General features: G+C 41.2%; 60 protein-coding genes and 1 pseudogene (2 of these 61 cut by a window edge). 21 read left to right on the top strand and 40 right to left on the bottom strand.

All coding sequences use genetic code 11. The features are described 5' to 3' along the window. Together GSF09_RS12235 and GSF09_RS13810 are read left to right on the top strand one after the other, a co-directional pair. Window positions 1-869, top strand: the 3' portion of a protein-coding gene (locus GSF09_RS12235; RefSeq protein WP_159801833.1) for a site-specific integrase. It extends 391 nt beyond the left edge of the window; only the last 869 of its 1,260 coding nucleotides appear in the window; its start codon lies off the left edge, out of view; the stop codon is at window positions 867-869. A 5-nt stretch (window positions 870-874) separates the two neighbouring features. Continuing rightward, window positions 875-1,893 (top strand): annotated as a pseudogene (locus GSF09_RS13810) (YhcG family protein). Window positions 1,894-1,972: 79 nt separating this feature from the next. On the opposite strand, the gene GSF09_RS12225 reads toward GSF09_RS13810, so the two are convergent. The 7 genes from GSF09_RS12225 to GSF09_RS12195 form a co-directional block, all read right to left on the bottom strand. Continuing rightward, window positions 1,973-4,339, bottom strand: coding sequence for a helicase-related protein (locus GSF09_RS12225; protein WP_159801830.1), 2,367 nt, complete (start codon window positions 4,337-4,339; stop codon window positions 1,973-1,975). Beyond that, window positions 4,309-5,220, bottom strand: coding sequence for a Hachiman antiphage defense system protein HamA (locus GSF09_RS12220; RefSeq protein ID WP_159801828.1), 912 nt, complete (start codon window positions 5,218-5,220; stop codon window positions 4,309-4,311). The genes GSF09_RS12225 and GSF09_RS12220 overlap by 31 nt, the downstream gene beginning before the upstream one ends. A 214-nt stretch (window positions 5,221-5,434) precedes the next feature. After that, entirely contained in the window at window positions 5,435-6,349 is a 915-nt protein-coding gene (locus GSF09_RS12215) for a hypothetical protein (protein ID WP_159801825.1), read from the bottom strand. Beyond that, a complete protein-coding gene (locus GSF09_RS12210; RefSeq protein WP_159801823.1) occupies window positions 6,346-9,492 on the bottom strand; it encodes a hypothetical protein in 3,147 nt (1,048 codons plus the stop codon). The genes GSF09_RS12215 and GSF09_RS12210 overlap by 4 nt, the downstream gene beginning before the upstream one ends. After that, complete coding sequence (locus GSF09_RS12205; RefSeq protein WP_159801821.1) at window positions 9,489-10,163, bottom strand: chromosome partition protein MukE; 675 nt, start codon at window positions 10,161-10,163, stop codon at window positions 9,489-9,491. The genes GSF09_RS12210 and GSF09_RS12205 overlap by 4 nt, the downstream gene beginning before the upstream one ends. Continuing rightward, window positions 10,139-11,461: a hypothetical protein gene (locus tag GSF09_RS12200; protein WP_159801819.1), complete on the bottom strand. Its 1,323-nt coding sequence runs from the start codon at window positions 11,459-11,461 to the stop codon at window positions 10,139-10,141. The genes GSF09_RS12205 and GSF09_RS12200 overlap by 25 nt, the downstream gene beginning before the upstream one ends. A gap of 296 nt (window positions 11,462-11,757) precedes the next feature. Beyond that, a complete protein-coding gene (locus GSF09_RS12195) occupies window positions 11,758-11,895 on the bottom strand; it encodes a hypothetical protein (RefSeq protein ID WP_159801816.1) in 138 nt (45 codons plus the stop codon). Window positions 11,896-11,924: 29 nt separating this feature from the next. Here GSF09_RS12195 and GSF09_RS12190 point away from each other — a divergent pair, with 29 nt between their 5' ends. The 11 genes from GSF09_RS12190 to GSF09_RS12140 all read left to right on the top strand — a co-directional run bounded on the left by GSF09_RS12190 (window position 11,925) and on the right by GSF09_RS12140 (window position 18,917). After that, window positions 11,925-12,374 carry a single-stranded DNA-binding protein gene (locus GSF09_RS12190; protein ID WP_159801814.1) on the top strand — a complete coding sequence of 150 codons (450 nt, stop codon included), beginning with the start codon at window positions 11,925-11,927 and terminating at the stop codon, window positions 12,372-12,374. Between the two features lie 28 nt (window positions 12,375-12,402). Further along, on the top strand, window positions 12,403-13,446 hold the full coding sequence (locus tag GSF09_RS12185; RefSeq protein WP_159801811.1) for a DUF932 domain-containing protein: 1,044 nt from the start codon (window positions 12,403-12,405) through the stop codon (window positions 13,444-13,446). 48 nt (window positions 13,447-13,494) lie between these two features. After that, entirely contained in the window at window positions 13,495-13,683 is a 189-nt protein-coding gene (locus tag GSF09_RS12180) for a hypothetical protein (RefSeq protein ID WP_159801809.1), read from the top strand. Between the two features lie 6 nt (window positions 13,684-13,689). Then, window positions 13,690-14,337, top strand: coding sequence for a prtrc system protein e (locus tag GSF09_RS12175; protein ID WP_201309357.1), 648 nt, complete (start codon window positions 13,690-13,692; stop codon window positions 14,335-14,337). After that, the gene (locus GSF09_RS12170; RefSeq protein ID WP_159801807.1) at window positions 14,282-14,500 is read left to right on the top strand and encodes a PRTRC system protein C; all 219 of its coding nucleotides are present in this window, start codon (window positions 14,282-14,284) and stop codon (window positions 14,498-14,500) included. Before GSF09_RS12175 ends, GSF09_RS12170 begins: the two co-directional genes overlap by 56 nt. 17 nt (window positions 14,501-14,517) lie before the next feature. Continuing rightward, window positions 14,518-15,033 carry a hypothetical protein gene (locus GSF09_RS12165; protein WP_159801804.1) on the top strand — a complete coding sequence of 172 codons (516 nt, stop codon included), beginning with the start codon at window positions 14,518-14,520 and terminating at the stop codon, window positions 15,031-15,033. Window positions 15,034-15,048: 15 nt separating this feature from the next. Further along, window positions 15,049-15,705, top strand: coding sequence for a hypothetical protein (locus tag GSF09_RS12160; RefSeq protein ID WP_159801801.1), 657 nt, complete (start codon window positions 15,049-15,051; stop codon window positions 15,703-15,705). Further along, window positions 15,674-16,375, top strand: coding sequence for a PRTRC system protein B (locus GSF09_RS12155; RefSeq protein ID WP_236564884.1), 702 nt, complete (start codon window positions 15,674-15,676; stop codon window positions 16,373-16,375). The genes GSF09_RS12160 and GSF09_RS12155 overlap by 32 nt, the downstream gene beginning before the upstream one ends. Further along, a complete protein-coding gene (locus tag GSF09_RS12150) occupies window positions 16,375-17,160 on the top strand; it encodes a PRTRC system ThiF family protein (protein WP_159801796.1) in 786 nt (261 codons plus the stop codon). The genes GSF09_RS12155 and GSF09_RS12150 overlap by 1 nt, the downstream gene beginning before the upstream one ends. Before the next feature lie 316 nt (window positions 17,161-17,476). Then, window positions 17,477-18,223, top strand: coding sequence for a hypothetical protein (locus GSF09_RS12145; RefSeq protein ID WP_159801794.1), 747 nt, complete (start codon window positions 17,477-17,479; stop codon window positions 18,221-18,223). After that, window positions 18,204-18,917, top strand: coding sequence for a hypothetical protein (locus tag GSF09_RS12140; RefSeq protein ID WP_159801792.1), 714 nt, complete (start codon window positions 18,204-18,206; stop codon window positions 18,915-18,917). Before GSF09_RS12145 ends, GSF09_RS12140 begins: the two co-directional genes overlap by 20 nt. Window positions 18,918-19,157: 240 nt before the next feature. On the opposite strand, the gene GSF09_RS12135 is transcribed toward GSF09_RS12140, so the two are convergent. From GSF09_RS12135 to GSF09_RS12080, 12 genes are read right to left on the bottom strand one after another with little or no spacing between them, the layout of a single operon-like run. Beyond that, window positions 19,158-19,568, bottom strand: a complete 411-nt coding sequence (locus GSF09_RS12135; RefSeq protein WP_236564883.1) for a hypothetical protein — start codon at window positions 19,566-19,568, stop codon at window positions 19,158-19,160. Between the two features lie 36 nt (window positions 19,569-19,604). Continuing rightward, window positions 19,605-20,057, bottom strand: coding sequence for a hypothetical protein (locus GSF09_RS12130; protein ID WP_159801788.1), 453 nt, complete (start codon window positions 20,055-20,057; stop codon window positions 19,605-19,607). 2 nt (window positions 20,058-20,059) lie between these two features. Further along, window positions 20,060-20,629, bottom strand: a complete 570-nt coding sequence (locus tag GSF09_RS12125) for a hypothetical protein (RefSeq protein ID WP_159801786.1) — start codon at window positions 20,627-20,629, stop codon at window positions 20,060-20,062. Continuing rightward, window positions 20,622-21,164 carry a hypothetical protein gene (locus tag GSF09_RS12120; RefSeq protein WP_159801784.1) on the bottom strand — a complete coding sequence of 181 codons (543 nt, stop codon included), beginning with the start codon at window positions 21,162-21,164 and terminating at the stop codon, window positions 20,622-20,624. Before GSF09_RS12120 ends, GSF09_RS12125 begins: the two co-directional genes overlap by 8 nt. A gap of 12 nt (window positions 21,165-21,176) precedes the next feature. After that, window positions 21,177-21,527: a hypothetical protein gene (locus GSF09_RS12115; RefSeq protein WP_159801782.1), complete on the bottom strand. Its 351-nt coding sequence runs from the start codon at window positions 21,525-21,527 to the stop codon at window positions 21,177-21,179. A gap of 11 nt (window positions 21,528-21,538) precedes the next feature. Beyond that, complete coding sequence (locus GSF09_RS12110) at window positions 21,539-22,102, bottom strand: hypothetical protein (RefSeq protein ID WP_159801780.1); 564 nt, start codon at window positions 22,100-22,102, stop codon at window positions 21,539-21,541. Between the two features lie 12 nt (window positions 22,103-22,114). Then, entirely contained in the window at window positions 22,115-22,633 is a 519-nt protein-coding gene (locus GSF09_RS12105) for a hypothetical protein (RefSeq protein ID WP_159801778.1), read from the bottom strand. Window positions 22,634-22,636: 3 nt separating this feature from the next. Beyond that, window positions 22,637-23,107: a hypothetical protein gene (locus tag GSF09_RS12100; RefSeq protein ID WP_159801776.1), complete on the bottom strand. Its 471-nt coding sequence runs from the start codon at window positions 23,105-23,107 to the stop codon at window positions 22,637-22,639. A gap of 3 nt (window positions 23,108-23,110) precedes the next feature. Beyond that, window positions 23,111-23,578 (bottom strand): hypothetical protein, encoded by a 468-nt coding sequence (locus GSF09_RS12095; RefSeq protein ID WP_159801774.1) that lies wholly within the window; start codon window positions 23,576-23,578, stop codon window positions 23,111-23,113. A 26-nt stretch (window positions 23,579-23,604) separates the two neighbouring features. Further along, on the bottom strand, window positions 23,605-23,991 hold the full coding sequence (locus GSF09_RS12090; protein ID WP_159801772.1) for a hypothetical protein: 387 nt from the start codon (window positions 23,989-23,991) through the stop codon (window positions 23,605-23,607). A gap of 19 nt (window positions 23,992-24,010) precedes the next feature. Next, complete coding sequence (locus GSF09_RS12085; protein ID WP_159801770.1) at window positions 24,011-24,565, bottom strand: hypothetical protein; 555 nt, start codon at window positions 24,563-24,565, stop codon at window positions 24,011-24,013. Between the two features lie 11 nt (window positions 24,566-24,576). Then, window positions 24,577-26,307 (bottom strand): hypothetical protein, encoded by a 1,731-nt coding sequence (locus tag GSF09_RS12080; protein WP_159801769.1) that lies wholly within the window; start codon window positions 26,305-26,307, stop codon window positions 24,577-24,579. Window positions 26,308-26,468: 161 nt separating this feature from the next. Here GSF09_RS12080 and GSF09_RS12075 point away from each other — a divergent pair, with 161 nt between their 5' ends. Then, window positions 26,469-27,305, top strand: coding sequence for a LuxR C-terminal-related transcriptional regulator (locus tag GSF09_RS12075; RefSeq protein WP_159801767.1), 837 nt, complete (start codon window positions 26,469-26,471; stop codon window positions 27,303-27,305). 643 nt (window positions 27,306-27,948) lie between these two features. On the opposite strand, the gene traN is transcribed toward GSF09_RS12075, so the two are convergent. From traN to GSF09_RS12030, 9 genes are read right to left on the bottom strand one after another with little or no spacing between them, the layout of a single operon-like run. Further along, window positions 27,949-28,839, bottom strand: a complete 891-nt coding sequence (gene traN, locus GSF09_RS12070) for a conjugative transposon protein TraN (protein ID WP_159801765.1) — start codon at window positions 28,837-28,839, stop codon at window positions 27,949-27,951. A 16-nt stretch (window positions 28,840-28,855) separates the two neighbouring features. After that, the gene (gene traM / locus GSF09_RS12065) at window positions 28,856-30,148 is read right to left on the bottom strand and encodes a conjugative transposon protein TraM (protein ID WP_159801763.1); all 1,293 of its coding nucleotides are present in this window, start codon (window positions 30,146-30,148) and stop codon (window positions 28,856-28,858) included. Further along, a complete protein-coding gene (locus GSF09_RS12060) occupies window positions 30,135-30,413 on the bottom strand; it encodes a hypothetical protein (RefSeq protein WP_159801761.1) in 279 nt (92 codons plus the stop codon). The genes traM and GSF09_RS12060 overlap by 14 nt, the downstream gene beginning before the upstream one ends. A gap of 10 nt (window positions 30,414-30,423) precedes the next feature. Beyond that, window positions 30,424-31,047, bottom strand: a complete 624-nt coding sequence (gene traK / locus GSF09_RS12055; protein ID WP_159801759.1) for a conjugative transposon protein TraK — start codon at window positions 31,045-31,047, stop codon at window positions 30,424-30,426. A 19-nt stretch (window positions 31,048-31,066) separates the two neighbouring features. Beyond that, window positions 31,067-32,059, bottom strand: a complete 993-nt coding sequence (traJ, locus tag GSF09_RS12050; RefSeq protein ID WP_159801843.1) for a conjugative transposon protein TraJ — start codon at window positions 32,057-32,059, stop codon at window positions 31,067-31,069. 15 nt (window positions 32,060-32,074) lie between these two features. After that, the gene (locus GSF09_RS12045; protein ID WP_159801757.1) at window positions 32,075-32,704 is read right to left on the bottom strand and encodes a DUF4141 domain-containing protein; all 630 of its coding nucleotides are present in this window, start codon (window positions 32,702-32,704) and stop codon (window positions 32,075-32,077) included. A gap of 24 nt (window positions 32,705-32,728) precedes the next feature. Next, window positions 32,729-35,221, bottom strand: a complete 2,493-nt coding sequence (locus tag GSF09_RS12040) for a TraG family conjugative transposon ATPase (protein ID WP_159801755.1) — start codon at window positions 35,219-35,221, stop codon at window positions 32,729-32,731. Further along, window positions 35,218-35,550 (bottom strand): DUF4133 domain-containing protein, encoded by a 333-nt coding sequence (locus tag GSF09_RS12035; RefSeq protein WP_159801753.1) that lies wholly within the window; start codon window positions 35,548-35,550, stop codon window positions 35,218-35,220. Before GSF09_RS12035 ends, GSF09_RS12040 begins: the two co-directional genes overlap by 4 nt. Window positions 35,551-35,560: 10 nt before the next feature. Beyond that, window positions 35,561-35,866, bottom strand: a complete 306-nt coding sequence (locus tag GSF09_RS12030; RefSeq protein WP_159801751.1) for a DUF4134 domain-containing protein — start codon at window positions 35,864-35,866, stop codon at window positions 35,561-35,563. Between the two features lie 232 nt (window positions 35,867-36,098). Between GSF09_RS12030 and GSF09_RS12025 the strand changes: the two genes are divergently transcribed. Beyond that, the gene (locus GSF09_RS12025; protein WP_159801749.1) at window positions 36,099-37,286 is read left to right on the top strand and encodes a hypothetical protein; all 1,188 of its coding nucleotides are present in this window, start codon (window positions 36,099-36,101) and stop codon (window positions 37,284-37,286) included. Continuing rightward, window positions 37,279-39,555: a hypothetical protein gene (locus GSF09_RS12020; RefSeq protein WP_159801747.1), complete on the top strand. Its 2,277-nt coding sequence runs from the start codon at window positions 37,279-37,281 to the stop codon at window positions 39,553-39,555. The genes GSF09_RS12025 and GSF09_RS12020 overlap by 8 nt, the downstream gene beginning before the upstream one ends. 16 nt (window positions 39,556-39,571) lie before the next feature. Here GSF09_RS12020 and GSF09_RS12015 read toward each other — a convergent pair whose 3' ends face one another. The 3 genes from GSF09_RS12015 to GSF09_RS12005 are packed head-to-tail and all read right to left on the bottom strand — an operon-like array spanning window position 39,572 to window position 41,380. Next, the gene (locus GSF09_RS12015; protein WP_159801745.1) at window positions 39,572-40,204 is read right to left on the bottom strand and encodes a hypothetical protein; all 633 of its coding nucleotides are present in this window, start codon (window positions 40,202-40,204) and stop codon (window positions 39,572-39,574) included. 2 nt (window positions 40,205-40,206) lie between these two features. Next, on the bottom strand, window positions 40,207-40,608 hold the full coding sequence (locus GSF09_RS12010; protein WP_159801743.1) for a DUF3408 domain-containing protein: 402 nt from the start codon (window positions 40,606-40,608) through the stop codon (window positions 40,207-40,209). Further along, a complete protein-coding gene (locus GSF09_RS12005; RefSeq protein WP_159801741.1) occupies window positions 40,595-41,380 on the bottom strand; it encodes a ParA family protein in 786 nt (261 codons plus the stop codon). Before GSF09_RS12005 ends, GSF09_RS12010 begins: the two co-directional genes overlap by 14 nt. Window positions 41,381-41,990: 610 nt before the next feature. Here GSF09_RS12005 and mobA point away from each other — a divergent pair. From mobA to mobC, 4 genes are all read left to right on the top strand, one after another. Further along, the gene (gene mobA, locus GSF09_RS12000) at window positions 41,991-42,434 is read left to right on the top strand and encodes a conjugal transfer protein MobA (protein WP_159801840.1); all 444 of its coding nucleotides are present in this window, start codon (window positions 41,991-41,993) and stop codon (window positions 42,432-42,434) included. Then, window positions 42,431-43,696, top strand: coding sequence for a conjugal transfer protein MobB (mobB, locus tag GSF09_RS11995; protein WP_159801739.1), 1,266 nt, complete (start codon window positions 42,431-42,433; stop codon window positions 43,694-43,696). Before mobA ends, mobB begins: the two co-directional genes overlap by 4 nt. Before the next feature lie 324 nt (window positions 43,697-44,020). After that, window positions 44,021-44,908, top strand: a complete 888-nt coding sequence (locus tag GSF09_RS11990) for an FRG domain-containing protein (RefSeq protein WP_159801737.1) — start codon at window positions 44,021-44,023, stop codon at window positions 44,906-44,908. A gap of 334 nt (window positions 44,909-45,242) precedes the next feature. Beyond that, a complete protein-coding gene (gene mobC / locus GSF09_RS11985; RefSeq protein WP_159801735.1) occupies window positions 45,243-47,243 on the top strand; it encodes a conjugal transfer protein MobC in 2,001 nt (666 codons plus the stop codon). A 37-nt stretch (window positions 47,244-47,280) separates the two neighbouring features. On the opposite strand, the gene GSF09_RS11980 is transcribed toward mobC, so the two are convergent. The 6 genes from GSF09_RS11980 to GSF09_RS11955 all read right to left on the bottom strand — a co-directional run bounded on the left by GSF09_RS11980 (window position 47,281) and on the right by GSF09_RS11955 (window position 53,789). Beyond that, window positions 47,281-49,344 carry a type IA DNA topoisomerase gene (locus GSF09_RS11980; protein ID WP_159801733.1) on the bottom strand — a complete coding sequence of 688 codons (2,064 nt, stop codon included), beginning with the start codon at window positions 49,342-49,344 and terminating at the stop codon, window positions 47,281-47,283. Between the two features lie 17 nt (window positions 49,345-49,361). Further along, window positions 49,362-50,375: a DUF3945 domain-containing protein gene (locus GSF09_RS11975; protein WP_370516003.1), complete on the bottom strand. Its 1,014-nt coding sequence runs from the start codon at window positions 50,373-50,375 to the stop codon at window positions 49,362-49,364. Window positions 50,376-50,835: 460 nt separating this feature from the next. Next, on the bottom strand, window positions 50,836-51,144 hold the full coding sequence (locus GSF09_RS11970) for a helix-turn-helix domain-containing protein (RefSeq protein WP_159801729.1): 309 nt from the start codon (window positions 51,142-51,144) through the stop codon (window positions 50,836-50,838). Between the two features lie 145 nt (window positions 51,145-51,289). Continuing rightward, window positions 51,290-52,132: an RteC domain-containing protein gene (locus GSF09_RS11965; protein WP_159801727.1), complete on the bottom strand. Its 843-nt coding sequence runs from the start codon at window positions 52,130-52,132 to the stop codon at window positions 51,290-51,292. A gap of 64 nt (window positions 52,133-52,196) precedes the next feature. Beyond that, window positions 52,197-53,033, bottom strand: a complete 837-nt coding sequence (locus GSF09_RS11960; RefSeq protein WP_159801725.1) for an AraC family transcriptional regulator — start codon at window positions 53,031-53,033, stop codon at window positions 52,197-52,199. A 48-nt stretch (window positions 53,034-53,081) separates the two neighbouring features. Then, window positions 53,082-53,789, bottom strand: a complete 708-nt coding sequence (locus GSF09_RS11955) for a hypothetical protein (RefSeq protein WP_159801723.1) — start codon at window positions 53,787-53,789, stop codon at window positions 53,082-53,084. Between the two features lie 368 nt (window positions 53,790-54,157). Here GSF09_RS11955 and GSF09_RS11950 point away from each other — a divergent pair, with 368 nt between their 5' ends. Next, complete coding sequence (locus GSF09_RS11950; protein WP_159801721.1) at window positions 54,158-55,789, top strand: AraC family transcriptional regulator; 1,632 nt, start codon at window positions 54,158-54,160, stop codon at window positions 55,787-55,789. Window positions 55,790-55,881: 92 nt separating this feature from the next. Here GSF09_RS11950 and GSF09_RS11945 read toward each other — a convergent pair whose 3' ends face one another. The 3 genes in view from GSF09_RS11945 to GSF09_RS11935 are tightly spaced (at most 45 nt apart) and all read right to left on the bottom strand, a layout consistent with a single transcriptional unit that may run on beyond the window. Then, the gene (locus GSF09_RS11945) at window positions 55,882-56,652 is read right to left on the bottom strand and encodes a hypothetical protein (RefSeq protein WP_159801719.1); all 771 of its coding nucleotides are present in this window, start codon (window positions 56,650-56,652) and stop codon (window positions 55,882-55,884) included. A gap of 45 nt (window positions 56,653-56,697) precedes the next feature. After that, entirely contained in the window at window positions 56,698-57,273 is a 576-nt protein-coding gene (locus tag GSF09_RS11940) for a hypothetical protein (RefSeq protein ID WP_159801717.1), read from the bottom strand. A 1-nt stretch (window position 57,274) separates the two neighbouring features. Continuing rightward, on the bottom strand, window positions 57,275-57,671 hold the 3' portion of the coding sequence (locus GSF09_RS11935; RefSeq protein ID WP_159801715.1) for a restriction endonuclease subunit S. 920 nt of this gene lie beyond the right edge of the window; the window shows 397 of its 1,317 coding nt (coding positions 921-1,317); its start codon lies off the right edge, out of view; its stop codon occupies window positions 57,275-57,277.

Here is a 57,671-nt window from a genome sequence, read left to right as displayed (position 1 = left end):
TGAAGAATTACGGGACGACACAACGCTATATCGGCAAGTTCCTGCGGGACAAATACCACCGCCACGATATACTGCTCTCAGAGCTTACCTACCGCTTTTTACTGGATTTTGAAAGCTATCTCAGGTCGTACGTGCCAAAAGACCACCAGCAGCGGCTACACAACAATGGCATAATGAAGCACATTGAGAGACTCCGTAAGATGGTGAACCTGGCCATTAAGCTCGATTGGCTCGAAAAAGACCCCTTCGCGAATTTTAAAAAACATTTTGACAAAGTAGAGCGCCAGTGCCTGACCTCTGAAGAACTCTCGTTGCTAGAAAAAAAGGTATTTAAGATTGAAAGGCTAAAAAACGTTCGGGACATGTTCCTCTTCTGCTGCTATACAGGGCTGGCCTTTATAGACCTTGCCGGCCTGACGCCTGATAATATCGTTACGGGTATTGATGGGGGCTTATGGCTTTACACTAGCCGTGCAAAAACCGATACCAGCGTCCGTGTACCTATTTTACCGCAGGCAAAGCGAATTATGGACCAGTACAAGGATAACCCCAAAGCGCAATCAAGCGGAACGGTTTTTCCCGTGCTGTCCAACCAAAGGATGAACGGCTATCTTAAAGAGATTGCGGACATCTGTAATATTTCAAAAAAGCTAACCTTCCATATCGCCAGGCATACTTTTGCTACAACTGTGACGCTCAGCAATGGCGTACCGATCGAAAGCGTATCAAGGATGCTTGGGCATACCAGCATAAGGACAACACAGCTATACGCAAAGGTCCTTGAGAAGAAAGTCAGCGAGGATATGGGCAGGCTTAAACAGCGCCTATGTGGAAATGAAGCCGATAATTTAGCGATTGCCCAATCTTAAGAATTATGCAACCTACAGCAACAAATCAACTGGCGCAGAGGATCTCTGAGCTACTTACTGAAGCAAGGGGCAGGATTGTCCAGTCGGTAAACCATACAATGGTTTTGACTTATTACGAGATAGGCCGAATGATAGTTCATGAAGAGCAAAATGGCAATGAGCGGGCTGATTACGGAAAGCAACTCATAAAAACGCTGTCAATAAAGTTAACGGCAGATTTTGGAAAGGGTTTTTCACAGCGAAATCTGGAGCAGATGCGCCAATTTTACCTTGTATACTCAAAAGCGCAGACACTGTCTGCGGAATTTGAGAGCGATGATAAACCGGTAAAAAAATTTCAATTAAGTTGGTCCCACTATCTAAAATTAATGCGTATTGAAGATGTTGACGAAAGAAACTTTTACGAAATCGAATCTTATAAGAACAACTGGAGCCTCAGGGAATTGGAAAGGCAATATAACACGGCACTTTATACACGTCTGTCCCTAAGCAGAAGTGGATCGCAGGTTCGAAGGCTAGCCAAAGAAGGCCAACTATTGCAAAAGCCCCAGGATGCAATCAAAGATCCATATATTTTAGAATTTATCGGCCTGCCGGAACGATCAACTTACTCTGAAAGCGAATTAGAACAGAAGCTTATTGAGAAACTGGAACATTTTATGCTGGAACTTGGCACCGGATTTACCTTCGTAGCAAGGCAACAACGTATTAGTTTTGATGAAAAGCATTCAGGATAGACCTGGTGTTCTACAATCGAATTCTTAGGTGCTTTGTTCTGATTGACCTAAAAATCGGCGAACTTAAGCATCAGGATATCGGGCAAATGCAGATGTACGTTAATTTCTATGACAGGAGAATGCGGCTTCCTGAGGAAAATAAAACCATTGGTATTATTCTATGTCAGGATAAAAGTGAAGCTGTAGTTGAGTTTACTTTACCAGAAAACAACCAGCAAATTTTCGCAAGTAAATATATGACGGTGCTTCCGAGTAAAGAAAGTTTAGCAAGGATTATAAAATACTAGCATATAGATAGCAATATTTTTCAGCGGGGCATTTCTGCCCCGTTATTTTTCCAATTCATACATAGGTTTTAGTTATAGTTTATTGAAATAATTTCCGAGTTGCGTCGAAAACATGTCTTTCAAAAGGGTCAAAGGAATTAAATATCTTGGTTTTTCCTCTATCAGTTGTTGCATCGTAATAGTCGATTATACGCTGCGGTACACCATAATCACTAGCAATTTTTGCTTGATCCGAAAAGGCATTGTATTCGAGTTTGGTAAGGAGACGGTCGAGTCCCGGAACATCATCAAACAGTTGGGCATTGAGTACCGACATTCGATATTTGTACATAGTGTTGAAGACACCCAAATATTTAACAAGTTGATATTTGAAAGTGTTATAAACAAGTTCTGATGCTTTACGCATCGCTTTATCTACATCTTCTTTTAAATCGTCGATACGATAATTAAATAATCCATCAAATCCATCCTTGAGATAATAATAAAGCGAATAAGTGATTCTACTATATTTCTTTTCAACCGGCTGCTCATTTTCGTCCAAAGTGATACTTTTGCCCAGCAAATGGATAAAATTTTTGTCTTTCACTATTAGCCGAATTACGTCAAGTACCACTTGGAAACCGTCAAAGTCAATTTGATTTTTTAGAATTTTGTCTATGAGTCCAGATATACTATTAAGAGCATTTGCATCTAACGACAATATTTGATCATAAACGACAATTTTGTCTTCTCTACTTACAGTTTTGAAAAGTTGCATCACTTCTTCTGGAATGCCTCGCTCTTGTTGCATTAAATCTATACGGATCCTTTTTTCTTTACTTGTTTCATCTAAATATTCTTCGTCAGTCATATCAAGATCTGCTCCTTCCTTAGAAAGTGTGACATCAAAATTCTTATGACGTATTCCACCATCGGTCTTAGACATGACCTTATCGAAATTATTTTTGATTGTTACCACACTTCCTTGATAATGTTCCATAAATCTTCCAGCTCTTCCTGCAATATTTTTTGCATCAAATGCTTTTAGCGGCTTGCTTCCCTTCGTATCAAAGAGTGCAATCAGGTTCTTCGCTGATGTATTTACACCCTCAGTAATTGTAGTGGTGCATACCAAGATGCTAACGCCATTTTGCATATTAAAAAGCTTGACGATTTCCTTTTGAATATATTTTGGTACAACACCGTGATGAATACCAACTCCTGCTTTTAAAGCTTGTATAACACACCATTCACTATGATAAGTATTTTCAAGATGTTCAATGAAAAGGTCGAACGAAGAATCTTGCGGTTCACGTGAAATTTCCCAGTCAACAATCTGATTTGCATAGCTTTCAGCAGATACTTTTGTACTACAATAAACGATTGTCTTTTGCTCCTGAACAGGCTTAAGATTAAAAAAACTTGATAGGACAATTCGCAATCTTCCAGGTTTTGATTTCACTATCTTGTAATTTTCAGTAAAATCAATTTCGATACCGTCGATTACCTGTTTCTTTCTGTCTTTTACAACGTAATATGATTTATTTACGATCTCGTAATTATTCTTGTTAATCAGGGTTATGTTATAGTAGGCAAGGAACTTATCGAAAGAGGCATTATAATCGGGGTCATCTTCCTTATAAAAAGAAATGTAAGGTCCTGCGAGCATCAAATCTACATTTTGGTTGTTCAATGCATAATAAATTGCCATCCTATACGCTAGATCACGATCATGTTCTTTAACCTCTTTCTCATCATTATCCATATACTCATTATCGATTTTGTAAACTTCGTCGACAAAAACGAAATCTATATGTAAATCGGCTCCACGTTTATCGAGAAAGGACAAATAGCGCTCCGGAGTAAAAATGAAAATATTTTTTGAACCATATTGTTCTTTTCCATCACTTAAAGTATGAATCGTATATTCTTGTTCAGTAAAATAACTATAAGTTTCTTTTTCTTTAAGGCGAGAAAGGTTTTCTGTTAATAAGGCAACTGTTGGGAATATCAAAATGATATTTTCATACTTCATTTTTTTTATGACTTCATACGTAAGGTGGGTTTTTCCAAAAGAGGTTGAAGCGGAAAGGAAATATCGGTTGAGTTTTCCAAACTCAAAACTTTTAAGTATTTCTTTTTGGAAACGATGCAATTTATTTTTCTCATCCGTATAAAGAGAAGTTTCGTAAAGTATTGCCGCAAAAGTACCTAGTCCTAAATCCTCTTCATCAAAAAGGAGACTGTCCCGCATCTGCGTATTACCTAACATATCATAATAATGCGGAATACCTACCTTGTTGGCAATAAAAAGTAAAAATTGTCTGTCCGATTCGGAAAGTGTTTCTTCCTTTACTGCATCAAAATAAGCACAGACCTTCTGCACTAGGTTATAATCGGGTATACTGCCCGTATTGTAAGCGTTAATAGCCTTTGCTATATCAATTGTTCTTTGGATTCTATCCATTGAATTACTGTATTTTTAATGAGCTTTACATCCTCCATCGGGATGAAAATGAAAAATATGGTACGTTCGAGTGATAGCCCTTCAAATTTAAGATGGGTATAATTCTTTCTTATGTACTCAATGCAATTGGAAATACTTTTGTCATAACCTGCGGCACTTTGGTTAAACGCAATCATAATAGGATATACAACACCTATGTTCTGCGCTTTGAAATCATTAATTGTCACCTGCCCTTTCTCTACCCACTGTTTTTTTATTTCAAGTAGTTTGCTCTCTTTGAGTACCAAGTCATATGCTGTCGTCTTTGACATTTCGTCAAATATTGGGATGAAATTATTTTCTATAAAATACTTATCTGTTAGCACTTTCGATTCAAGGTTCTCAAGAGCCGTTTTTATACACGAAGCCGATTGCTCCCTGAATTTGGCTTCACCAAACCACAAGTGTATTTGACCGCTGGCCTCAACAAGGTGATACGCATCGTATCCTTTTGATTCGCCATTGCCAGCGATAAAAAAATGTCCTTTTGAAATTAGTGGCGGAACTTTATATATAACATGTAAAAGAGCGTGCAAAAGAACCTCTCCATAGAAACCATAACTTAGTTTTGCTGTATCTCTCGCTACCGCATTGTAACGGATTCGAGAATATAATGCCCGGTGCAGTAGAACTTGCTCATCATAAAGCATCTCAAATGCATCGTATGCATAATTTACTATATTGTTGTATATAAGTTTTGATAAGTTTGTGGAATCAACTATTTTAAAACAGTTATCATCCTTAGTAGACAATGATGAACGTTCCAGCTTTCGTGGACTGTCCGGTAGATTGCATTCAAGAATCAGAGTATTCTTAATGAGGTCTATTAAAGGCTGCTTCATAAAATTAAGGAGTTGGCAGGGAGTATAAATCTAAATAAATTCTAAGAAATATAGTACAGTTAGACATAATACCTATCCTATTTAAATTCGAGACCGAAAAATAAGATTCCTACCTCAAAAAATAATGGGTAAAAACACCTGATTTTCATTGTATACTTTCGTAAGTATTCATCGGCTTGTTTCATTAGCTCCCGCTAATTGCATCAATATCACCTTAATTATAACAATCAAGCATCTGCAGCAAATCATTTGATTCCTCAACAATCCACTCGTTATTTTGGATCAGCGACTCTACAATCGCTTTTTGTTCTGAATTCAGGATATCAGTGCGTGATTTTGAATCCTTCTTCCACAAGCTCTTATGTTCACTATCGATTACGCTTTTAGGCAAGCCATTAGGAGTAAGTAGCTCGATTGATGGAATTTTACCTTTTACCAATGGATAAATTATGCAAAGCCCATCGTAGTCCCAGTCTCCCGAGTAGAATATCGGTAGGCCGCGGGTATCAACATAGTCAAGTTTGCTGACATTTTTTCCTCCGGCATACCAAAGCTCGATACCCTCTCGCCTTGGTTTGTTGGGCTTGGTCAGGAAATCTATATTTTCGCAAAGCACTATAGTACGTGGATTGTGACACTCCAACTTGTATATGTACTGCTGATCCTTTTCGTTGGAAAACTCCTCAATGTCCAGTACATATTTCAATGCATCAATAAGCGCCCCTTTATTAAGCAAATATTTTTCATTCTTAAAGAACATATGGGATACCCCGCGTAATGACTCATCGAAAGAAATGATCTGGTGTCGCAGGTCCTCAAGATTCCCGGCAATCTTCTTATCATAAAGGGACATCAGAATCCTGATATCGCTCTCATCAAAGCGCGTCTGCGGCTTCAGCAAGCCGTGCCCATTAAGAAATGACTCATAAGTCAGGTAATTTTGAAGGTAATCCTTCTTATATATTTCAGAAAAACGAGAAGTAGCACGCATACGGTCAGCTGTCATCTCAACAGCACGCCGCGACTTTTCAAGATATCGTATCTCGCCACTATTACGTAGAGTTTCATTAAGCTTAACTTCTTCCTCACTAAATAGTTTATGCAATGCATTTATTTCAATCCAATTCATTCACTGTCTTTTTTTAGATATTCTACCAAATCAAAGTTCATGCTGTTGGTTTTAAAGAAAGATGATGAAGGATGGTAATTTATATTATCGTCCACTTTACCTTTTATAAGGTGATGTGAGTACCACTCATCCGACAGTCCCAGATTAAGTACATGCGGAGCCATTGTTATTATCTGGTAATCGAATTCCTCCGCAATTTCAGGGAATGTCTTAAAGTTAGTATTATCTAGGCTTCCGAGCTCCTCGAGGATAATAAATCGAAGGCCTTTGCGATGGGTTCGTTTTTTTTGCACCACGGACAATCTCGCAATACCAAGTAATGCAATAGCCGAATAGGATTCTCCGGTGCTACCCGAAGCTTCATTACCATGTTTGTCGGATAGCGTTGCCGAGAGCTCAAAATAAGTCTTTGGATTTAAAAGTTTATCAATGGTCACCTTGTCCTTTAACTTGGATTGGGTTTGAAAGAAATCCTCAAGAAAATCTACAATAGATGAGTTAAATACCAACTCACCACGAATAGCGGCATTTTTGACATCATAGGCCATCTTCCTTACAATGTCGATCGACAGGTTCTTATTTGGGGAAAATTGCAATGCGAACTCAAACTTACCACTGATTTTTCTGTTTAGAAAGAACCCATTGATCCTTTTTATATGATCGTCATAATCATCAAACCTTTCCGTTGTCCTGCTGAAGATCTTCAACATGTTATTCCTAATGCCGTCAGCTATAGCAAACCTGTTATGATTTGCTTCTTCCAGTGCTCTTGCTATATCATCTGTCGATTTGACAAAACTTCCTAGTAAGGCCCGCTCCAGCACAGCATAGGAATAGCTCTGGTCACTAATGGCTGTCTCAACCGCGGGATTCTTATGTTGACTCGTCTCTTCAAATGAATGAACCATTCCCAGAAAGAATTTTTTGTATTCTTCAATTGCTGTAGTTAAAAGATCCTTCGCTACCTCTAAATTAACAGTCGCGGCACCTAGGTCCGGCTTTTCTTCAAAAGCGGCCTCATAGGATCTAAGCAAACTATCAACTGTATTCCTTTCGCTGTCGATCTGTTGGGTTAGATCCTGCATCTGCAGTTCCGTCCGCCCTATTTCCTTTTCCAGGTTCTCAGCCTCGGTTTCCAGATTTCCTGATGCTTTTGCCAGTTTTTTTATTCTATAATTCCAAGTATTGCAGTAGTTGTCAAGCCGAAGTTTTGCCTGCCCAGGTGTCTCTAAAAGCGCTATCAGAGACGATTCAAATGTCCCTAATTCTTCGTCGATTTTTTCTAATTCATCACCTAGCTGCCGTTTCTTATCCTCTACATATCCTGCAAGCACGATAGTCTCACTAATTTTTGTTAGAGCGCTGGCCTCCACGATCTCAATATCAAATTCGAAATCCAGAAGCTTCCTATCATAGTCTTTAGCATCATAGATGTTCTCCAGGGCCTTCAGCTTTTGGCTTATGAGAAAGCTCTCCTTTTCTAGTTTTCCTACCAGTTGTTCAACTGTGGATTGATTGCTGTCTTTTATTGCCAGCAACATTGCGTCCTTATCTTCGGGTATAAATTCATGTAATGGCCCTAGTTTTATCCATAATCCGTTGTGTGTTTTTACCACACTGAATTCACGCATGAACTGTTCAGTATCAAAATAACGTGAGCCTTTTACCGGATCATCTAGTTTAGATATAGCTACAGCCGAAAAATAATATATTGCCTCAAGCTGGGCGGCGCTGACATCAGGAAGATCATTCAGGTACCACTGCAGCAGGCTGTCATCTTTTTTCTGCCTGAGTATTGAAAGGAGATTATCCTTTTCCGATTTTTCTGTTTTTAAACTTCCCAAAAGATCTTCCAAAAGATCTTTCTGTTCTTTCCTTGCCCTAATCAGTTCGTCCATGGTTCCGTATCGCTGCAGGTAATAGGTCGCTTTACCAGTGGCCTGATCAAACTCTTCAACCGTTCTTAAAGAAATATCAATTTTACCGGCATTGTTCCAGGATGGATCAATTGTAAGTACCGGCAATTTTGAAATTCTTTGATAATCTGCCCTGCATTGTTTTGACGTTTTATAAATTGCCAATAACCGGTCAAAAGATTTGGCCTGCTCATTGGCAGTATTATAACGGTCATCAAAATATTTTTCAATCCGGGGCAAACGCCCGAGGTACTCCAGGCACTTATCATATCGTTTCTTGTTATGCCCTAATGATGAGGCCAGGTCAGAATATTGCTTATTGAATTGAGAAAGCGTATGGTTACAATCTTTAATCTCCGCAATCTTATGTGATTTATCGGCCGCTGAGCATGTCTTCTCCAAAGCAGATAAGGATGTCAGCTTTTGCTGTTTTTCTTCTAGACTGGAAATCAGCTTATCAAGGTTCTTGTACTCGGTGATGATTTTCTCGAGTGCCACCTGCTCCTTTTCAAAATTGGCCTTGATATCATCGTCTGTCTCTTCGAACAAGAAGTCTTTGAGAGTCTTAGAAGCTTGCGGCCCACTCAGATTCAACGCTTTTGCTTTAGAAAAAGACTGTATCACCTTTGCGTAAGCTTTAAGATTCTTTTCCTGTGCCAAATTAATGGGAAGGATATAGCGGTCGAAAAGGAATTGATAGTATTCTCTGATTTCATCCTGAGTCCTGAAAAAATTAAGCCGAAGATTGTGCTTGTCATGGACCATATCTGCCAATCCTTGCAAGTCTGGCATCCTGTCGCCATTTGTAAAGTCCTTTGCAAAAAGAAGATTAGCCTTGTCTATCGCATGCCGCTCCAATCCGAGATTAAGATCAGCCTGCTTGGACATTATAAACGGAGTGATACGCTTCCCTTTCTGCGCATTTATCTGTATGCCAAGGGTAATAAATTTATTAGTATCAATCTCAACATTTATGAAACAATAGGCGAATTTTGACTTGTACGGGAGTGAATAGATCTGTCGGTCCTCTTTCTTTATCCCATCCGTACCAAATGCTATCAGCATTGGATCATATACAAAGATCAATTGCAACAAATCGGCAACAATAGATTTGCCAACACCATTAGAGCCGACAAAATCGGTCCGCTTGGGATGGAACAAATAATCGTGTACATAATGTTTAAGTACGCCAACTGTAGATAATGAATATATTACCGGATATTTCATATCTCTCTCTGGTTTATGAATCGTTCACTGAAAACCTCAAAATCATTAAGCTCTTCCTGGTATAATTTTTCCAGCCTGTGGATTGCGGGACGAATTTCAAAGGAGAAATTCCTACCATTATCATTATGGATATTGATCCAGCCGAGCTTACTAAAAGTGATCAGGGCCTTAAGGAATCTTTTTTGAACAAGGCTCCACTCTTTTTCATCGTAAGAAGCACGTATTTCCCCAAAAAGGATCTGCTTGTATTGTTTTTCATGATCGCTCTCCAGTATTTGGATCATTAAATCGTTCCAGGTAACGATTTTCTCCCTCTCAAAATATTTCTGGTAATACATATCCAAAAGCAATAATCCCACAAGAGTCTGCAATGGGGTTATTTCCCGTTGCCTCAAAGGGCCGCTTAGTTTTCCTTTTCCCGAATCCCCAAAGTCGAGGTAAAAGTAACTATGCCCATCAAATATGTCGGGCACAAGATTAAGGTCGTAAAGTTTGAGATAGTAGTTTTTCCATTGCTCAATATAGTCCGTCAGCAAAGAATGAAAGACATAATCACGCTGATCGATATGCTTGCCCGAGAGCAACAGATAATTTATTTCCGCAAAATGTTTTTCAATACGCTCCAATTGGAGAAACTGATAGTCATTTATTTCCTGATGTCCATCTTCCATAATGCAATATTGTGTGATTTAATCTTCCTTAATTCTGTATCGATATCAATATAAATTTCCCTTTCCTGAGATGCCATAGCTACTACCTCACCGACGATCTGATAGGCTACATCAAAAGTTTCCTCACCAAGGATTTCCTCAAAGAAATCGTTCACTGCTATTTTTCCGGTCCGCATCAGAAGATCTTTAGCCCTGAATATCCACTTTTCCATTATTTCCTGGCGCCTTACATCTTCAAAGATAGTAGCCTTCATTTCTTGCTCGTATTCATCGTCTTTTTCAATTTCCACGATTCGGCTGCTTCTGTCGTTATCAAAGTCAAAATGCTTCGGGTATACGATCTTAGTGCTTTCATCAACATAACTTTTTGTTGGAAATCCATTTTGAAATACGATGCCTTCTTTGGAAAAATCAGCATTGGTAAGCGCTAGCTTATAAAGCATCCTGATCTTAAGCCTGAAATTTGCCCGCGCAGAGAACTGTTCCTGCAGCTCCGTAAGCTTTTCACTCGCATGGTTTATTTGTTTTCGGATAAGGCTCACCTTTTTATCCACTGAAGAAAAAAAAGTTCGCAAGTCCTTGTAAATGTCCTGCGCCCTTTCCCAATCGGCTACATTGCTATCTATTGATGTCCTAGTGTAAAAGTGATCGACCAACTGTCTTAAATTCATCAAGAACTGGTCTTTTGAAATTGTAGCTGCTGTAATATCTTCCGCACGTTCACCGAATGTTTCGAATACAGCTGCAAATTCTTTAACTGTCGCTACAGCATCTGATTCTTCAAACCGCAATAGATCGTTAAGCTTCTTATAAGCCTCCCCCAGCTCTTCTTCAAGGGCTTCCAAATGGTCGACAATAATCTTTTTTGAGCCTTGGACAAAAATCCTGCCGAAGCGGCGCTCCAGTTCTTCTACGGTTTCAATAGAATCCGCCTCCAAAGTGAAGGCTTCCTCCATGCTTGCCCGAAGCGCATGGGTCTTAAAGGGATTGTTGAGTTTTGCATACATAAGCTCGACAACCGAAAAAGCATAATCCGTCAGATAATATTTCCACGGCTCTTCCGGGTCGTTTCTTATAAAATAATAAAAAAGATTATCCTTGATAGTACTCCATTGCCGCAAAGGCTGCTCATAGTCAAAGCTAATCTGTTTTAGGATCTGGCCTATTTCGGTATGCGTAAAATAGTCCGATATCTCACCGGATTTAATTCGTTCGTATAGCCCTATGACCAAATATCCCCCATCGAATTTGGGAGGCAAGAGCAGATCGTAATTACTATAAAGAGAATTGAATGACACTGTTGGTAATTCTTGTTAATTTAATAAATACTACTAAGGTAACGATTTCGGTAATCAAAACACAAACAGGACAGCCTTGAACCTTAAAATACCCAGCGATGGGTATAGAAATAATCAGAAGTAAAACTAAAAATAGCTAAATTATCTGCCGACAATTATTAAATAGTGAATCAGAACTTTTCCCAAGATAAACCGGTAAAAGGCAGCTAATGTATTGCGGGCAAAGCCAGTGGTAAAAGCAAAAGACTACGGCATAATGGCTTTGCTCGCACACTCACAAACCCACCCCCTGGGACTTATTCCGTTTCCTTTTGTTTTCCCGCTTTACCCGCACTGTTTATCTGCTTTCTTTTTCCGGTTTTCTTTTGGGAAAAAGTTATGCGGAGCGCAAGCGAGGCAGGACTGCCACGAATGAGGATTGGAAGAAGATACAAAACGATTGTATCATTTAAAAAGGACGATTATGACAATTATCGGAAGAGTGACAAGGGATGCCGAGGTGCGCAACCTGTCAAACAACAAAAGTGTAGTGAGTTTCTCAATAGCCGTGAACCACGACTACAAAGCGAAAAACGGGGAGCGTGTAACCCAAACGGAATTTTTTGACTGTGCCTATTGGTTTTCTACAGGCATAGCGCAGTACCTGACCAAGGGCAGCCTTGTAGAACTTGCAGGGCGTGTGTCTGCCCGTGCGTGGATGGGCAACGATGGGCAGCCTAAAGCGGGGCTGAACTTCAACACCACCGACATTAAACTGCATGGGGGCAGCAACAAAACTGAAATGCAGGCAGGACAGCCACAAACTGAAAAACAGGCACAGCCTGTAAATCAGACCGCAGCAAACGCAGCACCCGTGTACGAAGCCGAAGTAGTACCCAATGGTACAGCCCCTGACGATGACCTCCCATTCTAAAACCGTTTAACCTTTAAATTGTAACATCATGGCACATAATATAAATTTCAATGAAGCAACAGGGCAACACGCATTTATGAGCGTGAAACAACCCGCATGGCACGGATTGGGGCAGATTGTAGAAAACTACCCGACAAGCCGTGAAGCGATAGCCTTTGCAGGCTTGGATTACGAAGTAACTAAAGCCCCGATATTCGCCAAAGGCGCAGGTGATTTCGACACCTACCCCGTACCTGACCAGTTCGCCACAATGCGCACCGACACCAAAGTCGTGTTTGGCGTGGTAGGCAAGGATTACCAAATCGTGCAGAATAGTGATGCGTTTGCTTTCTTCGATGGCATTGTAGGCGGTGCAGACGGCATATTGTATGAGACCGCAGGTGCACTCGGCAACGGGGAACGCATTTTTATAACCGCCAAGCTGCCCGGCTACATTCGTGTAGGCAGCGGGGACGATGTAACCCAAAAGTATATTTTCCTGACGACCTCGCACGATGGCAGCGGAAGCATTACCGCAGCCTTTACGCCTGTGCGTATCGTGTGCCAAAATACGCTTAACGCTGCGCTTCGCAATGCGACCAATGTAGTACGCATACGCCATACCGCAGGGGCTAAAGAACGTTTGGAACAGACGCACAAAGTGATGGGCGTTGCCGATACCCTGTCGTTACGATTAGAGGGCATCTTTAACCAGTGGGCAAACGTACGTATTGAAGATAAAGAGGTAAAGCAACTGATACAGTTGGCACTCTGCCCGAATAAAGAAACCTACAACCTTTTAAGGAAAGGGGCTACCGAGGAACTTTCGACCATGTACAAAAATGCCTGTGATGCTGCCTTTGAGTATGCAATGGCAGACGACACGCAAACGATGGCTACCACCAAAGGCACTTTGTTTGGTGCCTACAATGCCGTTAAGGGCTACTACCAAAATGTGCGCAGCTTTAAGACGGGCGAGGACAAACTAAAAAGCATCTGTTTGGGCGGTACAGCGCAGGCACGGGGACAGAAAGCCTTTAATCTGTGCGGGGACTTTGCCGAAAACGGGGCTGTTGCCCTGCAATTCAATTGATAGTTAACCGCTGCACCGCTTAGCGGTGCAGCATAAAATTTTATTGTTATGACCCTATTAGCACAAACCACAGAACGCAAGGCAGTAACCACCCTAAAAAAAGTACTGCCGATTATGGAAAGGCTCGACAGCGTGGCAATGACGGCATCCGATGCCTATGATATTGCAACCGCCCTGAACCTGATTAGGCGCGTTATTGAAAGTAACCCCGAACCGAAACGTAAACCCAAAAAATAAAACGTTATGCCCGTTACCAATTTTTTCGCCCATATCGCAGCCATCCCCTTTGAGGGCTGCCTGAACATTACCGTCAGAAAGGACGGGGAACAACTGACCACCTCCGTACTGCTCCAAAATGACGGTTGCGGGGATGCCGCCAAAAACCATATACCGCCCCTGATACTTAAAGGCAGCGCAAAGGAATTGTGTGAGGGCTTTTTTGATGCCATTAGCACACCGCTAACTGAAACCTCTAAACTGCTTGTGAATATGGAGCAGTTTCTTAAAGGGCAGGAAACCGCCAAAAAAAATGCAGCGATGGAGAAAAAGAAAACCGAAAAAGCTGACAAAGTTGATAAATCGGACAAGCCCACCACGCCCGAAGAAATCAAAGCAATGAAATACAGGGGCGTTATGGCGGAAGTCGATAAACTTGAAGCAGCAGGCAAATGCAAAGAAGCATGGGTAAAAGTACCGCAGGCTTCCGAATTTCCAGACAAAGCCGAGGAAATCCGCAACCGCAGGGCGAGCCTTTCGGCTCAATTCAGCCCCGACCTGTTTGGCGCAGGACAGCCTGCTACCGATATAACAAATGTTGAACCTAAAACCGAACAAGATGCTACAGACGACACTATTACCGAGGGTATTCCTCATGAAAGACAAGGGGAATGAGGTTGCACTTACCGACCCCGACCCGAAATGGAGCGTGGAAGCTGTGATGAATTTCTATGCGAACACGTACCCGACACTAACGACTGCCAAGACAGTCGGCCCCGAAATTACAAACGATACCGTACAGTACCGTTTTGAAACCACAATGGGGACGAAAGGATAATTGTAAAATGTAATGTTATGGATTATGCAACAATTAATAGCGGGGCAGTTACGGCTGCCCCAAAACAAAAGGCAAAAACTGCTCCACAAAAACACAGCCGAGTTCCTGATGGGCTTGCAGCGCAGGAAAGACGCCGCCGAAGTGCTTGCCGACCGCCCGAGGTCAGCCCCTGCGAGGCTGCTGCCTATGGTTTTCTGAAAACCCGTATTTTGCCCCACTACATGGGGCAGGCAATCGCAGGCGGTAATGAAAGAGAGGATTTTTACCGCAGTTTTAAACTGCTGTGCGAACATTATGGCATACATCCTGTCGACACCAAAGGGTATGCCTATCCCTACGGCAGGGAGGTTGCCCTGCACGAAGCGGGCAGGCTGCTCAACCAAAAATATCCACAACATATTGGTTTGGAACTCTTGGAGCATAACGGCAGCTTTGTAATTCAGGCAACAGAAACCTGCTACACAGGCAACACGCTGTTTTATATCCCTGTACTGCCCCTGCATCACATGATGCAGGATAAGAAACACCGATGAGCAGCCCGATTGCTGTTGTGTGTTTTCAGTTACCTGTACCACACCGCACGCATACCTTATTATACAGAAGATAGCTTCCTGTACTGGCAGTATGAAATGGTATCGGAATGGGTAACAGGTGACCCCGATGACTGGGAACAGATAGATTATTACGACTATGTAAGCCAGTTACGGGGTGCCCTGCATTACGGGGAAACGATGTTGCGCAGGCTCTGGAATACGGTACACCTTGACCATTTCGGGGAATGGCTCAACAGGTTTACGCCCTGTGATGATTTGGACATGGAATGCCACGCCATAGCCCAGAAACTTTACGCCCTGTGGCAGCATTATCCTGAAACCTCAATTTATACGCATGCTGACACAAGCTGCCTGCCTGATTTTGAAGAGGACGGATATGATGATTACGAATGTATTACAATGGAAAAATACATCGGTTTTGTCGCCTGTACTGATGGGTGGCTGTATGAAAACGTACAACAGTCGGTTAACGCCTACTTTAATGAAAGCGTGTCAAAACAGGAGCCTGTCCTGAAACGCTATTTTGACGGGCAACCGCAGGACACAGACAACCTTGATTTTGAATGCCGCCTGTTCCCGCTTTTAAATGAATTGTGCTACCTCTTAAACAACTATGATTATGGCAACGAACGTACAACTTTACCAGCCTAAAGCCGCCCTTGTGGTATTTACCGTAAGTGGTTTTACCGCCCCATATATTGAGTATTACGATATGGACGAAGCGGGCTGCCCTGTAAACCCGCACCCGCTTACGGTCAGGGAAGCCCAAAGCCTTGCCAAAGCCCTTGATACCCGTGAGCAGGCAGGAAAGGCATTCCTGCGCCCCGAGGGCATACTGCCTGATAATGTGCTGCACCTTGACCCCTCTGCTAACGGCGGTGTAATATGGTATACCAAAGCCCAACGCCAAAAGCTGTACTTTGCCGAAAGCCTGGGATTGCAAAACGGCACGGTTGCCCTGCCTGCCCTTGTTTGGAAAGCCACTAAAAAGGAACTGCAACTCTTTGCTCTCAAAGGCAAAAGCAAACCCAAAGCGGAAACCCCGCTATACCATGCCCCGTTTTTTAACCTGTACCAAAAAGGCTATGTCTGTATGGGAACGGTAAATGTTGCCATTAAATCCGCTGCCAGTTTGGAGGAATTTATTAGCGCATGGCACGCCTATTTTTTCAGGAGTTATTTTTCCCACCACATTAACGAGCATAACCCTGTAGCAGTTAACCTCTTTAACCTTTACAAGAAACTGATGGCATACCCTGAAAAAAAATTTCCGACTGATACCCTACGACCTACACCGTTAACCCTTAAAAACCTTTTGTAATGGAAACGAGATTAAAAGCCCACTTTATAGCCCCTGAACTATTAAACCCTACCAACCCGATAAGCGTGTGCCTTGTCGGGGCAGGCGGTACAGGCTCGCAGGTGCTGACGGGCTTGGCACGGATGTCGCACAGCTTGCAACAGTTGGGACACGCAGGTTTTCAGGTCAGCCTGTGGGATGATGATGTAATTACCGACGCCAACCGTGGCAGGCAGTTGTTTGCCGAGTGCGAGGTCGGCTTATCCAAAGCAGCCGCCCTGATTACCCGTACAAACCGCTTTTTCGGCACAGCATGGAAAGCCATTGAAAAACCTTTTACTGTTGATACGGCAACAGGCAGGAATGCCATCTATATATCCTGTGTGGACAGCGCAGCAGCCCGTTTCGGGATAGCCAAAGTATTAAATGATTTGGATTTAAGCTCCCACCGAGCCGATACGCCCCGCTATTGGATGGATTTTGGCAACAGCAAAGACACAGGGCAGGTTGTTCTCTCAACCATTGGCAACATCAAACAACCTTCATCGGATAAGTTCGTGCCTGTGGGCAGCCTGCCACAGGTTACGGCAGAATATGCCGAACTGCTCAGGCAGGGTGACAGCGAGGACCTGCCAAGCTGTTCCCTTGCCGAAGCACTCGAAAAACAGGATTTGTTTATCAACTCCGTACTGGCGCAGATGGGGTGCAGCCTTTTGTGGCAGCTTTTCAGGCAGGGGTTTACCCTTGAGAGGGGGTTCTTCCTGAATTTAGCAAATTTTCGCAGCCAACCGTTAGCGGTTGGCTGATTAGCCCGCACTCCGGCGCAAAAAGGCAATCCCTCCCTTGTGATCGGGAACGCCTTTTTGCGTTTTAAAGCGGATGCGACCGTCCGGCAACAGCATCGGGATAACCCTCCTGCATTTGCCGCTCGGGCGCGTTTTCTTTTGCCGCTGCTCCACCACCGGGTTTACCTACACTACTTTTCATATAATTAAAACTAAGAAAAAGAGTTGTGAACGTCTGCAATTGGCTGCTAATTGCCAAATAGTGTACTGTTTCTGCTTATAAAGTATTGCTCTGTACCCTATACATTTGAAGGTATAACCATTAAAAAAATTTAGTATGGCTACACCAATTAATTTTAGGGGATTGAACCATTACGCAACCGGTAATGCAACCCTTCGAAGTGAAAAAGACGGGATGATCCTGGAAGGCTTTAAAAATTCCTTTGACGGGATTACCATTGAGACCAATGGTGCAAAAAAATGGGAACTCACCTTTAATCCGGTGGAGATTAAAAAAGACGATGTCTTTGGCATTTCCTACAATGTCCTGGATGGTTTAAAGAGGGTTAAAACCGTCGCACAATACGCTATAACCTACAGCCCTGATGGTAAATATGCCTATCTGGCGGTTAATAGCCGCCTGGAGGGAGACAAGATTGAACTGGTAGGTATGAAAGATGGCAAAGAAGTAATGAAGGAAGTATATGACAAACCCGAAGATTTGGACTGCAACTGGATAGTTGTGGCTATCTTAGTACTGGCAGCAGTTTCGGTTGTGGCATCCAACGTGGATTATGAAAATGAAAGGACGGTAGTAACCCATCCTAACGGCACGAAGACAGTGACGGTCAGGACCAAGAAATCATTTGGGGGTGGCGGCGTAGTGCAGCCCGTAGCCAAAGCAGCAGGTACCAACCCGGAGCCCGGAAAAGAGGAATTTCCCTTTGATCATCTCTATATAACGTCCGAGAGGTGCTACACTGAAGATTCGGTGGAAGAGTTGGATGGTAATATTTCACAGGTTATATTTACACCTAAAGTCTCAGAACAAATTTTTATTACCGATGAAGTATACACGATGTAACTCACAATTTTACAGCTTACGAATTTTACCGCTGACTGCAGCCCTTGTAATTGTAACAGGGCTGTGGGGTTGCGGGCAAAAGAACACTACCCTCGAAGAGGGTAATTCTATTTATACAGATGGCAGGCAGTGGACGTACAATGTCACTTTTAGCGATTCCTCGGGTACTGTCCTGAGCAACTGCACACTAAAATTATCGGTCGGAGCTTCCAGTGTATCTTCGGTATTGGCCGGACAGAAAGGGATTACGTATACCTACAGCAACTGCGATTCCGCCCAATCATTCGAAGAAACCACCGGTGTGGACGAAAGTGCGGAAGGAATATTTTTACATCCCCCCAGGCTGGGAGCTTTTGCCTTTACCGAGGTAGTGCCGTTCCCCAGGATTACTTATCCTGCGGAACTGATCACGTCGTCCGAGGTGGAACTGACGATCCGGAAATCTGCTTTTAAACTGGCTGAGAATAAAACTTTTCAGCATATTATTGAAAGGACTGTAACCGATACCCTTGAATTTAAAGATGCCAGGATCCCGTGCTATGTGATAGAGGGGCGAAATACCAACTATACAAAAGAGATCGGGCAGTATAAATGCAAATATTGGTTCAGCCCGAAATATGGCTTTGTCCGTCTGCTTTATTATAAACCCGATTTTTCTACCGTAGATTTACTTTTGGCAGATACTAATTTCTAGTATAAATAACAGTCGTGTGGTAGATCAAATACGATAGGCATTCCTGCAGATGTGCTTGAAAAAATAGTACGGCATTACATTAAAAAGGTTTCGCAGCGTTGCTCAGGGATCACAGTCGGACACCCTGCGCCTGCTTTGACTCTATTTAGCAAAAATTAAAACACTTAAGTTGTTTTCTTTATAATGTTTTTAATATTTTACTTGCCTTGTAAAATATAATCTACACTGTTGATTGCAAGCCTACTTCGTTTTTAGTTTTTCAATAATTTTTAAAAGAGCCGCCCTGTTTTTAGATTCGTGGTAAAACTTGGGCAGTTTTTCCAAAAGTGTAAAATGCGAACGGTCTTTGTGTTCACGCAATTTGGCGCCGATGTATTGTTCTAAATACAACAAATGGGCTTCGTTGTAAGCAAAAAAGAAGTCGTTTTTAAAAGGGGCACAATACCAGGTTTCCAAATCAAAATAAGCACTAGCATCTGCTTTGTAATTGGCGGTATAGCCCAAATGGGTTAACAAAGTGTCTTTTACATCATGAAAACCACAGTGCGTGCAAGTTAACTTGGCTTTCTTTTCTTCATAGTTTACGGTTGTGAGTGCTTTTTTATTACATTTTGGGCAGGCCACAGCTACTTCCTCTTGGAAGTCTTTCAATCGGTAATTTTGGTCTTGGAAGCGGTTTTGCATTTCTTAATGTATTTTTTTCAAACGCTCATCTTCCGCTAATTTACAATAATGGTAAATATCATCAACCAATCTGGGTATCCGGATGTTTAAAAATTCCAGATCTTCTTGATTGGCTGGCCCTTGATCAGGATTGGCATTTAAGTCGGAATTGTACAAGGCTAGCGTCTGTAAAATGAGTTTGAATTGCCTGTTTATTTCTTTGAAATGCCAATTGTCTTCATGGAGGACGGTTTTGAGCCAAACAGGAAATTGTTTTTCATATGTTTTCCCCTTCTCTAGGAGTTGTGTAACATCTGTTAGTTGCTGTGCTCCATTCCATTTTTTTAAATTTACAGTACTTCTGATGTCCAGTAAGAAGTTTTTTACTTGATACAGACTATCTATGTCGCTTTTATTTTGGGAGTATGAAGTACTAAATAGGAAAACCATCAAAAAAAGCGTAATATTTTGTTTCATTATTATTCCCTATTGATTTTAAATTCATCTGTATTTAAATCAAATTCAAAAATCATTAGTTTTTGGCTATTATCATTTGGGTCAGGCATCGGAAGAACGTGAAAATAATGTTTCACTTTGTGATTATTATTATTAGCAGAAACTACTACCGGATTATCAAAATAATTTATAAAATTGGTTTCTTCATATCCTAAACCATCAAGGTAGTTTAGTGTCTGTTCTAAAAGAGTTTCCGAAAATTTTAATACAATTTGTTCGGTAATGCAAACAAACTCATTTGAAGCATTTTTTTTAAACTCATAAATCTTAGTTTCCTGATTGGTTTTATAAACTATTGTAACGGAACTTTTTTCTTCATCATTTTTGTTGTAGTTGATATTGAGTTTGCCCAATTCTTCTTCAACTTGCTTCAATGAAGAACCTAACAGGTCTTGAGCGACAAGATTGCCAGCTGTAAAAATAAAAAAGACTACTGCTAGGGTTTTAAGTTGATGGATTGTTTTCATTTTGATGTTTATTACTATTAATGATTTATATTTGATGACGGTTTTATTCTCTTTTAAATTAGTCATACCAATACCCTTTTTCTATTTTATAACCTGCTTTTTTAAAAGCTTTTACCAAATCATCGGCTAAATATTCGTTGTCTCTGAGAGAAATAAAATGCGTTCGAAACAAGTCTGTTTTTCTACTGGTTTTTATGGAATTACTCTCTTCAAAATATTCTTGTCGGATGATTTGGACTTTATCAGGTGCGGTCTCAAAGAAGATTCCGATGTCTTTGGCTACGGCTGAGATATCTTTTAGCGCTACAATTTGCTGGTCTGTGTAATAACCTTTTTCATAGGCAAAGTGGTGTTTGGTAGTATAATATAGAGTGTCGTTTTTGATGATAAAAGGTTCGGTAACTACTAAGCTATCGATATCCATTGTAGACATTCCTATTTTATTTCCTGCACTATCAATTTCTGTGTACACCATTTTCCGTGCTTCGATTTCTTGTTGCAGGGTTTTTTGCAGGATTTTGGTAATGGCTGCGGTTTGGGCGGAAATATTATTGGCTAGGACTGTAGCCAATAGTATTAATATGAATTTTGATTCTTTCATTTTTATAAAAAATCAAATAAACCAAGCAGCAATTAGTATGTAATCAAATCTTTGGCTAGTAGGTCCAGGAATGGGACACCCTAAACCAACTACTTGACCCGGAAAAGTATTGAAAATACGGCTTTCGGTTCTAGGTCTATTATTATACATCCATCTTACTTCTATTGTTACACCAATTTTTTTGTCGTTACTTTTGTTTCTGAGGTTCAAATATGGAACTCCAAAAGTTCCGCAAGGATTACCAGCAATAATTTCAATGTAGTTTCTTGCCTCTTCAAATGTTCCATTTCCTTCTACAAATGAATTTCTTGTGCTATTTTCAACTTCTGTAAAATCGGGCAGTTCTTTTTCTATATTTTCCATAATTGATTTATTTAATTCCCAAAAGGGTCATTTTTTGCTTGTTCTTCTTTTTCCAATTTGCTTAAATGGTTTAGTGCTTTTACCAGCCTTTCACGAACGCCTTCTTGATTTAAATAAGGAAACAAAACATAACTTACAGATTGTGTAGTGCCAAAACTGCTAAAACCTTCTTTATTACAGTTGCTGTCAATGTATCCCGTTCTTAAAACACTATTGCTGGGAAACTTGATATACAATACACCAACTGGAGAGTTAGTAGAAATACCATTCCAATCGGTAATACTTTCCATTTTTGCCCAATTTACTTCGCTAAATCGATAACCCTCTGTACAATAGCCTTCTGTTAATGCTCGTCTACTAAATCGAATATTATAAGTATCAAACTCAAAATAGCCGTCTTGGAATGCAATTTTATAAACTACACCATCATTAAATTTCAGTTCAAAATCATAAGTATCAGAAAATAATTTTTCAATATAATTATAAGTAGTTTTTTTATCAGGTTGTGTTTGAGCGTAACTATTGCTTACAAATATTAGTGTAAGTACAATAAAAATTGTGTTTAATTTTTTCATAATTTACTTTTATTAATTTCCAAAAGGGTCTTCTTTTTTTAGGAGTTCTATCAAATGGGTAAAGGCTTTTTTGAAATTTTCTACTTTTCCACTAACTACATACAAATTGAAAATATCAGTAAATTCTTCATCATTTTCATAATTTTTATTAAAATGGTGATAAAAGGTTTTTTTAACTTCTTTTGCTTTAGCTTTATTGTGAAAAGAAATACCGAATTGTACTAAACCGCCTGAAATTGAAATTTCCTCAAGTATAAATGCTTCCGACAAGGGCATTTCGAATACAGATACAGTCTCGTCAATATCTTGATTAATTCCACCAACTACTTCATTAACTCGGGTCTTTGTGACAACCAAATCCAAATTAAATTTTTGGTCTAAAACCAACAAGTTGCTTTTATCTCCATTTCCATTTGACAAACTGAGTATGTTTTGAATATACTTTACAGTTTCTTCTTTTGTTTGAGCCAAAGTACTATTGCCAGCACACACCAATGCAAGGAATAGGAATACTGTTTTTAGTTTTTTCATGTGTTAAAAAGTTTGTTTATTCTCTTTTGCCCCGCTCAATTTTGCAAGGTGCATGATGGCTTTAATAACACGTTTGGCGTTTTCTTCGTTACGATAGAAAAATAGAAAGCCGCCCTTATCCACAGGTTCCTCAATTGCTCCTTTTTTCCCACTTTTAAATATGGTCTTATTTTTTTTCGTTCTTATTTCAAAATATTTAATTTTAGAACATTCAAATTTTTTACTGATTAGAGCTTCAGGTTTTTCAAATAAAATATCTTTTAAGTTTACTTTGTATGTATGATGCAAACAGTCAGATTCAAACACCCAAACGGATAAAGTGTCATTAACTATTTTATAGCTTAAGCCAGTATCACCAGCAATATCTAATCCATTGGTTTCAAGCCACTCAATCGTCTCTTCTTTAGTTTGTCCAAAGCTATTCCCAGCGCACACCAATGCTAGGATTAGAAATAGTGTTTTTAGTGTTTTCATGTTTTAAAAAATTGTTACATCAATTACTCTGATCGTGTCCAGATAGCTGTATTTTTCTTTGAGTGCTGCAATGGCTTTCCTTCTCTCCGCATTTGCTGTGGTATAATCGACGCCCTTTGCCCCACGTTCTACAATTTGGTAGATGTAGTCTTTTAATCCATCGCCATCAGGTCCGGTAGTATATGTAATAAAACTATTATTGCAGTTAAGTTTTATGCCTTTGCTTTGTACCGCTGACTTAGCTTTCTGTTCAAACAGTTCTACGGTTTCTCCACCTACATTGCTCGAAAATTCAGCTTTTGCAGTAGCAATATTAAAAACCCAGGAAGCCATAATAATATAACTTCCATCTTCAGCCGCACAATGGTGTATGGCAAAAGCATAATTTTCTTGTGCTTTTACCTGATTAAACGCCATTGCTGTAAAGCATAGAACAAGTAAGGCAATTGATTTTTTAAGATTTGTTTTCATTGTTTCTGTTTTTTAGTAATTAAAAGTTATTGCTTCGTGTAAGTTGTACCGTTAGCACTAAAAGATTTTTTATCGTCAGCCATCACGATGTTTACTTTACCGTCTTCTTTTCTGTAGTTGCTTTGGGGCATGTGCATATAATTGATGCCTTGCCACTGGTTGCCTTCTTTGTGTTTAAGGTTTCTGAATTTAAAAGCAACCATTCGTGCACTTTGTGGCCAGCCACTGTTGCCAACATCAATAACCAATGCATCGCTACCTTCCACAAAGGTTGATGTTCCTTTGATATCTAAGACCATTCCGTCACTACGCTTCCATTTTCCATCTAAATCGCTTGCTCTAAATGTTTGCGCGCCCGCCGCACCACTTACAAACATCCCTACGAATAGGAATAAAATTTGAATTGTTTTCATTGGTTATCTATTCAAATGTTTATTTAATTTCAATAGCTTCTGATTCTTTAAATCCTTTAAAATTGCAGTGATCATCATAGGGTTTGTTCACTCTTTTTGTGTCAACACAACCACTTAAAAACTCGAGCTGCTGTCTTATTTCTCCATTGGATATCACTTTCTGCATAGGATAATTTTTGTCATGATCCCAGTAAGAGATTATTCCATTAGATTCAGCTTTATTTACAGTATAAAATTCAGTAGGAATGGTGTATTCTCCCGTAAATTCTTTTGGCATTTTAAAATGTAAATCGGTTGATTTTCCTGTTTTTGTATCGGTATCGTATTCATAAATAGGCAAATAAATGACATAACCGTAGCACAATTCATGGGTGCAATAGCCGCTGCCTTCTTTGTTAAGTCGTAAGTGAATTTTGTAGAATACTTTGTTGCCTTCAACTTTTGTTTTTTCTAACCGAAATTGTACAGGTTTATCTCCTCTAAGGTATAGCCATTCGCTGAAGTTGTTTTGCGCACTCACGGCACCGCTTACTAACATTCCTACAAAAAGGAATAAAATTTTGATTGTTTTCACGATTTAGAATATTAAAAAGTTACTTGATTAGATCGCTGATTGCATTCATTCATGAGTTCAACTTTCCACTGATAATTAAAGGGTGCCCAATGTTGTAGGAAAGACTCATACGGCCCTAAACCATCAATACAGTATCTTCCAGGGTTACCATTTGAATTCAAAGTTATTTCAATAACACCTTCGTTTACAGTTCCTGACTTTAAGGCGACATCATACGTGTTAGAAGCAATACTCCACCCTGGCTGGCCGGGTCCATTAAAATATAATCTTACCGGATAACAAAGTCCCGTTGGCTCACAGTAACCACTTCCTCCGTACGGAAGAATTCCAGTTCCATCTGCTGTAAATGAAATTAAAATAGAAATTAAATCTGAAGAATTACATTCCCAATTTACGGCTGTAATTACAGGGGCTGACATAGTAGTACACGGATCTTCTTCACTTACCTCAATTGGAAAACTCCCTGAAAAACTGCTAAAATCATCGTTATAGGTATAGTTTAATGTACTGCTTATGGAGCTAACGTTAGGGTTATCGGTAACTTTAACTTTTAAATTAAGTTGACCGGTACTTGACAAAGTCGCCGTTTCTAAAGATAGGTTTGGATGATTTACAGAAAAGGTAAAATTTTGCATCAATTGGGCATTAGCCTCAAATAGATCCAAAGCAGCATCATTAGGTACATCAATTGTGTTTATTGGGCTTAAGCTGGACAAAAAGATGTTATTATTTAACCAATAGATAGCGGTATTTAACTTGTTAATGAATGTATTTAATTTGTTTTTAGCAGTAAAATACGTTTGCACAAATTCTTTTTGCACATTACCATCGGCATTGGTAAAGCTCCTTGCATTTACTGCAAATGGTAGCGTTTTTGCCTGGTTGTCTGTTAATGATAACGTAGCGTTTGTTGTATTAGCCGTTCGGTTGTTAGAGCCAAAAGTATCATCTAATTTTATTTGTACAACTCTAAAGACGTCATCTATTATTTGTTTATGGAAATTACTAGCTTTATAAATACCAGCTAAGGCCACTGCAGTTGAAATACTGGTCTCAATAGGTTCATAAGGAGGTGTAGCAGCAAGTGTGCCCGCAATTACTGTCACTACAACGGCTAACTTGTGTCGCAAAATCAGAGAACGATACAATTGAAAATCAAAATCGGCCTGGGTGTCGTTCGCATTCCTGCCTTGTACATTATCGTAATTAGTATTATATACCGCATCAAAAACGGCTTTATTTGTCTTATAAAATTTAGCCGCTTTAATACGGTCTTCGTCCGATAGAGTAGCAAAATACTGGGTAAAAGCATTGTGGTTTTGCAAAAAAGATGCGTCTTCAGGAGCATCGGTTAGCGTAGCACCATATTGGGCTTGAAAGTCGATAAGTGGTTGCAGGGTAGCAGCAGGAGATTGGGTCAAAGTAGCCTCAACAACTTCATAGGTAACTTTTGTATTGTTCAAAGAAGGAATAATCAATTGCGTTTGACCCAGTGGAGTGGTTTCTTTCACATAAAAGAGTAATTTGTTTTCTTCTATTTTTGATAACGTTATGGGTTCATTATTGAAGGTTCCTGTATAGGTGTCGTTTGGTAAAGTATTACTGCCAAAATCGACGGTTACCAGTTGGTAGTGTGAAATTTGTCCACCATTAATATCAGTAAGTGCTGTCTCAGTTTCTTCTTTGGAACAGGAGATTACCAACATTACTATCAAAAAGACTAAAAATTTTACTGTTCTCATAAATGTTTGTGTTTATTTACTTATCTAAATGCTTTACTGATGTAATTACCATAATTCAGGTTATAAGCTTTGTGAGATTATCGGTAACTAATCATATCACAACAATAAGTTGTTATTTTATAATCAAAATTATAATAATCTGAAAAAACTGACAATCCCTAATGGTAGTGATTTTCTTGTTTTTTGTATTTTTGAAATTTGCTAACGACTTATATCTGGTTAATATGGAAATCGTTAAGTTTAACGAGATGAAAAAAACGTGGCATCAGATTGCACGTCATCAGGATGGAAGTATTCCTCCCTCTTTTGAATTGGAGATTTACAAAAAGATGTTGGATATTTTTCACGTTGGTAGTTACTATTACTACATTGTAAATATTGCCCAGGTGCAAATGGAATTTGTTAGTGATAAAATAGTTCCGATCATTGGAATTACTCCCGAAGAGTTTACAGTAGAATACCTTTTTGAGAATATGCACCCCGAAGACAAGCCCCGGTTTGCAGATTATGAGCGAAAAGTAGCAGAATTTTTTAATCAGCTTCCACCTGAAAAAGTGTTAAAATATAAAGTAAGCTATGATTACCGATTGCGTTGTGCAGATGGTTCTTACAAATGGATATTAATGCAAACTACAACCATACAAACCAATGAAGAAGGTGCTGTTATCCGGGTTTTGGGTGTGCAAACCGATATCACACATCTTAAAACTGACAATAAAGGTTCCGGTCTTTCATTTTTAGGATTGGATGGAGAACCGTCTTATTATAACGTCCCTATTAATTCTACCACCCTATTGCCAGGGAAAGCGTTATTTTCTGACAGGGAAAAAGAAGTGTTACGGCTCGTGCTTTCTGGTAAGAGCACATCTGAAATAGCTGAAATCTTATCGCTCTCCGTACATACCATAAATTCGCATCGCAAGCATATCTTCTTTAAATCAGGTTGCTCTTCGTTAGCCGAGCTTGGATCCAAATCCGTTAAAGAGGGATGGATATAGAATCTATTGATAAAATTGACATTAAGAGAACTTATATTAGAAATGCAGCTTTCCCTACCATATACTTACTTAATCTGAAGGCTTTGTAAAGCATTATTAATTATAATGTGTCATTTGTTAAAGTAATTCTCGATCTGCTCAAACTCTATGAATGCGATCAATTCAGCCATACATTGATTTTTAAATCCTCTAAAGCATGTAAATTTTGAAAGGGGGATTTCCGTCAATTGCCTCACGGTATAGATCTCTACATTGGAAAAAAAATTCAGCATTCTCTTACTGAAACGAAAGTCACTTTCTGAAAGCTGCATCTGTAGTTTCGCGTCAGGGTTTACCATTTCATTCTATTTTGATGAGTTACTGGTAAGTGTGACCCTGCAGTGTTAGGTTCGATTCTTCCCCTGCCTAAAAAAATAGGCGCAGGCAACCACACTTACGGACACTGGGGCACTGGTATACCTAGACTTCGCATAAGCGAGCGCCCACGCCGTAGCATGAGCGTCTCTACTTAGCCTCGAAGTCTTTAAAAATTACCAGTTTTCAGTGACGAGACTTAAAGCAAAAACACTTTAAGATTTTCAATATGTACACAAAGATAGCAACCTTTGCCATAATGTGCAATGCCAAATTGGCGATTGCCACCTCAGAATTTCAGTCGGAGCTTTGTCAGCGGCTCCGCCTTTAAAAGGTCCGAGTTCCTTACTTTAAGCCGCTGCCCACGGCCGCCGTTCTTCTCTACCAATTCAATTTCCAGTACCTGCCTCTTGGTTAAGGTAAAGACATCCAGCAGGTACACATTCCTTTCTTTACTGTGGCCTTCAACTGTAAGTAGTGGCTTGTACAAACGCAGCGGTTCCAGGGTACGCTCCTGGACGACGGTGCGCTTGGCCACCTTGCGGTCAACAATAGCGAAGCGTATAAAATCCGGCGTAAAGGGAACATGAGTGGTATTTTCGGTCTGGATATGGAAATAGTACTTTCCTCCATGTATATAGATGCCCCGCAGTGAAAGGGTAATGCCATAGCCTTCCGATCTGACTTTCAGCTGCCTTTCGTTCTTGTTATAGAGTGCCTCCATTAATAGGCCTGTCAGCGTTGCCGGCGTTGCGCCGAGCGATTCAAAACGTATGTCAGCAGCCTTTTTCCTTGAAGATGACCGCATACCTTTTGAAAGGTTATGCCCCAGGATCAGCGGGTGGTCGCTATAGCACACGTCAAAGCTGTAGAACTGCCCATCTTCAGTGATAACAGAGAAATTGCTTTCGGTTTGAAAGCCTGCTACTGCCGCTTTCACGCGCAGTACATTATCAGCATCCTCCGCCTTCCCCGCGACAATGTTGTCGCTGCCCAGATCCACGTACCGTATGCCGGAGGGAAAAATAATATGGGTGGTCTTTTCATAGGTTACTTCTATGGTATAGGGTTCCACTTTTCCTAAGGCAATCACCTCATCAGGGTGTACCTGAGCCTGCGTGTTATATGTGATACCGCATAGCAGTACAAGCATTGCGATAGTAAACTGTTGTATTTTCATTGGATTTTTATTTTAGTTATTTTTCTTTTGATACCAGGAACAGCTGGTAGCCTGCATTGAGGTTCGCCTTTTGAGGCTTTACCCTTTTGGAAAAGTAGCCTGAGATGCCCTGTAGCAACCCCCTTGTGGCATCCGAAGTGAGCTGTTGCCCGGCATTCCTGTTGATGGTGAAGCTGCCACCGGCAGCATTGCCAATATTGGCAAGTGTGCCATTTACTGCGGTTACTTCCGGTGCGTACGGCAGGTTAAGCCCTTTCTGCCCGTCAAGGTCATAGGCCGAGAGGTCTACCGGTATGATCCTGCCTTCTGTTTCAAGGGATACCACCTGCAGTTGCAGGCGGCTGGTTTGGAATTTCGCTGTGGCTGTTACAATATACCCTGCGGGAAGCGTGGCACCGCCAAGCCTTGCAGGCTGCAACAGGCGCAACTGCACGGTGCCCTCGCCGGTTATTTTTACCGTCTGGTGCACACAGGCCCTGAGCGAATTGGCAGGCTGTACCATAGCGGCTGCTTTACCCGCACCATAAAAATTACGTTGTGTTGCCAGGGCTGCTTTTTGTAACGCCAACGAATCCGGTACATGTTGGGCGAGGTCGGATACTATAGCCTTCTTTGCCGGCAGCACTTCCAGATAGTTGCGGTTTTCTTTCTCTTCGGCTTTTTTGCCAATACTGTCTTTACTTCCTCCTGTTCCCGGGAAATATTTCGCTGCCATCTGGTACGATTTTTCCATGAGTTGCAGCCGGTCGAGCGAGCCGTTGCGGGACGGGCTTTGCTGCCCGAGCTGCTCCCTGAGCTTTTCATTTTCCTTACGCAAGGCTTCCTGTTCCGGGTTTCCCCTGTAGAAGCTGCTTAGGGAACGCTGCATATTTTGGTAGCTGCCCAAAGCTGGGTTAGCTGTCCTCCTTTGCATTGGAATATCCCGTGGGTCCTCCGGTTCAGGCTGTTTAGCCGCACTAGCAGTGCTGTCCGCCTGCCAGTAATCAGATAAGGTCATCAGCACTTCACGTTTTGCCTTTTCCTTTTCCCTGAGCATTTCCTGCTCGTACGCCTTGCCTTTATCCGCGGGCAGCGCATCTTCCGTTGCTTGTGGTACCGCGTCATTGATGCCGTCCGCAACAGCCTCTGCAGGCTGTTGCTCGGAATCTCCGCCGAAGATGAGATACAGGCAGGCTATAAACAGGATGGCCATTATACTGAACACCAGTGGCTTTTTAAGCTTCTCCTTGCTAATCCTGTTGTGATTCCCTTCTCCGGCAGGCTCGCCGCTGTCCAAAAAGCGGCCTTTTGCTTGTTTACTCTCTTTCATTGTTTCCGTTTTTAAGTTCTCTCGTATTTTTTACCTCCGTCCCCTTATCCATGCCGTTTGCTAAGGGGTTCGTGATGTGCGTAACAGGCACTTCCCTTTGTTGCCCGACCTGCATGATAACCTGTACAATTACTGCCAGCGTGATGATCAGGTAGCCGGCGAAACTATACAGTACCATACGCTTCCTTTGCTCCTGCGGCAGCTGCTTCCATTGGCTGTCCAATTTGTCAAGCCATGGTTCCAGTGATAATTGAAGCTTTTTCATTGCTGTCTTATTAGCGTTCCACAACTTCCATATCCTTGTTCTCCAAGACGCGGAATTGCTCCATCGTGAAGCCCTGGGGGTTTTCATCGGACCGTACCGAATTGACCAGCAGGCACGAGGTTACAAGGCTTCTTCGCGTAACATTGCTGGAACGGATGATGTATTGCCTGGCATAGGTCCGCACCGTGTACGGGTAGCGTTCAAAGTCGCAGTGCACGCTGTCCACCTCGGTACGCTGCTGTACATTGCCGGAGATGATACGGCTGTAGTAGCCCTTTTCTGCAAGGTCCTTGTAATAATTAAAGGCGCTTTTATCCGCGAGGTTGAATGCCCTTCGCATATTACTCTCAATCGCAGCCTTATCCGGTGCGAGGGTAAAGAAAAGCTCGTGAAAGCGCCTTACGTGCTCACGCGCCTCCACCGGGCGGTTCACCGCTGCATCCTGCGAGAGGGCTACCATCAGCGACTTGCCCTGGTCCAGTACATACACCTTCTCACGCTGTTCGCGGGCAAAGCGGTAGGACTCCCAGACCGCATAGCCCGTGATGCCCAGGCAGACTGTGGAAAAAATAATGGCATACAGCCGGATCTGCCGGAAACTGTTCTCTATGTTCCGTAAGATTTTAAATTCCATAATTCCGTTTTAAAAGTTATTAATTCATAAGCCTCCCGCTGATATTCCCCGTAGCCGCTCCCGTTGTTGCGCCGGCAATATTGCCCGCCTTTTGGGTCGCCTGGTTGACATTCCGCGTATAGTTCCCCGCGCCGCCGGCCTGTATGATCCAGCCCGTTACCGTCGGGATGGTAAAGTAGCCGATAATGCCGATGATCATAAAAATGATATACACCGCATTGGAGGTATCCGGAATAAAAGTGGGGTCGGAAAGCTGTTCGATGTCACGCTCCAGTATGAGGGATTGTATCTTAGCAAGCATGGCGCTGAACAAATCCGAAACCGGAAGCCACAGGTACACGCTGATGTACCGCGTGAGCCATTGGTGCAGGGTCGACTGGAAGCCGTCCCAAACCGAAATGGCAAAAGCGATCGGCCCCAATATCGACAGCACAATCAGGAAGAATGTCCTGATGGTATCAATTACCAGTGCCGCTGCCTGAAACAGGATTTCCAATAGTTCCCGGAAGGCATTGCGTATATCTTGTTTAAGCTGATACATCCCTCGCTCCAGGTACATCCCTGACATGGTAGCAAGGTCCGAAGGTGACCAGCCCAGCTCTTCGAGCTGGCGGTCGAACTCCTCATCCGACACCAGGTACGCCGTCTCGGGGTTGCGCATCATCGCCTCATGCTCCAGCTGGTCTTTTTGCGCCTGCAGGGCATTGAGGTCCAGTACTTGTCCCTCCAGTATGCCATGCGTGCCGGTAACCACCGGGCTCAGCACCGCGTTCATCGTACCCAGTACCATAGTGGGGAAAAACATGATACACAATCCCAGAGCAAAAGGCCTGAGCAGCGGGAACATATCAATAGGTTCGGCGCGGCTGAGCGCCTGCCAGACTTTCAGTGCCACGTAGAACAGCGCACCCAGCCCGGCAAGCCCTTTGGCGACAGCCGCCATCTCTGCCGAGAGGGGCAGCATTTCATCATAGAGCGCGCGCAGCATCTCGTGCAGGTTGCTGAATTCAATTTGCAGCACCATGGCTTACCAGTATTTTTGGCCGGAGGTGCCGTAGAGTTCCAATACGCGCTGGGTATCGTTCCGCTTCTTGGCCCGTAGGAAGCTGACCGAGATGTTCTTATGCGTATAATAGCGGACCAGGTTGTAATAGTCACGTACTTCCTTGTACACCCTCTCGATAATGTCCATACGCTCCTTGTCATTAAGGGAAAGGGACGAGGCGTTGATGATCTGGCTCAGCTCATTGAGCAGTTCTGTACTTTCATTGAGTAGCCTGGAATAGCCAAAAGCGATAGCGCTGAGCTCCTGCGGGCTGAAGTTCGGGTCGTTCAGCATATGCCCGAAATTCGTAACGTACATGTCTGAAATGTCCCCGACCAAAAGTACCGTCTGCTGTACCTTGCGCGCATCCCGGACCAGGTTATTGACCGCTTTCAGGGCATCATAATATTCCTTGCCCTGTTCATACACCTTCTTGACCTCCTTAAAGCTATCCAGCGTGTTGCTCGCTGTCGCCGAGGCTTCAATGATCTGGTCGGCAGTGTTGATAATGCTCTGCGCCAGGTTACCCGGATCGGTTACCACCCATTGCGCGCTTGCCGGTGCGGCTGCCAACAGCAGGGCAGCCCACACCAAATAAAATGCTCTTTTCATAGTATTGATTTTAAATTGTTGTAATTACTGTTCGCGGCGCTGTGCCGCGATACGCCGTATGGCGAGCTCAACATTGCCCCCAAGCTGGGCAGCCAGTTCCATCACTTCCATCTTTTCGCTTTCCTCCGTGGTATAGGCGAGGTACTCCTCAAGGCTTACCTCGGTCGCATACACAGCCGACTGGGTGCCCCCAAGCCCGATCCACACTTCCTTATAGAGCCTTGACGGGTCATTGTTCATGTTAATGGAAAGCACCTGCGCTTTTTCTTTCTCGGTAAGCCCAAGCATGGCCTGTATGTCGTCAAACTTGTTCATGTATTTGCGCTGGTCCAGCAATATCTTACAATCCGAATTGTTGATGATGCTTTCCTTTACTATCGGCGATTGTATGATGTCGTCGACTTCCTGGGTCACCACGATGGCCTCGCCGAAGAACTTCCGGACTGTCTTGAACAGGTACTTGATGTATTCCGCCATGCCTTCCTTGGCTATGGCCTTCCACGCTTCTTCGATCAGGATCAGTTTGCGCTGGCCCTTGAGCCTTCGCATCTTATTGATGAAGACTTCCATGATGATGATCGTCACGATCGGGAAGAGTATCTTGTGGTCCTTAATGGCATCGATTTCAAATACGATAAAGCGTTTCGACAGCAGGTCGAGCTGCTTTTCGGAATTAAGTAGGTAAGCGTATTCGCCGCCTTTGTAATAAGGCTCCAGGACATTTAGGAAATTAGCGAGGTCAAAGTCTTTCTCCCGGACCTGTTTGTTCTCCAGTACCGCCTTGTACTCGTTGCGCACATAATCGTAAAAGCCATTAAAAGAAGGGTGCTCCTCCTGACTGATACGTCCAATATAACTGCTTACGGCGTTGGAAAGCGCCACCTCTTCCGAGCGTGTCGGTGGTTCGTCATCCCGCTTCCATAATGTCAGGATCAGGGTCTTAATGCTCTCCCTTTTCTCAATATCAAATACGCCATCATCCGTATAGAAGGGGTTAAAGGCAATTGGGTTATTTTCCGTATAGGTAAAGTACACCCCATCCGCTCCCTTAGTCTTTCCGTGAATAAGTTCGCAAAGCCCCTGGTAGCTGTTCCCGGTATCAACCAGTAATACATGGGCACCCTGCTCATAGTACTGCCGCACCATGTGGTTGGTGAAAAACGATTTCCCGCTGCCCGACGGCCCCAGTATGAATTTATTACGGTTGGTAATAACACCCTTTTTCATCGGCAGGTCGGATATATCCAGATGGATGGGGTTTCCAGTCAGCCGGTCAGCCATCTTCAATCCAAAAGGTGATGGTGAGTCCCTGTAGTTGGTTTCCTGGCTAAAGAAGCACAGTGCCGGTTCGATGAAGGTATAAAAGCTTTCCTCGCTGGGGAAGTCGCCCGCGTTGCCGGGGATGCCCGCCCAATACAAGGTGGCTGCATCGGTGGTATTGTGCCTGGGCTTGCATTCCATCAGTGCCAGCGCGCTCCCGGTATCGTTCTTGAGCTGCTTGAGTTCCGCCGGGTCGTCTGACCATGCCATCACATTGAAATGGGCACGGATGCTCGAAAGTCCGAACGAATGGGCTTCGTTCAGGTAGCGCTCGATCCATTCCTTATTGATCTGGTTGCTGCGGCTATACCGTGCCAGCGAGTGCATGTTCCTGGCGGACTTCTCAAATTTCTGGAGGTTGTCCGCGCTGTTATCCAAAAACAGGTACTGATTGTAGATATGGTTACAGCCCAAAAGCAGCCCCACTGGTGCGGCAAAGGACAGCCTGCAGTCACTACGGTCAGTAGAGAGCTTTTCAAACCTGGTATCGGCACTGACGCTGCCCGGCAGGTCATCAGTATCCGATAAAGTGTGCACGCACAGCCTCTTGTTGCCCACACGCACTTCTTCACCGTGCAGCGCTATATCCTGCAACGGTTCGGCTTCTGCGGTGGATAAGGTCAGGTACTGCTCAAGCAAACCCGGACGTTCCTCCGTTCCTACAATGTCTTCTTCACCCATCCTGGTGATCCTGACAAGCCCGGAATCGTTAATGATACGCTCGAACTGTGCCACCGCTTCCATAAATTGGTGCACCGTTTCTTTATCGCGGGCGTCTTTTGGGACCAGCCTGCCACGGCATAGCGTTGAGAAATTGCTCTGCATCCGCATGCGCTCCTTCGTGGTTTTAGTCAGGAACAGGTAGCAGTAATGGTTCAGGAACGGGCGCTCGTTAAAATGTTGCTTGTACGACCTGCCCAAAAAGCTCAGCCCGTCTTCGGCAAGCTCAGGCGTATAGCTTTCCTTGATATACCAGTCCTGCTTGTGTACTACCGAATAGTCGGGCAGTGTCTTGACCGCTTTATGCCACGCGGCATGGATGGCCTCATATTCCGCTGAGGCGACCGTAAAAAGTTCCGGCAGCTGCACCGTAAAGCAGGCTGTAATATCGGCATCTTTGCTCAGGATGCAGTTCTCCTCGACAGCCAGTAGCGGGAACTTTTCTTCAAGTGTCCTTTTTTTCGAAGTATTCCTCATGGTTGCTCTTTTTTAAGGTTGGACCTGATAAACCTGGCCGGCTTCCTGCCGCTGGTGATATATTTGGGGTGCCGCTTTCTGGCAGCGAACTTCATAAGCCCATGTTCGCCATATTTCCTGTTCAGGGCGAACGTTTGCCAAACGAGCAGTGAAGCGCCACCGACTCCGAGTCCAATGCAAGCGAAAGAACTAATCCCTGCTATGTAGAGGACCATGACCAGCACCAGTATGCCGAGCAGCCCACCGGCAAAGATGAAAAGGTACTGTGCCTTCAGCCCTTTAAATTCCACCGTCCTTCCAATCCCTTTGTTGATATTGTACTTGTTCATACTCTCAAGGTTATAGGAAGAAGGATTGCAGGATCGTAGCAGCGACAATTAGGAAGATACAGGCTCCAAACCAACTGGCCGCGGTTTTGCTGGTGTCCGGGTCGCCGCTGCTGAATTTGTTGTACACCTTTACGCCTCCGATGAGCCCGACCACCGCGCCTATGGCGTAGATGAGTTGTGTGGCAGGCCCAAAATACGAAGTGACCATCTGGGTGGCTTCTGTAATACCTGCCGAGCCGTCGCCCTGGGCAAAAGCTCCGGTTACTGCTAGCAGCAATAATGCTGTGAACAGTGATTTTCTACTTAAATTACTCATAACAATTACCGAATTATAGATTAATAATTACCTGTGGGGTGCAGGGTTAGGGCAAATGTCTATAAGCAATGAGAAGTGTTATTAATTTGGAACTATCTGGGAGTGATTGTCGTGCAATGGAAGCCTATAGATTAACAAAGGTGGCTTCTTCACAGGTTTCCAGAAAAAGTTGCATATATTTGATTAGATTTTACAATCCCGATGATTAAAAATAGATTAACTATTATTTCTAATGACTGAAATAAAAATTTATCAAAATACCACTCCCAATAAGATCGCAGAGTTATATCAAGAATTTGTCGTTGTCAAATCTTTTGATGGTATTTTTCTAAATATTCCTAGTGAATTTACTACATACAGATTTGGTTTATTAACAGAATTACTAAAATTCGTAATTACTTTAAATTCTAAATCGAAAATTAAAGTTTTAAAAGTTGAAGTAGATGTAAACGATGTAGATACTTTGTACGGCCAAGAATATGCTTACCCAATAATTTCTCTTTTATGGAATACCGCTCGATTTATTGACAAGTTTGACAACGACTTTAAAGATACACTTCGTTTTAAACAAAACGAATATTTCAAAAAAATGAATTCCCTAATTAGCTTAAAAGGTCGAAAATATTTACTGTCAAATACGGATCACTTGTCCAAAAATAATGGTCTTATCAAATTTCTCGAAAATGCAGATGGTTTTAATGATGACGAGGATTATATTGTTTCTACAGTTAAGAAGATTCTTAATGAATATGTGTTGGTTTTTAATCAGTACAATTCTTCTGAACTAGAGGACATAATTGAGCAAATTGGTGAGATTGTTTACGAATTGACTAAAAATACTTACGAATGGGGAAAGACAGATGCAAATATGAAAGATATACAATCAAGTATAAGAGGTGTATACTTTCGCTTCCATAATAATAATTTCGATAAACTAACTCAAGAATTTGAGAACACTCCCTTACATGATTTTTTTAGCCATAGCTATATAGTCGATAATTGTATAAATGATTCTAATAAAGTTTATTATTTAGAAATTCTAGTATATGACTCTGGTGTAGGATTTATTGAAAAATTTAATGATAAATCGGGACTCTCTGACATTGAAGTTATTAAAAAGTGTCTTATTAAAAATCAAACTTCATCAAAATCCAATTTAAAAACCAAGAAGGGACTTGGTCTTGATAGAATACTTACCATTATTGACAAGAAAGGTTTTATTCGTATTACTACAGACAAGTATTCCATTTATAGAGATTTGATAAAAGATAATTATATACCAATTACATTAGAAAAATTAGAAGATTTAAAACTGAATCACTGGAGCAAAGATGGTTTAAATAATCAATCCCTAAACAGATGCCAGGGTTCTTACATAAGTATATTGTATCCGTTTAAAAAAGCAGTATATAATGGGTAAATTTTACATATACAACATAGCTCTCGATAATGACAAACTTATTAAAAAGGAGAAAAAATATAAAGATGCAACTGTTATTTTTAACCCTTCAACTGGATTTGACATTAATTCGCTAAAGAACGAGATTACAGAGCATTTCAAAGAATTTCATCAGACTTGCGCATTAATTTTTATTTATTGTGAATTGAATAAAAATGTTCAGGAGGAAATTTATAAAAACAAAGACAAGATATTTAAAGGTATACCAAAAGTGCAGGAAGAATCACTTACTGATAATATTTTTTATATCTCATATAACGGCTCGGAATTTAAGATTCCTAAATCTCATGAATTTCTAACGAAACAATTTAAAGACTTAATCAATCAAGGGCTTGTGAATATTTTTGTTAGAAATGGCGGACTTGTAGAAAGTAATGGCCTGTCGCATCACTACGTATTTCCTTCAGGTAAACATTCATCGAAATTTTTAAGAACAGCTAATGTACTTGTGCAAAAGTGCGAAATTGATTTCATTGCTATTAATACCCTACATAAATTTAGGGGAATAGAAATTAAAAATATCTATTGCGATACGTTATCGGTGAATGTAATTGGCTATTCTATTAATCAATATTTAAAAAGATTTAATTCTGAAACTGAAATTAATATTGAATCATTTAAATCCTATGATGGGATCTACGATAAAAACACGCGGTTTTCGGATAATTCAGTATTCATTATCTCCGCTTCTACATCCGGAGGATTGGTAAATTATTTAAAAGAGAATCATGGAGAGGCCGTTAATTCTACCAACGTATGTGTGATATATTATCTGCCAATTGATAAAGATTCGGAATTATCCAGGGAACGTATCTTATGTAATCTCGAAGGAAACAGAGCTACAAATTATGGCCTTGAGTTATATGAACAATTCAAGCCCGATCAGAAATGCAAATTCTGCGAGAATAAATCTACAGCTATAAAAATTATAGGTGACTCTTTTAGCCTTGACGAGCCAATTATTAATACAAGAAATATTGTTTCTAAATATATTACAAAATCATTAAAGGACTTTGTCGAAATGTTTAAGCACAATAAGACGACCGGTACATCTTTAAAAGTGTCTTATAGTGAGGAAAGCCAGCAAAGAAAGAGATACGATATTTATATCGACTATGAGAATATTATATCCAATATAGGACAGTACGTTTTGCACAAAGCTAAACTTGATTCCTATATCAATCAATTTGTACCAGCATCGTTAAAATATATTGTTTACCTAAATGATAAAGGATCAGAATTGCTAGCACAATACATACACAACAAAGCTAAGATTCATTCAAATAATACAATTGAAGTTATAAATCAAGCAAATTTGACTGAAGGGCTTATTCCAGAAGAGAGTGCTGGAGCTATTTTAATCGTAGGATCTTGTATTACTAACGGCAAAAACCTTTTATATTTAAGCCGTTTTTTTAGAAATTATGAAAATATTCGTCTAATTTATTTTATAGGAATAAATCGTATCAGTGATCCGGAAAAACAGAAAGAATTAAAAAGTAATATCAAATACGGCCTTTATGGCCCTGAAAACAGTTCGTACATTGAGATTGAATCTATTAGTTGTGACAATTCTAATTCAAAAACTCCGTGGGAAATAGAATTAGAATTACTAAAAAAAATTAGGGAGGAATCAGATAATGTTCCGGATTTAATTCATCAAAGGATTAATGTTATAGAAGAAAATTCTTCCAGTAGAGTCAAAGGAGGGTCCGATAATATATTTTATCAAAACTTGAAAAATGAAAAATTAGAAATTAGAAAAAATTCAGCTTTCTTTAATGACAATACTTATTACAAGAATATCACACAGTCTGATATATATTTTACCATTTCATGTGTACTTAACAATATGAGGAATAACAAAGTAGATGGTCTATTTCAAACTAGTTTTGTTCGAAATTTAATTGACCCATTTATTTTTAACCGTTTTAATGATGGTGTTATTCAAGCGTCAATTTTAAGAGCGGCGAAAGAAGTGGAATTAAACTATTCATATAGTTTTAAAATTTCTGAAGACATGTTCACTCTCTTAACCACAATTATTAAACATAAGAATGAATATCAGGGCGAAGCTATTTTAGAATTTATTTATGCTTTATCTATCGGTAAACTACGCTTACACAAAGATCATTATAAATTACTATTGGAAGAATTAGAAAATATTGATGATGAAAATGTTAAATGTTTAAGTGCTGAAATTCAAACCATTTTTACAAAAAGCTTATAAAAGTAATATAAAGGGATTAAGTATAATCCCTTATATTAAAATTCGCGTCATTATCATTCCGCAAAGAGGAAGAACCTGAATCCGACTCGTGGTCATCAGCATAGTCTAGCAGTTTCGCTATCCTTTTTGAGGCATCTCCAACAGCAGTTTCCAACATTCGCATAAGTTCGGTTCCGTCGATTTTAGAAGCTACGCTCACTGTTCTCTTTTTTTCAGAAGCCTTTAGCGCCTTGCGCTCAAGCAACTGTCCCATAGCAGAAAGCTCGTCATAGGTAACCCCTGTAGCTAAACCATCATCAATGCTGTACACGGCTTTTGCTGCGTACCCTTTCATATCCTCCTCTTCTTCTTCCCAGTCGGGTATGTTTTCTTCATCTGGCTCTTCCTGCGGAATCGGGAGTTTAGTCTCCCGTTTATTTTCAGTATCAAAATTATGCACTACTGGTGCACTGCTCTTATTTTCTGTCTCAATGGCCTGTTTTGGCAGCACAGGGCGTCCGCCCAGCTTAGGCCTGCCCATAATATCGGGAACTCCCGGCAATGGATCATATCCTTTTTTGTTTGAGGCAGGGTTATTTTTTACCTTTGCCCTTAAGTAAAGTAAGGTGGCTATTACTCCTAAAATCACAGCTATTATTATTTTTTCCATAACTACAGTATTGGTTTATATTTATTATTAAAACTTTGAGTTATTTCATCACCAAACTCCTTGAAATGATGATCCAATACATTGTCCATGTATTCAAAGATGCTTATCTTGTCTTCACCAATGACCTGCACCATACGTGTAAGCCTTTCGTGAAACTCAGGCCGTATATACACCACCTTGCCGGCACGCGCACTACCGTCCTTATTCCTGAAAAACTCTTGCTCGTAATTTTGTGTACCTCCCGTTTTGCCTTTTGCTTTCGGTTTAGTTACCTGCTTGGTCCCAATATTTTCAACTGAGCTGGTATTAAGCGACAGCCCCTCTTTCTGAACACCACCGGCCATCATAGAGATCAGGTACTGCTCATCAATATCAGCGTTTTTGTCTTTCTTATCCTTTTCCATCGTTACCCTCATTTAGTAGAATTATCAATTCATTTATTAATCCATCAAGATTACATCCCTGTAGCAGCTTTTCATCAGCCGGAAGCAAAGTAGACCTGAATATTCCCCGGCTGTATGTATCATTTTCCTTCCTGAAGCGAACACTGGCCGCTACCGAAGCACTCATAACTTTAAGGTTGAGTGTTTTGATAATGGACTCATACTGCTCATAAAGCGGATTACGCTCGCGCCCATCGACTTGGTTCCAGAACAGGTGAATTTGCCTAATCGCCACCTGCTTTTGTTTCATCAGCACATCCGTGACCAGTTGGGTAAAAACTAAGGTGCTTTCCATCACTACACGGTCCGCCACAATCGGGGTAAAAATATAGTCCATGCCGGCCAATGCTTTAATAATACCTGGGGCATTTACAGTACCGGGTAAGTCGAAGAACACGATGTCAAGGTCTTTTCTCACATCCGCTGCCATTTGCTCCGCAGCCTCCAGTGCCGTATCAGGTTTCTGCTGTATAACAGGATAAGCTTTTTTGCCCAGCGTCTGAAACTGCCGGTGCGCCAGCTTTTTTATCACATCATTTTCCATAACCATTTTCATATCCCGCTCACGCATTTGTACCAGGCTGTACTGCGGGTAATCACAGTCTATTACTGCTACATTATAGCCCAGCCTATAATGAAGGACGCTCGCGACAAGGCTCGTAAAGGTCGTTTTTCCAACACCTCCCTTTTGGGAAGCAAAGGCCACAAATAGTGTTTTGTCCAATCGTTCCATATGTATATAATTATCTAGTTACTAAAATAGGTACAGGTGTATGTAGCTGCATACCCATGTATACAGGTACAAGTATACAGATGTGCAGAGGTATAGGTTTAAGTACCTGCTTATACAAATACATACTTACACGTGTACCTGCACAATTAAGTAAGTATATAGATAGCCCTATACCTACATCAATACCCACACACGTACCTACCTGCATGGGTAGCTGTATATTTAAGTGCGTATTTACGTAACTACGCATGTACGTACCACACCCATCGGTACAAAGTAAATCAGCGATTATTCAGGGCTTTTGATCCTGGTACGGTTTAGCCTTCACAGTCAGGTTTTGGCCGGGTAGCCGACACTGCTGTTGATAAAAAGGTTCTCTTACTTTGTCAGTATAGAACTGACAGTTTGGGATCTAAAGTAAACGGCCTGAAGCCGTTTTCCCTTGATTCTCTGCAATCCGCAGTATCAGGTGGATTTCCTTTCGCGGGAAAGGAGCAAGTTATGTTTTGAGGCACCCGAAATGTAATCGGTGCCTCAAAACAACTTGCCCTTTCAGGGGGCTGGAACATCCCTCCGAAGTCGGGTGTTTTAACTTTAAAATGGATTGATGATGAAAGAACAGGATAATGAACAAAGGAAAAAAGGGGGGCGTAAGCCCAAGCTTAACCCCAGCACACACCGCCATGTGTTTCGCCTGAATGACGAAGAAAATGCAAAGCTGTTGTCTCTGTATGAGACCTCCGGTATGCACAACAAAGCAAAGTTTATCATTTCACTTTTGCTGGAGAGGGAAATTAAAGTGGTGAAAATTGACCTGCAGGCGATGGAATACCATACCCAACTGACCAAATTTTTCAGCCTTTTCCGTTCAATCGGTGTAAATTATAACCAGGTGGTAAAGATATTATACCGGAATTTTTCAGAGAAAAAAGCGGCTGCTTACCTCTATAGGCTGGAAAAACAAACCATTGAAATGGCTGCCTTGTGCAAAAATATCATCGAACTGACCCAAGCATTTGAATCGGAGTATCTGCTAAAGAATCAGCAAAAATGATTGCTAAAATCGGTAAAGGGATGAATATTTTTGGGGCTGTCTCCTATAACCAACTCAAAGTGGATAAGGAAAACGGCAAGGTGTTACTTGCCCATAAAATACCCGAGCCCGTTGATGGTAACTTCACGGTAGCACAAATCTGCCGTGCTTTTGACCCTTACTTGATCGCTAACAATAAAACTGAGAAACCGGTCAGGCATATCTCCTTGAATCCCGACCCATCCGATAAGGTCGGCGACGATCGCTTTATGAAGATGGCAGAGCAATATATGAAAGAAATGGGGTATGCCAACCAGCCCTATATCGTCTACAAGCACACCGACATTGAGCGTACCCACATCCATATCGTGACAACCTGTGTACAAATCGATGGACGCAAGATCAGCAACAGTTATGACCATCACCGTTCCATGGCAGCCTGCCGTAACCTTGAAAAGAAATTTAATTTAAAACCCGCGGATAAAAAAACACAGCAAAATGACAAGCTTTTTTTCAAGCCTGTTAACTATGCCAAAGGGGACGTAAAAAGCCAGCTTGCAGCAGTAATCCGGTATTTGCCACAATATTACTTGTTCCCTAATCTCGGTACTTATAATGCACTACTTTCCCTCTTTAATCTTACCTGCGAGCAGGTAAGCGGGGAAGCCTACGGCATACCAAAAAAAGGTTTGGTCTACTTTGCCCTTGATGCTAAAGGAGAAAAAGCGGGTAATCCCTTTAAATCTTCCTCGTTCGGCCGGCATGCAGGCTTGGATCATCTCGAAGCGCATTTTGAAAAGTCCAGGACGGAAATGGCAAAGCATCCTTCAAAGGCAATACTTAAAAATACTATTGAAGCTGCTATGCATATGGCTACGGGGGAGTTGGATTTTAAAAAACAACTGCTCGGACAGGGTATCAATGTAGTTGTACGTCGGAATAATCAGGGAAGAATATATGGGATTACTTTTATCGACCATGAATCCCGGAGCGTATGGAATGGTTCGCAACTAAGTAAGAATCTTTCGGCTAACGTTTTTAATGACTGGTGGAATAACGGGATTAAAATTGGTTTGGATACCACACAATCCATTACACTTTCTACTTCTCCTACTAATAATTATATTGAGAAAGATCCATTTCGATTTTTGACTTATAGCAGTAATGATAGTATTTTCGAGTCTTTGGGAAGTTTATTACTGGATAGCCAGGGTGAGGATTATGAAGAACTCGATTTTGAAAATAAGATGAAGAAAAAGAGAAAGCGTAGTAGAGGCAAATAAGGAAACGCAATCGTTATTCATTATTGATAAGTCACAGTAAATTAGGATCACAAATCCTCTTTTTTTAGGTAACAAAAGAGTGGTGTTTACGGTTTTTCCTCATAAAACGTAGTTAACAATTAATTATATTTGGGAGAATCAACTGGATAAGATCTAATATGCAGCCAACCACAATTATACGCAGTACCCATTGCCTTGATTAACACAATGAGGTTAATAGGCTTAATAACATTGAAAATCCAACAAGTACAACAAGTAAAGTATATCTCAAAAAAATATATCTGTTTGAGGAAATTTACTAGTTAGCTACAATTTAAACAAACTATGAACTATATAGAAATTTCGGGACACATTAAAAAAGAATATCTCAATCCTTTAGAAAATTTTGAGATTAAGAATTTAGAAGATGTAAATAATCTTCACACTGAATTGATAAATGTTAGAACAAATTTAAGATTTAGTATCGGAATCGATGTTATGCCTCATTACAGAGGTGAACAAAATTATGGATGGGACGTATTACCAGGAATATTCAGACCACCTTTTTCAAATGAAGTTGACTTAAATAAAGCTAGAGAAATTGAAAAAAAAGGGACAGAAATTTTCAAGGAAAGAGTAATTAAAAAATTTGGTGAAAAGCAAATATTCAAACATAGCGTTGAACCCTTTGGAGAAAATTGGGATTTGTTATTTCAAGCTCAACACGCTGGTGTAAAAACAAATCTGATAGATTTCTCAACTTCAAGCGTTTTATCATCTTTCTTTATGTGTGAACCATCAGAAAAACATGAAAATTCAGATGGCCAACTTTGGGGACTACTTGTACCATCTGAGTTTATTTTTAATGAAACATCTGACTACGACAAACTTGTTTACCCAGAATATAATCCATTTGAATTAGACAAATCTTTCATGTGTAATGTCCCAACTTATATTGATGATATTGATGAAAGAACGTATCAATTTAGATTATTTAGACAACACGGTAGACTATTTGCTTCGGAAAATTCAAACCTAGATGTTCCGCTTAATAAAAAAGAATTCTGGAAAAATATGATGTTTCGTGTTAAAGTATCTGCTGAAGCAAAAAGAACTATATTTAATGAGCTACTTGAAAGAGGAATTGACAGAAAAAGTATGATGATAATCGAAACAGACGATGCTGATGATATAATTGAAAAAGTAAATTGTGAAATAAAAAACTGTAGCTAAAAGTGTTTTAGGCTTCCCTTTTTAGTACGATTTAAGTTTTACCTCACATCAACTCTTATAGTATATTGACAGTTTTGTATCCCCAAATCCGCCACTGCGCCAATCTCCAAACCGATAATCCAACGTTTTAAAATATGGAAAGTCAAAATTAGTCCTATTAAAGCGGAATAATTTTTTGAGTTGAAAGGAAGAAATTGTTTATTATAGAGCCTATTAATTTCTATTAGTTTTGCAAGAAGCCAACTAGTGCTTCCGACAGCCATACACTACCGCCATAACTTTACCTAACTCTAAACTTTTTAAGTTCAATCCTTTGAATTAAAAAAGCTGGAACATGCAGGGAGAAGACGACATAAGGGGGTTGGCCAAAATTATGGCATTCATGCGCGCAGTAAGTATTTTGCTGGTACTCATGCACTTTTACTGGTTTTGTTACGGCGTGTTTAAAGATAAGGGTTGGACGTTACAACTAGCCAATAAAATTTTGTCTGGTTTCCAGGACAAAGCAGGTTTGTTCTCTGAGGTGCTGTACGCAAAGCTATTTGCTTTGGTATTGTTAGCCCTCAGCTGCCTGGGTACGAAAGGGGTTAAAAATGAAAAGGTCACCTGGCGCAAGATCAACAGCGTACTTGCCGTGGGGCTGCTGTTGTTTTTCTTCAATACACCACTGTTGAGGGTTTTTGGTACTACTGGGGTAATCCTGTATATTCTTACAACAGGCGCGGGATATATTTCCTTGATGGTGGCAGGTATTTGGATGTCACGTTTGCTGCGTAACAACCTCATGGATGATGTATTTAATATGGAGAACGAAAGCTTCCGGCAGGAAACACAATTAATGCAAAACGATTATTCGGTAAACCTTCCTACCAAATTTTATTATGAGGGTAAATGGAACAACGGCTGGATCAACATTGTCAACCCTTTTAGGGCGACTATAGTATTGGGTACGCCCGGTTCGGGCAAGTCCTTTGCAGTGGTTAATAATTACATAAGGCAACACATCGAAAAAGGGTTCTCCATGTACATCTATGATTTTAAGTTTGAAGATCTTTCCACTATAGCCTATAACCACCTGCTCAGGTATGCTGACAAATATACAGTCAAGCCGAAATTCTATGTTATCAACTTTGACGACCCGCGCCGCAGCCACCGCTGCAATCCCATCAATCCTGATTTTATGACGGACATCTCTGACGCCTATGAATCGGCGTACACCATTATGCTGAACCTGAACCGCAGCTGGATACAAAAGCAGGGCGATTTTTTTGTAGAATCACCAATTATTCTTTTGGCTGCCATCATTTGGTTTTTAAAGATTTATGATAACGGTAAATATTGCACTTTTCCACACGCTATAGAGCTGCTGAATAAAAAATATGCGGATGTTTTTACAATATTGACTTCTTATCCGGACCTTGAAAATTACTTATCTCCCTTTATGGATGCCTGGCAGGGCGGCGCACAGGATCAGTTACAGGGGCAGATAGCGTCGGCTAAAATTCCATTATCAAGGATGATCTCCCCGCAGCTCTACTGGGTGATGACCGCTGATGATTTTTCCCTGGACATCAACAATCCGCAGGAGCCTAAAATACTGTGTGTGGGCAATAACCCCGACCGTCAGAACATCTATTCTGCCGCCCTTGGGCTTTACAATTCCCGCATCGTGAAGTTGATAAATAAAAAGGGGCAATTAAAAAGTTCGGTTATAATTGATGAGCTGCCTACCATTTATTTCCGCGGGCTGGACAACCTTATTGCAACAGCGCGTAGTAATAAAGTTGCCGTATGCCTCGGCTTTCAGGATTATTCGCAGCTAACCAGGGATTATGGGGATAAGGAAAGTAAAGTGATACAAAATACCGTTGGGAATATCTTTAGCGGCCAGGTTGTTGGAGAAACCGCCAAAACCTTGTCGGAGCGCTTTGGCAAGGTGCTGCAGAAACGCCAAAGCATGACCATTAACCGGACTGACAAGTCCACCTCTATATCGACACAGCTGGATAGCCTTATCCCTGCCTCAAAAATTTCGACCCTTACGCAGGGTATGTTTGTAGGTGCAGTATCAGACAATTTCGATGAACGCATCGAACAGAAGATCTTCCATGCAGAGATCGTGGTGGATACGAAAAAGGTTGCAGAAGAGGAAAAAAATTACAAGAAGATTCCTAGCATTAGAAATTTTACTGACGACAAAGGGAATGATATACTTAAGAGGGAGGTGGAGGACAATTACAGGCAGGTAAAGCTGGACATTGTAAACATTGTTTACAATGAACTGGAACGTATTAAAAATGACCCTGAATTGGAACACCTTAAGCCTAAAAACTAAACGGGGCTTGCAATCACTAACCCCGTTTAGTAATATATTATTTTTCAAAAGCGAAAGCAACCTGGTGCTCATCGTCCAAGATCAACCGTGCGTTAAATTTTTTGCCGGATTTACTGATCATTCCCTTAAGTACATTCGTGCTCCTGTTCTTGACCAGATTTTCAATTTCTGCAGCAGGTAGTATCGTACCACAGACTTTTCTAAACTGAAGCCAGCCACATTGCTCAGCGGGGCACTTTACCACGTTTTCGGAAATATGCAAGTGGTGCTTTCCACACTTGGGGCATAGCAGTTCCGGGACAGCTTCATTTTTAACAGGAGCTTTTAATAACTCCCCGGTGATACTCTTGGTGTAGGCCTCAATCTCAGATTGGAACTTTTCGCTGGAGAATGTACCCTGTTCAATACTTACCAGTGCGATTTCCCAATCTGCCGTCATGGCTGCTGAGCCTATACGCATATTTGCCACGATATCATATACCGCAAGTCCTTTTGAGGTTGGGATAAGAGCTTTACCCTCACGTGCTATATATTGCCGCTCCAGCAGTCCTTCTATAACTGAAGCCCTTGTGGCGGGCGTACCCAGGCCAACGTGCTTTAAATCCTGCTTTGACGCTACGGTGCAGTTTTCGGAAATGATATATTCCATTGCGGGTAAAAGGCTGGCTTCTGTATACAGCTGTGGCCCGGCATGCTGTTTTTGCTTTATGGTGCTGGATGTGATAGTTACCCGGTCACCTTCCTTTAATTCGGGTACATTTCTTTCATCGTTAGTATTTTCGTCAAAGGCGTTCTGTATGGATAGCCAACCCGGCTCTGTTATTTCAGAAGTAGTCAGGCCGAAATCATAATGCAGCACCTGCAATGTAATACGGCTGACTTCTTTAATACAGGCTTCCGAAACTGATTCCAGTAATCGCAGGGCTATCATTTTGAAGATGACATCCTCTTTTACCGATAAGGCAGATGGTAGCTTTTCCGTAATAAGCAGGCCATGGTGGTCGGTCACCTGACCTTCGTTTACAATGTGCCTGTTAAGCCTTCCGAATTTTATTTTGGTAAGATGCTTGCCAAGCTCGGGGTCGTGTTGAAGGCCTCTTATGAGCGCCGGTATTCCTTCCCATACGTCCTGCGTCACGTATTCACTGCCGGTGCGCGGGTAGGTAATAAATTGCTTTTCATATAAGCCTTGTGCAATTTCAAGTGTCTCGGTTGCTGTTAACCCATATTTCCGGTTGGCTTCCTTTTGCAGCGCTGTCAGGTCGAACAACAAGGGAGCGGGTTCATGGACAGTTTCCGATAGTATGGCGGATACTGTGGCATGGCTCTGGCGCTGTACTGATTTTAAAACATCTTCGGCTTTCTGCTGCGTATCGAAATGTAATGCACCATTGCTCCTGAACTCTATAAACGACTTGGTATGTACAAGCTGAATCTGCCAGTATTTCACGGGTTTATGGTCGCGGTGTTCCAAAAATCTTTTGCAGACCAGCCCCAGGGTAGGCGTTTGTACCCGGCCAAGGGAGTAAACTCCTGTACCTGCTGCTATACTGAGCGCCTGCGAAGCATTAATACCGACCAGCCAGTCGGCACGGCTGCGCGCCCTGGCGGCGAGATACAGGTTTTCAAACTCTTCTCCCGGCAATAAGTTGGCAAAACCCTTCCGGAGTGCCTTCTCGGTCAATGAGCTGACCCAAAGCCTTTTAAAAGGTTTTCTGCAATTCAGGTACTCGTATATGTAGCGGAAGATGAGTTCTCCTTCGCGGCCGGCATCCGTCGCAGCAATAAGGCTTTCGCTTTTTCTGAACAGCTCCCCAATAGCAACCAGTTGCTTTACGATCCTTTTATCGGGCAGCAGCCGTTCATTTCCGGACCCTTTTCGCGGGGTGAGCATAAAGGGTGAAGGGATTATAGGGAGGTTATCTTTTTGGAAACCGGGGAGGCCATAATCTTCAGGTAGACCCAAGGTCACAAGATGCCCTAGGGCCCAGGTGACATAATAGCCATTTCCCTGAAAAAAGCCTTCTTTTTTTTCCGTAGCGTTTAGCAGCGCAGCCAGTTCACGGGCCACGCTGGGTTTTTCTGCAAGTACTGTAATCATGATGCTTCATTTATATTTTACATTTTCCTGCCTCTCTTTTTCGTAGGGGCATCTTCCTGGTCCGGCTGTTTGTCAGCGATATTTTCTTTTTGCTGTTTCTTATCGTCTTCCTTTGTAGGATTACGATCCTGGCTCATTTCACTTTCAGCAGTTGCTTGTGAAGTTTGCGGGCTAGTCTCAAGCAGGGCCTCCTCTTTTGACTTTGATGGGTTATTAAAGGAAAAGCCAACTTTCCCGCTTTCGCTGTTGTAGGTGATGTACCCTTGGTACTTCTTATCATTCTTGTCGATTAACCCTGTGATATATACAGTCATTCCTTCTTTGAACTTACTGTACTGTTCCTCGGTCAGTTCTTTGCCCCTGAATTCCCTCGGTGCTTCATCATACGTTTTGCCTTGGGACTGGTTCTGGCCGTGGTTGCGGTCAAATATAAATTCGACATAGCGTTTGTCGGCATTAAACTGCACCGTGGCGTCAAAGGGATCCCCATTCCTGGAGGTCATCCCCTCAAGATAAAGGGGTTTGCCTTCCTGCAATGCCTGTTTTTGCTGCTCATCCAGCTTAATGCCCTTAATCTCATCAGGTATCTGCATCCACTCTGCCTTGTAAGCTACCAACTCATTGGTTTTGCGGTCAACACTTATTACTGACGGCACAAATTCGCTTGTCTTTTGGTTGTACAGGTCTACGACCCTGCCCATATTGCCTGTTTTAAGCAAATTCTCTTTATCTTCTTTGGAAAACTCATGTCCAAAGAAGGGATAATTTAAATTAGGTTCCTTGCGTATCCCGTGCATGGCTACGACCACCTGTCCGGCATCGTTGGTCTGAAGTGAAAGCCTGGCATCCAGTTTCGCCACAGCATCACCCATGGTGAGTGTCAACGGCACCAGGTCATTGGTCTTAAACCCTTTGAGTAGGGGCTCTATAAGGTTCATCTTTTCCAGGCGTTCCCTGCTTAGGCCTAAATTATTCAGGGATTCCCAATTTACTTGTTCGGGCTTAAATTTGTATTCTTCTGTTGTTTCCATTGTAGTATGATTTTTATGTTGATATTCGGAATTGATAGCATATTTTGAAAGCAGTTGCTGCGCATCTGCCCCCATGTCATTGAGATAACCCTGCAATTCGCGGGCAATTTCTAATCCGATGGAGAAGGGCACGCGGAAAAAATCAAATCGCGTTGGTTCTTTGAGTTGCCGCGTGAAGTTGCCGAAGAAGTTGGAGAAAAAGTCACCGTGGCGTTCAATCCGTAGAAAATCAGATTGATTCTTAGCGTTTATTTCTGCTGCTTTTAACTCGCCGTTCTTGGTTAGCTGTGTTACTGCCCGCACTTTATTGTGCTTCTTGTCCAGTACAAGCAGCATCTCATTCAGTTCATCAGGATGTCCCGATATTTGTTGATTGTCTTCCATAGCTGCCGATTTTGCATTTTAAAGCTATGTATTTAAGAATTTGCAAATGTGAGTGGGAAGCCTGAAGCAGGGCTTGTCATTCCCTGGCTTGTAATCCCGGTAATCTTTTTTGGAAACTGTCGCGGATAAATTGATGCACATCAGAAAGCTTGTAATAGAGTTTTCCGCTAATGGTGTAATAGGGCAGCCTTCCGCCGGAACGGTAGCGTTGCAGGGAACGTGAGCTGATCTTCAGCATCTGCAGTACGTCCTGGTTGTCCAATAGTTCTTCGCCATCAATAGCTGTATGGCGCTGTTCCACCTGTAGGATTTTCTCGGCCAGCAAGTCAAAGCGTTGCATAACACGTTCCATCCAGGCATGAAATTCATTTCTGTCGATGTTCATGATAGTACGATTTTTGAATTAAACTAGCCACAAGTTTGTCATTACAGTAAGCTTTATCTGCCAAGGTGTGCCAATGGGCAGAATATTTTTTTTTTACGGTTGCTGTAGATCATAAAAAAAGCAGCCCATCGGCTGCTTCACTTCGTTAAAGGTCCTTGTCCATATAGTCTTCAAGGGAGTCCCGTAATTGGTCAATAAATAACGTCCGCTTGCCGGAACGGTCTTTCATGCGGTGAAAGGCGTGATGAATATCGCCCAACGATATTTTAAAAAGGCTTTGAAAAATCAGGCTCAGCTTTCGGATGCCTATCTTACCATGGGATAGTACCCCGGAAATATATAGTGCGTAAATGAGTTCTATAAGGGCATTTTTAGTGCCTGTCCATTGCAGGTCCTCCGGAATATCCAGTAAACCGAAGTTAACCGGCGTTTCAGGATCAATCCTTGACAAAAGATAAATGTAGGTATGGTCCTGGGCTATAAACCTTGCGACCAGATGGTCATAATAGGTGGAATACTGGCTGTCCATCTCAAAGTAGAAGCTGTCTAAAACGGTAGCATAATGTACCTGCTCCCGCAAAAAATAGTCAGCATCTTTATCTGTCCTGCCCGAACGGTAATACCTGTAGAAGTCCATATCCAGCTGGCTGGTATTATTCTGTTTTAAAAGCTTCAGCTGGCCCTCAAAATATTTACGGTATAGCTTGCCGCCCCTTACGGGGCAGGTAGTTTCAATTCTATAGACATTATTGTAGTAGATGAGTTTACCCAAAACCAGAGGCTTCACTTCCTTAAAAAACTCAATTTCCTGCATTGCATCGGCAAATCCGACTGTGCGTACCTGTTCCTTAATGCGTACAAGAACCCCTTGTAACAACGCGATCATGATCCCGGACTGTTCAATAAGGGATGTATCGCCGAGCGACAGTTCCCGCTCCCTGATATCTATTTCTGATAGTATCTCCTTAAAAATCGCTGAACGTACCATAGCTCAAATAATTGATATAGCCGTGCACCGACAATAATGAAGCACTGTTATCTGTGCATGCCTGTTATTTACCGTATTCTTTTCTATATTCCATAGGCGTTGTCTCTGTTTGCCTTTTAAAGAACCTGCTGAAGCTCCCCGCAGAAGTAAAGTGCAGTAGCTCGCTAATGGTTTCCACTGAATGTTGTGAACTCATCAGTAAATATTTTGCTTCGCTGATAAGTACTTCTGTAATACATTTTATAACTGTTTTTCCTGTTACCTCACGCACGGCTTTATTGAGGTAGCCGCTTGTTACAAATAGTTGCTTTGCATAAAATCCGGGGCTGTGCTGCTCCCGGTAATTTTGAATCAGTAGTTTCAGGAACTGTATAGTAAGCAATTCTTTCCTGTTGAACGATGTATTGGCCAAATTTGTGTCCTGCTGCCAGGCTGCCTGAAATATCAGTAGGCTCAACGCTGCGGTAAAAGATGCCTGCGGAAATCGGTTCGGATTCGTAGAAGTTTGGTAATAATAGTGAAGCAGTTTCATAATCCGCGCTAGGACCTTCGCATCAAACAAATCGGGCAAAATTTTAATATTCTGCTTGCTTACCAACACTTCTATAAATTGGCTGGACATTTTAATGTCGGTTATAAACTGCCATTGGACCTTTACAAAATAACAGGCCATTTTTCTGTTGTAGCTCAGCACTTGGTAATAGTGCCGGCATAATGCTACGACCAGTTCATTAGAAGTGCAGGAAATTTTATCCCCGTCGATCATGGCCCTGAAAACCCCTGACCTGACAAAAATGAAGAGAAAGTTTCCGCTACAGTTTACTCTATCGGTTTTAGCCTCATTATCCTTTCCGGTATAGAAATGCACTTCTGCCGGGAACTTGTCTGCTATATCTTCCATATCCAATGAATTACAAAGCCCGACGGTATCCCGCGGGCTTTAATAGTGCTACAATTGTATTTTTTCCAGCCCGGCAATACTTGTAATTAGTGGGTATTCAACAGCTGCCTGATTACTTTCCAGTGCACCCGCCAGTGCAGCAATAATATTACCGACTGATTTTCCCCAGTCCGTGTCCTCACAACACGAGTGATGCAGTGAGTAGCGGGTTATGGAGGTGACTGCAAGTATTATTCGTTGCTCTTCATCTGATAAGGTTGCAGAGTTTAGCGTAGTGTTTTCAATAGCAATAATGTCGCTGTAAGCTTTACCGAATGGTTCGCTTGCCCAATAGCTGTAGTTGTCAAAGAAATCTGATAAAATAGTTACCGCGGGTTCACTTAGTGAAGGGTTTTGCAGAACTTGCTCAAGTGCTGCATCAGGTGTATTCATGCAGGAGGCTAATAACTGCTGCGTCGTTGAGTCGCTTGTGATTTCCGACGCGCCGCCGGATAGGTTCTGGACAAGCAACAAGAGATCTTCATAATTGTCTGGTTTATGGCTACTTACCTTATAAAGTGACAATGCGTTTCTGTAGGATTGTCCTATACCATCATAGGGATTCGCTCCGTTTCCGGCACTATTGCCAAGTTTCTTGAAGTATGTATCTGGTTTATTATCAATGCTATCAATGCTATTCAGTGGATCGGTTTCGGTTGTACATGCGAACAGAATAACCGATAAGAGGCCCATCGGGATTAAGTTTACGATTTTCATTTTTTCGTGTTTAAATGTGACTGATTCGTTTTAATCAGTTCATTCATCCGGATGACAAACTGTGTGGGCTGCAGGCAACCCTTGGCTTGTGAATTCGAAACAAAGCTACGGGCATTGCTGAGGCGCGGCAAGTGCATCAGGTTGGGGATTCTGAATTCTCATTGTGGATTTTCTGAAAATTCACAGTCTTAAAATGTGTTAAATGAGAAGTGAAAACTGGGATATTGGCTATTTTTGATTTACCCCATACCTCAAATTAATTTTACGTGCTGCTATGTTCTAAATTATTGCTTAGAAATAAATTACCGTTGCAACAAATGGCAATCAGTCGCATATCTACATTATTATTACATTGTATATTCATCATAATGTTTCAGGAATCCTTCGCCACATCGGTGCAGGATTCCTTACAGAGGAAAGACTTCAGGTACCTGTTCACCAGGATAGGAAGTACTAAAGAAATGCCTGCGCGGCAGAAAATATATTTACAGGCATTCCTGGCAAACGCTAAAGCAGCGCAAGATTGGGAACTTATTGCAACAGGTTATAAAAACTATGCTGATTATGCCGATGAAAATATGGCTATCATTTACAGCGACAGCATGGTATATGCTGCCAAGCAATCAGGTGATAATAAATTAATAGGATCGGCTTACCTGTCAAAAGGAATTGCTTTCTATGCCCTTAAACGGCATGAACTGGCTTTGGAGAATTATCTTATTGCCAAACCCTACATTGAAGTATCAGGAGATGACTACTTAAAATATAAGCTCACATACAATATTGCCCATGTCAAGTATTACCTGGGCAAAAATGAGGAGGCTATCCAGCTCTTTAATTCCTGCCTTCAGTATTTTAAGAATACGAACCCCAGGGCTTACCTTAATACGCTGCATTCCTTAGGCCTAGTTTATAACAAGGCCGGCGACTATGGAAAATCACTGGACATGGTAACGCAGGGAAATACTGCCGCCAAAGCCTTAAACAACCATAGCATGGATGCTTATTTCCTTCACTTGCAAGGCTTAAATGAATATTTCAGGGAAAATTATGCCTCAGCCATAGAACATCTCAAAAAATCCATACCCGAGATAAAGGATAATAAAGACCATGGTAATGTTGCAGTGGCTAATTTCTACATTGGTAAAAGCCTTTGGGATTTAAAGCGACGCCGGGAAAGCGTACCGTACTTAAAACATGTGGACGAGGCTTTATTAGATTATGATTACATCCGGCCTGATCTAAGGGAGAGTTTCGAATTATTGATTGATTTTTATAAAGATAAGGGCGAACTAAAACAGGTATTGTATTATGTAGACCGGTTATTGGTCGCCGACAGTATCTTAAGAACTACCCATGATAAATTGTATGACAATATTCATGTCAACTATGATACGGTGGAACTCCGGCAGGAAAAAAAGAATATTGAAAAGCAACTCTCTCAGGAGGTGTCTCATAAGAAATTATTGATTGTAGGTTCTGTTTGCCTGGCTATAATCATTATACTTCTTACAGTGGCATTGTACAGGCACCGTCGGCGTAACCGTATTTTCCGTGAATTGATGGAAAATAAAAAACCTATAAGTAATCCAGTTAGCGACGCACCCAAAGAACTAAATATCCCACAGGAAACGGTAGATAAAATTCTGTCTCGCTTAGAGAAATGGAGACAGTCTATGCGGTATCTTGAGCCCAATATTACGCGAGCCTCAATGGCGGTTTATCTGGAAACAAATGTACATTATGTATCCGATGTGATTTCGCACTGTTACGGCAAGAGCTTTACTGAGTACATAAATGACCTCAAGATAGATTATATTATTGAGCAACTGAAAACCGATAAGCACAAACGCATGTTTACTCATGAAGCGCTCGCTAAGGAAGCGGGCTTTGGTACTACACAAAGTTTTGTTACAGCTTTTAAGGCGAGAACCGGTATTTCACCTAACTTCTTTAGTGCGAAGATCAGGAAGGAGATGGATGAAAAGGGAAATCAGTAAGCTTGGGACTGATATTAAAAATAAATTCGTTCGCCGATCTCACACCAATACTTTTTTGAACGGTGCTTGAACATAATCACGATTTTTAAATTTTATTTCTTTAAAAAAGATCGTATTTCATTTGCAATTTCAATAAGTAGACTATCCGATACATTCGTACTTAATTGACGTGTGTGAATTACTAATTTTGTTTTATCAGCGTTATAATGAGTCCAACATAATTGCTTTTCATTGCCAATTTGTTTGTCAAATTTCACATTAAATATTTCTTCAATTTCGACACCATTTATATAATTGCTGCAGGCTAATATGACGATTGGAAAATTTTGAAAAAAAACACTTTCTTTAATAAACTTCTTTCTGTCCGGAATTCCTTTCTTATCCGCATCTCTGGTAAATTTTGCGGGAGAGCTATTCATTTCCGTTAGAAAAAAATTATTATGAAAGTCAATTTCTTTCTCTTTTACAGATGATAAATTATTGAGAAATATTAAATCATGGAGTTTTTGGTACTTGCTCCAGGTTTGTCCTTCTTTTAATTCTTTTGCGTGTAAACTCTTAAAGGGGAACAATGGATTTGAAGTTAATGGTGAATCTTTTCCACCTTTCCAATTGGGTATAGAGTCAACATGTAAAAGGTTTTCTATATTCAAATTCCATTTAGTTGCATTTTCTTTAAAATCTTGAAGCATTTCATTTTGAAACCTAACATAGAGTTCGTCTCCTTTAGCTTTATTTTCAACATCAGTTGCTGTTTCTTTTCCTACAATCAAAATCTTACTATTTGGGTTTCCTGTCCCAATATAGATTTCTGTTTTTGTGCATTCAATAACTTTTTTTACAAAGATTTCAGGATATACCATATATTTTTGTTCTTATAGAATCTCATTCACTATAACTTTTCTTAGTTACTGCTTACCAATCAACGGATTGTACTTATCTCTAAGTATACGCTCTATATGTGGGACAATAAAATCATAGTTAATCACATCAATTTCAAGGACTGAAACCCTGAATTGCAAGCCATGGAGGTTTGACCTGTGTTTGAGTTTCATAGCGTAAGTATTCTTAGCCGGCGAGAGATTTATATGTTCTCGAATCCTTTTATAAACATCTTTATTTTTCCCAATGTATATAGGCAGCCACTGCTTATCGAAATTTTGATACATGGATAGCCTCTTTTTGATAACACTTGATGAAAAAAAAGAATCCTGTTTTTTCTTTGACCACGCCTCCGCAAAATTTCTAATTTTTGTTTCTCTTTTTTTGCCCGGTAAAATATCGCTGTCGAGATTAAGTTCGAAGAGATAAACGCCTTTCCTTTTGACCGGTGAAAAGAACAATTTATTATCAAATTCCTCAGATAAAATAAAAGACAGACCGTTTTCAGTATCGAAATTGACATCAATTAAATTAGTTGCAATATCAGAAATATGAGCAGATATATTAGTGTCAAATTCCTTTAGTATTTCAATATATCTCATCTTAGCACTTCATATATGAAACACTCCCCTCAGCAACCATCCCAACTTTCTCTTCAGCCTCACTCACAGTAACCTGCCCGTTCATTAACATAGGCAGCAACCAATCACGCAGTTGAGCGAGTTCCTGATTTTGTATTAGATTATTTTCTATTTTATTATAAAACTGATTTACAGTTGTTGAAAATGCTTTAATAGTTTTATTGTATGGGATTATTATATTTAATTCCTTGATTTTTTCTTGCGACAAATTATCTCTTGCTGAACCAGTACTCAAATTAATCAAATATTGATACATATCATCTAATACAAACTTCGTGTAGTAAAAAAATAGATCGTTCAGTGGCATTATTGCACAGATTGCTTGATTAGTTGTAGCTTCAAATGAAATTATACTAGTT

The sequence above is a fragment of the Flavobacterium sp. MK4S-17 genome (genome assembly GCF_009848495.1).
GTDB lineage: Bacteria > Bacteroidota > Bacteroidia > Flavobacteriales > Flavobacteriaceae > Flavobacterium.
The sequence above is the reverse complement of the archived record's forward strand: the minus strand, read 5'-3'. Positions and strand labels throughout refer to the sequence as shown.

Coding starts and splice junctions, on each gene's coding strand:
- GSF09_RS12120 (WP_159801784.1), bottom strand. CDS start 21,164: ATGAAAGAATCAAAATTCATATTAATACTATTGGCTACAGTCCTAGCC.
- GSF09_RS12205 (WP_159801821.1), bottom strand. CDS start 10,163: ATGGAAGATGGACATCAGGAAATAAATGACTATCAGTTTCTCCAATTG.
- traN (WP_159801765.1), bottom strand. CDS start 28,839: ATGAAAATACAACAGTTTACTATCGCAATGCTTGTACTGCTATGCGGT.
- GSF09_RS12115 (WP_159801782.1), bottom strand. CDS start 21,527: ATGGAAAATATAGAAAAAGAACTGCCCGATTTTACAGAAGTTGAAAAT.
- GSF09_RS12125 (WP_159801786.1), bottom strand. CDS start 20,629: ATGACTAATTTAAAAGAGAATAAAACCGTCATCAAATATAAATCATTA.
- GSF09_RS12045 (WP_159801757.1), bottom strand. CDS start 32,704: ATGAAAAGAGCATTTTATTTGGTGTGGGCTGCCCTGCTGTTGGCAGCC.
- GSF09_RS11975 (WP_370516003.1), bottom strand. CDS start 50,375: ATGGAAACAACAGAAGAATACAAATTTAAGCCCGAACAAGTAAATTGG.
- GSF09_RS11960 (WP_159801725.1), bottom strand. CDS start 53,033: ATGGAAGATATAGCAGACAAGTTCCCGGCAGAAGTGCATTTCTATACC.
- GSF09_RS11965 (WP_159801727.1), bottom strand. CDS start 52,132: ATGGTACGTTCAGCGATTTTTAAGGAGATACTATCAGAAATAGATATC.
- GSF09_RS12020 (WP_159801747.1), top strand. CDS start 37,279: ATGGGTAAATTTTACATATACAACATAGCTCTCGATAATGACAAACTT.
- GSF09_RS12075 (WP_159801767.1), top strand. CDS start 26,469: ATGGTAGTGATTTTCTTGTTTTTTGTATTTTTGAAATTTGCTAACGAC.
- mobC (WP_159801735.1), top strand. CDS start 45,243: ATGCAGGGAGAAGACGACATAAGGGGGTTGGCCAAAATTATGGCATTC.
- GSF09_RS11970 (WP_159801729.1), bottom strand. CDS start 51,144: ATGAACATCGACAGAAATGAATTTCATGCCTGGATGGAACGTGTTATG.
- traM (WP_159801763.1), bottom strand. CDS start 30,148: ATGAAAGAGAGTAAACAAGCAAAAGGCCGCTTTTTGGACAGCGGCGAG.
- GSF09_RS12060 (WP_159801761.1), bottom strand. CDS start 30,413: ATGAAAAAGCTTCAATTATCACTGGAACCATGGCTTGACAAATTGGAC.
- GSF09_RS12210 (WP_159801823.1), bottom strand. CDS start 9,492: ATGAAATATCCGGTAATATATTCATTATCTACAGTTGGCGTACTTAAA.
- GSF09_RS12215 (WP_159801825.1), bottom strand. CDS start 6,349: ATGAATTGGATTGAAATAAATGCATTGCATAAACTATTTAGTGAGGAA.
- GSF09_RS12010 (WP_159801743.1), bottom strand. CDS start 40,608: ATGGAAAAGGATAAGAAAGACAAAAACGCTGATATTGATGAGCAGTAC.
- GSF09_RS12095 (WP_159801774.1), bottom strand. CDS start 23,578: ATGAAAACAAATCTTAAAAAATCAATTGCCTTACTTGTTCTATGCTTT.
- GSF09_RS12040 (WP_159801755.1), bottom strand. CDS start 35,221: ATGAGGAATACTTCGAAAAAAAGGACACTTGAAGAAAAGTTCCCGCTA.
- GSF09_RS12170 (WP_159801807.1), top strand. CDS start 14,282: ATGCTACAGACGACACTATTACCGAGGGTATTCCTCATGAAAGACAAG.
- GSF09_RS12005 (WP_159801741.1), bottom strand. CDS start 41,380: ATGGAACGATTGGACAAAACACTATTTGTGGCCTTTGCTTCCCAAAAG.
- GSF09_RS11955 (WP_159801723.1), bottom strand. CDS start 53,789: ATGAAAATCGTAAACTTAATCCCGATGGGCCTCTTATCGGTTATTCTG.
- mobA (WP_159801840.1), top strand. CDS start 41,991: ATGAAAGAACAGGATAATGAACAAAGGAAAAAAGGGGGGCGTAAGCCC.
- GSF09_RS12025 (WP_159801749.1), top strand. CDS start 36,099: ATGACTGAAATAAAAATTTATCAAAATACCACTCCCAATAAGATCGCA.
- GSF09_RS12175 (WP_201309357.1), top strand. CDS start 13,690: ATGCCCGTTACCAATTTTTTCGCCCATATCGCAGCCATCCCCTTTGAG.
- GSF09_RS12090 (WP_159801772.1), bottom strand. CDS start 23,991: ATGAAAACAATTCAAATTTTATTCCTATTCGTAGGGATGTTTGTAAGT.
- GSF09_RS11990 (WP_159801737.1), top strand. CDS start 44,021: ATGAACTATATAGAAATTTCGGGACACATTAAAAAAGAATATCTCAAT.
- GSF09_RS11940 (WP_159801717.1), bottom strand. CDS start 57,273: ATGAGATATATTGAAATACTAAAGGAATTTGACACTAATATATCTGCT.
- traK (WP_159801759.1), bottom strand. CDS start 31,047: ATGGAATTTAAAATCTTACGGAACATAGAGAACAGTTTCCGGCAGATC.
- GSF09_RS12110 (WP_159801780.1), bottom strand. CDS start 22,102: ATGAAAAAATTAAACACAATTTTTATTGTACTTACACTAATATTTGTA.
- GSF09_RS12015 (WP_159801745.1), bottom strand. CDS start 40,204: ATGGAAAAAATAATAATAGCTGTGATTTTAGGAGTAATAGCCACCTTA.
- GSF09_RS12105 (WP_159801778.1), bottom strand. CDS start 22,633: ATGAAAAAACTAAAAACAGTATTCCTATTCCTTGCATTGGTGTGTGCT.
- GSF09_RS12225 (WP_159801830.1), bottom strand. CDS start 4,339: ATGGATAGAATCCAAAGAACAATTGATATAGCAAAGGCTATTAACGCT.
- GSF09_RS12220 (WP_159801828.1), bottom strand. CDS start 5,220: ATGAAGCAGCCTTTAATAGACCTCATTAAGAATACTCTGATTCTTGAA.
- GSF09_RS12185 (WP_159801811.1), top strand. CDS start 12,403: ATGGCACATAATATAAATTTCAATGAAGCAACAGGGCAACACGCATTT.
- GSF09_RS11980 (WP_159801733.1), bottom strand. CDS start 49,344: ATGATTACAGTACTTGCAGAAAAACCCAGCGTGGCCCGTGAACTGGCT.
- GSF09_RS11945 (WP_159801719.1), bottom strand. CDS start 56,652: ATGGTATATCCTGAAATCTTTGTAAAAAAAGTTATTGAATGCACAAAA.
- GSF09_RS12165 (WP_159801804.1), top strand. CDS start 14,518: ATGGATTATGCAACAATTAATAGCGGGGCAGTTACGGCTGCCCCAAAA.
- GSF09_RS12035 (WP_159801753.1), bottom strand. CDS start 35,550: ATGAACAAGTACAATATCAACAAAGGGATTGGAAGGACGGTGGAATTT.
- GSF09_RS12140 (WP_159801792.1), top strand. CDS start 18,204: ATGAAGTATACACGATGTAACTCACAATTTTACAGCTTACGAATTTTA.
- mobB (WP_159801739.1), top strand. CDS start 42,431: ATGATTGCTAAAATCGGTAAAGGGATGAATATTTTTGGGGCTGTCTCC.
- GSF09_RS12190 (WP_159801814.1), top strand. CDS start 11,925: ATGACAATTATCGGAAGAGTGACAAGGGATGCCGAGGTGCGCAACCTG.
- GSF09_RS12100 (WP_159801776.1), bottom strand. CDS start 23,107: ATGAAAACACTAAAAACACTATTTCTAATCCTAGCATTGGTGTGCGCT.
- GSF09_RS12145 (WP_159801794.1), top strand. CDS start 17,477: ATGGCTACACCAATTAATTTTAGGGGATTGAACCATTACGCAACCGGT.
- GSF09_RS12180 (WP_159801809.1), top strand. CDS start 13,495: ATGACCCTATTAGCACAAACCACAGAACGCAAGGCAGTAACCACCCTA.
- GSF09_RS12155 (WP_236564884.1), top strand. CDS start 15,674: ATGGCAACGAACGTACAACTTTACCAGCCTAAAGCCGCCCTTGTGGTA.
- GSF09_RS12080 (WP_159801769.1), bottom strand. CDS start 26,307: ATGAGAACAGTAAAATTTTTAGTCTTTTTGATAGTAATGTTGGTAATC.
- GSF09_RS12030 (WP_159801751.1), bottom strand. CDS start 35,866: ATGAGTAATTTAAGTAGAAAATCACTGTTCACAGCATTATTGCTGCTA.
- GSF09_RS11950 (WP_159801721.1), top strand. CDS start 54,158: ATGTTTCAGGAATCCTTCGCCACATCGGTGCAGGATTCCTTACAGAGG.
- GSF09_RS12130 (WP_159801788.1), bottom strand. CDS start 20,057: ATGAAACAAAATATTACGCTTTTTTTGATGGTTTTCCTATTTAGTACT.
- GSF09_RS12150 (WP_159801796.1), top strand. CDS start 16,375: ATGGAAACGAGATTAAAAGCCCACTTTATAGCCCCTGAACTATTAAAC.